The 56,213-nt window shown below is 64.2% G+C and carries 53 protein-coding genes (2 of these 53 only partly in view); 27 read left to right on the forward strand and 26 right to left on the reverse strand.

Annotated elements, in window-relative coordinates:
- The 12 genes from pheA to SJI03_RS14055 all read left to right on the forward strand — a co-directional run.
- Positions 1-38, forward strand: partial view of a prephenate dehydratase gene (gene pheA, locus SJI03_RS14000; RefSeq protein WP_077400751.1) — the end only. The gene continues 1,033 nt to the left of window position 1, outside the view; 38 of the gene's 1,071 nt are visible here — the last part of the coding sequence; its start codon lies beyond the left edge, outside the window; its stop codon occupies positions 36-38.
- 127 nt (positions 39-165) lie between these two features.
- The gene (hisC, locus tag SJI03_RS14005; protein WP_322427581.1) at positions 166-1,272 is read left to right on the forward strand and encodes a histidinol-phosphate transaminase; all 1,107 of its coding nucleotides are present in this window, start codon (positions 166-168) and stop codon (positions 1,270-1,272) included.
- A gap of 4 nt (positions 1,273-1,276) precedes the next feature.
- Positions 1,277-2,185 (forward strand): prephenate dehydrogenase, encoded by a 909-nt coding sequence (locus SJI03_RS14010; RefSeq protein ID WP_322427582.1) that lies wholly within the window; start codon positions 1,277-1,279, stop codon positions 2,183-2,185.
- Between the two features lie 18 nt (positions 2,186-2,203).
- Positions 2,204-3,559, forward strand: a complete 1,356-nt coding sequence (gene aroA, locus SJI03_RS14015) for a 3-phosphoshikimate 1-carboxyvinyltransferase (RefSeq protein WP_322427583.1) — start codon at positions 2,204-2,206, stop codon at positions 3,557-3,559.
- 16 nt (positions 3,560-3,575) lie between these two features.
- Positions 3,576-4,244 (forward strand): (d)CMP kinase, encoded by a 669-nt coding sequence (gene cmk / locus SJI03_RS14020; RefSeq protein WP_099378893.1) that lies wholly within the window; start codon positions 3,576-3,578, stop codon positions 4,242-4,244.
- A 112-nt stretch (positions 4,245-4,356) separates the two neighbouring features.
- Positions 4,357-6,069 carry a 30S ribosomal protein S1 gene (gene rpsA / locus SJI03_RS14025; protein WP_071650172.1) on the forward strand — a complete coding sequence of 571 codons (1,713 nt, stop codon included), beginning with the start codon at positions 4,357-4,359 and terminating at the stop codon, positions 6,067-6,069.
- 17 nt (positions 6,070-6,086) lie between these two features.
- Positions 6,087-6,392, forward strand: coding sequence for an integration host factor subunit beta (locus tag SJI03_RS14030; protein WP_008446215.1), 306 nt, complete (start codon positions 6,087-6,089; stop codon positions 6,390-6,392).
- Positions 6,393-6,627: 235 nt separating this feature from the next.
- Positions 6,628-6,930: a LapA family protein gene (locus tag SJI03_RS14035; protein ID WP_034751796.1), complete on the forward strand. Its 303-nt coding sequence runs from the start codon at positions 6,628-6,630 to the stop codon at positions 6,928-6,930.
- A 46-nt stretch (positions 6,931-6,976) separates the two neighbouring features.
- Complete coding sequence (gene lapB, locus SJI03_RS14040; protein ID WP_099378894.1) at positions 6,977-8,152, forward strand: lipopolysaccharide assembly protein LapB; 1,176 nt, start codon at positions 6,977-6,979, stop codon at positions 8,150-8,152.
- Positions 8,153-8,237: 85 nt separating this feature from the next.
- Entirely contained in the window at positions 8,238-9,605 is a 1,368-nt protein-coding gene (locus SJI03_RS14045; RefSeq protein WP_099378895.1) for a UDP-glucose dehydrogenase family protein, read from the forward strand.
- Positions 9,602-10,555, forward strand: a complete 954-nt coding sequence (gene rfaE1, locus SJI03_RS14050; protein WP_322427584.1) for a D-glycero-beta-D-manno-heptose-7-phosphate kinase — start codon at positions 9,602-9,604, stop codon at positions 10,553-10,555. The genes SJI03_RS14045 and rfaE1 overlap by 4 nt, the downstream gene beginning before the upstream one ends.
- A gap of 177 nt (positions 10,556-10,732) precedes the next feature.
- Positions 10,733-11,443 (forward strand): ComEA family DNA-binding protein, encoded by a 711-nt coding sequence (locus SJI03_RS14055; protein ID WP_322427585.1) that lies wholly within the window; start codon positions 10,733-10,735, stop codon positions 11,441-11,443.
- Positions 11,444-11,529: 86 nt separating this feature from the next.
- Here the strand turns inward: SJI03_RS14055 and SJI03_RS14060 are convergent, their stop codons facing one another.
- From SJI03_RS14060 to SJI03_RS14075, 4 genes are all read right to left on the reverse strand, one after another.
- Complete coding sequence (locus tag SJI03_RS14060; RefSeq protein ID WP_322427586.1) at positions 11,530-12,375, reverse strand: sterol desaturase family protein; 846 nt, start codon at positions 12,373-12,375, stop codon at positions 11,530-11,532.
- Positions 12,376-12,515: 140 nt separating this feature from the next.
- Positions 12,516-13,262, reverse strand: a complete 747-nt coding sequence (locus tag SJI03_RS14065; protein WP_322427587.1) for a PEPxxWA-CTERM sorting domain-containing protein — start codon at positions 13,260-13,262, stop codon at positions 12,516-12,518.
- A gap of 231 nt (positions 13,263-13,493) precedes the next feature.
- Entirely contained in the window at positions 13,494-15,059 is a 1,566-nt protein-coding gene (locus tag SJI03_RS14070) for a phospholipase D family protein (protein ID WP_322427588.1), read from the reverse strand.
- Between the two features lie 125 nt (positions 15,060-15,184).
- Complete coding sequence (locus SJI03_RS14075; protein WP_322427589.1) at positions 15,185-16,954, reverse strand: FAD-dependent oxidoreductase; 1,770 nt, start codon at positions 16,952-16,954, stop codon at positions 15,185-15,187.
- A 252-nt stretch (positions 16,955-17,206) separates the two neighbouring features.
- Between SJI03_RS14075 and cysM the strand changes: the two genes are divergently transcribed.
- Positions 17,207-18,109, forward strand: a complete 903-nt coding sequence (cysM, locus tag SJI03_RS14080; protein ID WP_035825682.1) for a cysteine synthase CysM — start codon at positions 17,207-17,209, stop codon at positions 18,107-18,109.
- A gap of 100 nt (positions 18,110-18,209) precedes the next feature.
- Here cysM and SJI03_RS14085 read toward each other — a convergent pair whose 3' ends face one another.
- The 5 genes from SJI03_RS14085 to SJI03_RS14105 all read right to left on the reverse strand — a co-directional run bounded on the left by SJI03_RS14085 (position 18,210) and on the right by SJI03_RS14105 (position 24,080).
- The gene (locus SJI03_RS14085) at positions 18,210-18,542 is read right to left on the reverse strand and encodes a hypothetical protein (protein ID WP_034751784.1); all 333 of its coding nucleotides are present in this window, start codon (positions 18,540-18,542) and stop codon (positions 18,210-18,212) included.
- Positions 18,543-18,980: 438 nt separating this feature from the next.
- Positions 18,981-20,126: a lytic murein transglycosylase B gene (mltB, locus tag SJI03_RS14090; RefSeq protein WP_322427590.1), complete on the reverse strand. Its 1,146-nt coding sequence runs from the start codon at positions 20,124-20,126 to the stop codon at positions 18,981-18,983.
- Positions 20,127-20,134: 8 nt separating this feature from the next.
- Entirely contained in the window at positions 20,135-22,156 is a 2,022-nt protein-coding gene (locus tag SJI03_RS14095) for a DUF3488 and transglutaminase-like domain-containing protein (protein WP_322427591.1), read from the reverse strand.
- Positions 22,153-23,166 carry a DUF58 domain-containing protein gene (locus SJI03_RS14100; protein ID WP_322427592.1) on the reverse strand — a complete coding sequence of 338 codons (1,014 nt, stop codon included), beginning with the start codon at positions 23,164-23,166 and terminating at the stop codon, positions 22,153-22,155. Before SJI03_RS14100 ends, SJI03_RS14095 begins: the two co-directional genes overlap by 4 nt.
- 5 nt (positions 23,167-23,171) lie before the next feature.
- Positions 23,172-24,080: an AAA family ATPase gene (locus SJI03_RS14105; RefSeq protein ID WP_322427593.1), complete on the reverse strand. Its 909-nt coding sequence runs from the start codon at positions 24,078-24,080 to the stop codon at positions 23,172-23,174.
- A gap of 217 nt (positions 24,081-24,297) precedes the next feature.
- Here SJI03_RS14105 and SJI03_RS14110 point away from each other — a divergent pair, with 217 nt between their 5' ends.
- Positions 24,298-25,224: a histone deacetylase family protein gene (locus SJI03_RS14110; protein WP_099378906.1), complete on the forward strand. Its 927-nt coding sequence runs from the start codon at positions 24,298-24,300 to the stop codon at positions 25,222-25,224.
- Between the two features lie 28 nt (positions 25,225-25,252).
- Here the strand turns inward: SJI03_RS14110 and SJI03_RS14115 are convergent, their stop codons facing one another.
- Entirely contained in the window at positions 25,253-25,645 is a 393-nt protein-coding gene (locus SJI03_RS14115) for a hypothetical protein (protein ID WP_099378907.1), read from the reverse strand.
- Positions 25,646-25,798: 153 nt separating this feature from the next.
- Positions 25,799-26,596: a hypothetical protein gene (locus tag SJI03_RS14120; protein ID WP_322427594.1), complete on the reverse strand. Its 798-nt coding sequence runs from the start codon at positions 26,594-26,596 to the stop codon at positions 25,799-25,801.
- Positions 26,597-26,825: 229 nt separating this feature from the next.
- On the opposite strand from SJI03_RS14120, the gene ylqF reads away from it, so the two are divergent.
- Positions 26,826-27,746, forward strand: coding sequence for a ribosome biogenesis GTPase YlqF (gene ylqF, locus SJI03_RS14125; RefSeq protein WP_035825692.1), 921 nt, complete (start codon positions 26,826-26,828; stop codon positions 27,744-27,746).
- 69 nt (positions 27,747-27,815) lie between these two features.
- Here the strand turns inward: ylqF and SJI03_RS14130 are convergent, their stop codons facing one another.
- Positions 27,816-28,619 carry a class III extradiol ring-cleavage dioxygenase gene (locus SJI03_RS14130; RefSeq protein ID WP_322427595.1) on the reverse strand — a complete coding sequence of 268 codons (804 nt, stop codon included), beginning with the start codon at positions 28,617-28,619 and terminating at the stop codon, positions 27,816-27,818.
- A 113-nt stretch (positions 28,620-28,732) separates the two neighbouring features.
- Between SJI03_RS14130 and SJI03_RS14135 the strand changes: the two genes are divergently transcribed.
- Entirely contained in the window at positions 28,733-29,623 is an 891-nt protein-coding gene (locus SJI03_RS14135) for a LysR family transcriptional regulator (RefSeq protein WP_322427596.1), read from the forward strand.
- Here SJI03_RS14135 and SJI03_RS14140 read toward each other — a convergent pair whose 3' ends face one another.
- On the reverse strand, positions 29,624-30,508 hold the full coding sequence (locus SJI03_RS14140; protein ID WP_322427597.1) for a hypothetical protein: 885 nt from the start codon (positions 30,506-30,508) through the stop codon (positions 29,624-29,626).
- Positions 30,505-32,793 carry a M1 family metallopeptidase gene (locus SJI03_RS14145; RefSeq protein ID WP_322427598.1) on the reverse strand — a complete coding sequence of 763 codons (2,289 nt, stop codon included), beginning with the start codon at positions 32,791-32,793 and terminating at the stop codon, positions 30,505-30,507. The genes SJI03_RS14140 and SJI03_RS14145 overlap by 4 nt, the downstream gene beginning before the upstream one ends.
- Before the next feature lie 245 nt (positions 32,794-33,038).
- On the opposite strand from SJI03_RS14145, the gene SJI03_RS14150 reads away from it, so the two are divergent.
- The 5 genes from SJI03_RS14150 to SJI03_RS14170 all read left to right on the forward strand — a co-directional run bounded on the left by SJI03_RS14150 (position 33,039) and on the right by SJI03_RS14170 (position 37,108).
- Positions 33,039-34,574 (forward strand): TonB-dependent receptor, encoded by a 1,536-nt coding sequence (locus SJI03_RS14150; protein ID WP_322427599.1) that lies wholly within the window; start codon positions 33,039-33,041, stop codon positions 34,572-34,574.
- 146 nt (positions 34,575-34,720) lie between these two features.
- The gene (locus SJI03_RS14155) at positions 34,721-35,392 is read left to right on the forward strand and encodes a thiol:disulfide interchange protein DsbA/DsbL (protein ID WP_322427600.1); all 672 of its coding nucleotides are present in this window, start codon (positions 34,721-34,723) and stop codon (positions 35,390-35,392) included.
- A gap of 12 nt (positions 35,393-35,404) precedes the next feature.
- The gene (locus SJI03_RS14160; protein ID WP_322427601.1) at positions 35,405-35,629 is read left to right on the forward strand and encodes a hypothetical protein; all 225 of its coding nucleotides are present in this window, start codon (positions 35,405-35,407) and stop codon (positions 35,627-35,629) included.
- Between the two features lie 81 nt (positions 35,630-35,710).
- Positions 35,711-36,457 carry an SDR family oxidoreductase gene (locus SJI03_RS14165; protein ID WP_322427602.1) on the forward strand — a complete coding sequence of 249 codons (747 nt, stop codon included), beginning with the start codon at positions 35,711-35,713 and terminating at the stop codon, positions 36,455-36,457.
- A 120-nt stretch (positions 36,458-36,577) separates the two neighbouring features.
- A complete protein-coding gene (locus SJI03_RS14170; protein WP_099378914.1) occupies positions 36,578-37,108 on the forward strand; it encodes an ester cyclase in 531 nt (176 codons plus the stop codon).
- 10 nt (positions 37,109-37,118) lie between these two features.
- Here SJI03_RS14170 and SJI03_RS14175 read toward each other — a convergent pair whose 3' ends face one another.
- The 7 genes from SJI03_RS14175 to SJI03_RS14205 all read right to left on the reverse strand — a co-directional run bounded on the left by SJI03_RS14175 (position 37,119) and on the right by SJI03_RS14205 (position 43,771).
- Positions 37,119-38,033 carry a LysR family transcriptional regulator gene (locus SJI03_RS14175; protein WP_322427603.1) on the reverse strand — a complete coding sequence of 305 codons (915 nt, stop codon included), beginning with the start codon at positions 38,031-38,033 and terminating at the stop codon, positions 37,119-37,121.
- Positions 38,030-38,935, reverse strand: a complete 906-nt coding sequence (locus SJI03_RS14180; protein ID WP_322427604.1) for an efflux RND transporter periplasmic adaptor subunit — start codon at positions 38,933-38,935, stop codon at positions 38,030-38,032. Before SJI03_RS14180 ends, SJI03_RS14175 begins: the two co-directional genes overlap by 4 nt.
- A 41-nt stretch (positions 38,936-38,976) precedes the next feature.
- Entirely contained in the window at positions 38,977-39,177 is a 201-nt protein-coding gene (locus tag SJI03_RS14185) for a DUF1656 domain-containing protein (RefSeq protein WP_086138240.1), read from the reverse strand.
- A complete protein-coding gene (locus SJI03_RS14190; RefSeq protein ID WP_322427605.1) occupies positions 39,167-41,323 on the reverse strand; it encodes an FUSC family protein in 2,157 nt (718 codons plus the stop codon). The genes SJI03_RS14185 and SJI03_RS14190 overlap by 11 nt, the downstream gene beginning before the upstream one ends.
- Positions 41,324-41,333: 10 nt before the next feature.
- Positions 41,334-41,840, reverse strand: a complete 507-nt coding sequence (locus SJI03_RS14195; protein ID WP_046682655.1) for a MarR family winged helix-turn-helix transcriptional regulator — start codon at positions 41,838-41,840, stop codon at positions 41,334-41,336.
- A gap of 73 nt (positions 41,841-41,913) precedes the next feature.
- A complete protein-coding gene (locus tag SJI03_RS14200) occupies positions 41,914-43,326 on the reverse strand; it encodes an efflux transporter outer membrane subunit (RefSeq protein ID WP_099378917.1) in 1,413 nt (470 codons plus the stop codon).
- Between the two features lie 127 nt (positions 43,327-43,453).
- A complete protein-coding gene (locus tag SJI03_RS14205) occupies positions 43,454-43,771 on the reverse strand; it encodes a DUF4148 domain-containing protein (RefSeq protein ID WP_099378918.1) in 318 nt (105 codons plus the stop codon).
- Positions 43,772-44,057: 286 nt separating this feature from the next.
- On the opposite strand from SJI03_RS14205, the gene SJI03_RS14210 reads away from it, so the two are divergent.
- From SJI03_RS14210 to SJI03_RS14220, 3 genes are all read left to right on the forward strand, one after another.
- Complete coding sequence (locus SJI03_RS14210; RefSeq protein ID WP_322427606.1) at positions 44,058-44,363, forward strand: hypothetical protein; 306 nt, start codon at positions 44,058-44,060, stop codon at positions 44,361-44,363.
- A gap of 96 nt (positions 44,364-44,459) precedes the next feature.
- On the forward strand, positions 44,460-44,777 hold the full coding sequence (locus SJI03_RS14215; RefSeq protein ID WP_099378920.1) for a hypothetical protein: 318 nt from the start codon (positions 44,460-44,462) through the stop codon (positions 44,775-44,777).
- A 73-nt stretch (positions 44,778-44,850) separates the two neighbouring features.
- Positions 44,851-45,339 (forward strand): DUF2244 domain-containing protein, encoded by a 489-nt coding sequence (locus SJI03_RS14220; RefSeq protein ID WP_322427607.1) that lies wholly within the window; start codon positions 44,851-44,853, stop codon positions 45,337-45,339.
- Between the two features lie 5 nt (positions 45,340-45,344).
- Here SJI03_RS14220 and mgrA read toward each other — a convergent pair whose 3' ends face one another.
- Positions 45,345-46,385 carry an L-glyceraldehyde 3-phosphate reductase gene (gene mgrA / locus SJI03_RS14225; RefSeq protein ID WP_322427608.1) on the reverse strand — a complete coding sequence of 347 codons (1,041 nt, stop codon included), beginning with the start codon at positions 46,383-46,385 and terminating at the stop codon, positions 45,345-45,347.
- 121 nt (positions 46,386-46,506) lie between these two features.
- Between mgrA and SJI03_RS14230 the strand changes: the two genes are divergently transcribed.
- Positions 46,507-48,087, forward strand: coding sequence for a CYTH and CHAD domain-containing protein (locus tag SJI03_RS14230; RefSeq protein ID WP_322427609.1), 1,581 nt, complete (start codon positions 46,507-46,509; stop codon positions 48,085-48,087).
- Positions 48,088-48,197: 110 nt separating this feature from the next.
- On the opposite strand, the gene SJI03_RS14235 is transcribed toward SJI03_RS14230, so the two are convergent.
- The 4 genes from SJI03_RS14235 to SJI03_RS14250 all read right to left on the reverse strand — a co-directional run bounded on the left by SJI03_RS14235 (position 48,198) and on the right by SJI03_RS14250 (position 53,566).
- Positions 48,198-48,569: a lysozyme inhibitor LprI family protein gene (locus tag SJI03_RS14235; RefSeq protein WP_322427610.1), complete on the reverse strand. Its 372-nt coding sequence runs from the start codon at positions 48,567-48,569 to the stop codon at positions 48,198-48,200.
- A gap of 115 nt (positions 48,570-48,684) precedes the next feature.
- The gene (locus SJI03_RS14240; protein WP_322427611.1) at positions 48,685-51,657 is read right to left on the reverse strand and encodes a triple tyrosine motif-containing protein; all 2,973 of its coding nucleotides are present in this window, start codon (positions 51,655-51,657) and stop codon (positions 48,685-48,687) included.
- Positions 51,658-51,782: 125 nt separating this feature from the next.
- Entirely contained in the window at positions 51,783-52,361 is a 579-nt protein-coding gene (locus SJI03_RS14245) for a superoxide dismutase (protein ID WP_099665109.1), read from the reverse strand.
- 185 nt (positions 52,362-52,546) lie between these two features.
- Complete coding sequence (locus SJI03_RS14250; RefSeq protein ID WP_099378926.1) at positions 52,547-53,566, reverse strand: LacI family DNA-binding transcriptional regulator; 1,020 nt, start codon at positions 53,564-53,566, stop codon at positions 52,547-52,549.
- A gap of 405 nt (positions 53,567-53,971) precedes the next feature.
- On the opposite strand from SJI03_RS14250, the gene SJI03_RS14255 reads away from it, so the two are divergent.
- Positions 53,972-55,261 (forward strand): ABC transporter substrate-binding protein, encoded by a 1,290-nt coding sequence (locus tag SJI03_RS14255; RefSeq protein ID WP_322427612.1) that lies wholly within the window; start codon positions 53,972-53,974, stop codon positions 55,259-55,261.
- 7 nt (positions 55,262-55,268) lie between these two features.
- Positions 55,269-56,213: the 5' portion of a sugar ABC transporter permease gene (locus SJI03_RS14260; RefSeq protein ID WP_322427613.1), read on the forward strand. Its footprint extends 54 nt past the window's final position; the window shows 945 of its 999 coding nt (coding positions 1-945); the start codon lies at positions 55,269-55,271; the stop codon falls past the right edge of the window.

A 56,213-nucleotide genomic window follows, 5' to 3' on the forward strand; every position in this document is an offset into this window, starting at 1 on the left:
TTTTCAAGGTGCTGGGGTCGTATCCGGTCAGTTTGTGACGCCGACGGTGGTGTCGGATTACGGCTGCCGCCTAATCCGACCTACAATAAGCCGTAGCTTGGGTTAGCGCAGCGTAACCCAACAAAAACCACCAGCCTAATCATTCACCAACTTTTAAAGAACACCATGTCTAAAAATATCGGTCCAGAATACGTCCGCGCCATCGCCCCTTACCAGAGCGGCAAACCGATCGCGGAAGTCGCGCGCGAATTCGGCCTCGACGAGGCAGCCATCGTCAAGCTGGCGTCGAATGAAAACCCGTACGGCATGCCGGAATCGGCCAAGCAGGCGATGATCGCCGCCATCGATGACCTGGGCCGCTACCCGGACGCCAACGGCTTCGACTTGAAGGCAGTGCTGTCGAAACGCTATGACGTGCCGGCCGACTGGATCACCCTGGGCAATGGCAGCAACGACATCCTGGAAATCGCCGCGCACGCGTTTGTGCAGCATGGCGAATCCGTCGTGTACTCGCAGTATTCCTTCGCCGTGTACGCGCTGGCCACGCAAGGACTGGGCGCGCGCCACCTCGTCGTGCCGGCGCAAGCCTATGGTCATGATCTGGACGCCATGGCGGCGGCGATTGCCGACGACACGCGTTTGATTTTCATCGCCAACCCGAACAACCCGACCGGCACCTTCCTGACGGCGGCGCAGCTGGAAGCCTTCCTCAAGAAAGTACCGGCGCATGTCGTCGTCGTGCTGGACGAGGCCTACAACGAATTCCTGTCGGCCGACGACCAGTATGAGTCGACGGCGTGGGTGCGCCAGTATCCGAACCTGGTGGTCTCGCGCACGCTGTCGAAGGCGTATGGCCTGGCCGGCCTGCGCATCGGCTTCGCCATCGCCCAGCCGGTGTTGACGGACCTGATGAACCGCATCCGCCAGCCATTCAACGTCAACTCGCTGGCGCAAGCGGCTGCGATTGCCGCCCTGAACGACAAGGCATTCCTCGAGCAAAGCGCGCGCAACAACGCGGCCGGCTACCAGCAGTTTACGGAAGCGTTTACGCAACTGGGCCTGGAATACGTGCCGTCGCACGGCAATTTCGTGCTGGTCAAGGTGGGCGACGACGATGGCGCCGGCGCGCGCGTGAACCTGGCGCTGCTCAAGCAGGGCGTGATCGTGCGTCCCGTGGGCAGCTATGGCTTGCCGCAATGGCTGCGCATTTCCATCGGCCTGCCGCAGGAAAACGCCATCTTCATCGCCGCGCTGACGAAAGCGCTGGCCTGACCTTATGACGACGCCTGCACTGAACAAGGTAGTCATCTTTGGCGTAGGCCTGATTGGCGGTTCGTTCGCGCGCGCCTTGAAACACGCGGGCGCGGTCGGCACGGTAGTCGGCATGGGCCGCTCGCCGGCGTCGATGGTGCGCGCGCTCGAATTGGGCATCATCGACGAGATCGGCGGCGACATGGCGCAGGCCATCGCTGGCGCCGACCTGGTGCTGCTGGCTGCGCCCGTGGCGCAAACGGGCGCCATTCTGGCAGCCATCGCGCCGCACCTGCAGCCGGGCACCATCGTCACCGATGCTGGCAGCACGAAGAGCGACGTGGTGGCGGCCGCGCGCGCGGCGCTGGGTGGAAAAGTCGGGCAATTCGTGCCCGGCCACCCGATCGCGGGGCGCGAGACGAATGGCCCCGACGCCGCCATCATCGATCTGTATCAGGGCAAGAAAGTGGTGCTCACGCCGCTGGCGGAAAACGCCGCGGCTGACGTGGCGCGCGTGGCGGCCGCGTGGCGCGCCTGCGGCGCCATCCTGCACACCTTGAGCCCCGAAGAACATGACAAGGTGTTTGCCGCCGTCAGCCATCTGCCGCATCTGCTGGCCTTTGCGCTGGTTGACGACATCGCCAACAAACCGCACGCGGGCCTGCTGTTCCAATACGCGGCCAGCGGCTTTCGCGACTTTACGCGCATCGCTGGCTCATCGCCTGAAATGTGGCGCGACATCAGCCTGGCCAACCAGTCGGCGCTGCTGCACGAACTGGATGCCTACCTGGCGCAGTTGACGACCTTGCGCGCCCATCTGGCCGCGAATGACGGCGCCGCCATCGAAGGCGTGTATGCGAACGCCCAGCACGCGCGGCAGCAATGGATCGAGGCGATTGAAACGGCGGAAGTGCCAGCCTTGCCCTCACGATAAATACTCAAGGATTCCAGCATGACCCAGACCAAGCACTACCCCCACCATATCGATTTGAAGCCGGTGATGCATGCCGAAGGCACGGTGCGCTTGCCCGGCTCGAAAAGCATTTCCAATCGCGTGCTGCTGCTGGCCGCGCTGGCCAAGGGCACGACGAAGATCGTCGACCTGCTCGCCTCCGACGACACCTTCGTCATGCTGACGGCATTGACGTCGCTGGGCGTGAAATGGACGCAGGATGAATTGACGGGCGACCCGGCCACTGCCCACCAGGTGCATCACGTGGAAGGCTGCGGCGGGGTGTTCCCGCACCACGAGGCGGATCTGTTCATGGGCAATGCCGGCACGGCCATTCGCCCGCTGACGGCGGCGCTGGCCGTCATCGGCGGCGACTACACGCTGCATGGCGTGTCGCGCATGCACGAGCGCCCGATCGGCGACCTGGTCGACGCGCTGAACGCCGTCGGCACGCAGATCGAGTACACGGGCGAGCAGGGCTTCCCGCCGCTGCGCATCCGCCGCGGCCATATCCACGCGCAGCGCATCGCCGTGCGCGGCAACGTGTCGAGCCAGTTCTTGACGGCCCTCTTGATGGTGGCGCCGCTGATGGCGCGCGACCATGCGGTCACCATCGACGTGACGGGCGAGCTGATTTCGAAGCCGTACATCGAGATCACCCTGAACCTGATGCGCCGCTTCGGCGTGACGGTCGAACATGACGGCTGGCAGTCGTTCACGGTGCAGCCGGGCCAGCAATATCAAAGTCCGGGTACGATCCACGTGGAAGGCGACGCTTCGTCGGCGTCGTATTTCCTGGCGGCCGGCGCCATCGGCGGCGGTCCCGTGCGCGTGGAAGGGGTTGGGCGCAACAGTATCCAGGGCGACGTACGCTTCGTCGAAGCCTTGCAGCAGATGGGCGCGACCATCACCATGGGCGAGAACTGGATCGAGGCCCGCTCGAACGGCGTCCTGAAAGCCGTCGACATGGATTTCAACCACATCCCCGACGCGGCCATGACGATCGCCGTGGCCGCTCTGTACGCGGATGGCACCTCGACCTTGCGCAATATCGCCAGCTGGCGGGTGAAGGAAACGGACCGCCTGGCAGCCATGGCAACGGAATTGCGCAAACTCGGTGCGGAAGTGGAAGAGGGTGCGGACTACCTGCGCGTGACGCCGCCTGCGCAGATTCTTGCCGCCACCATCGACACGTACGACGACCACCGCATGGCCATGTGCTTTTCGCTGGCTTCGCTGGACGGCGCCGCGCGGCGCGGCAACGAGATGCGCATCAACGACCCGAAATGCGTGGCCAAGACCTTCCCCGAGTATTTCGCCGCATTCGCGGGGATTGCCAAAGACACCCTGATTTAATTGATTGCCTAATACTATGCCGACCTCCAACATCCCAGTCATCGCCATCGATGGCCCCACCGCTTCCGGCAAGGGTACGGTGGCGCACCGCGTAGCCGACAAGCTGGGCTTTCATTACCTGGACTCGGGCGCGCTGTACCGCCTGACGGCCCTGACGGCGCTGCGCCGTGGCACGGATTTGCGCGACGAGCACGCGCTGGCCAAGCTGGCCGAACACTTGCCTTGCCACTTCGCCGGTGGCGAGATCCTGCTGGCGCATGAAAATGTCACCGAGCAGATTCGTGCTGAAGAGGTGGGTAATACGGCGTCGAAGATTGCCGTATTGCCAACTGTTCGCCATGCCCTCGTGGGTTTGCAGCTGGGTTTTCGCAAGACGCCAGGCCTGGTGGCCGACGGGCGCGACATGGGCACGGTGATCTTTCCGCACGCCCAATTGAAGGTGTTCCTGACGGCCAGCGTCGAGGCGCGCGCGCAACGGCGCTACAAGCAATTGATAGACAAGGGTTTTTCTGCTAATATGGAAGACCTTCTGATGGATTTGCAGGCGCGGGACGAACGTGATACTCACCGTGCGATTGCGCCGCTGGTCCCCGCGGAAGGGGCGCATGTCCTGGATACCTCGGCAATGACGGCTGATGAAGCCGTCGAAACCGTGTTGAAATGGCATGCCGCTGCAGCAAAATAGCCTGTGCTATGTGGTGCCCGTTGACGGCTCCTGGCCTGTCCGGGTGTGTCAAAAACCTAACCCAGTTTAAGTCGCATCGTGCGATCTCTGCTGGATAACCTGTGTGAACCCTATGTCTACTGTTACAACTAACGAATCTACCGGTATGGAAAGTTTTGCTGCGCTCTTCGAGGAATCGTTGTCGCGTCAAGATATGCGCTCCGGCGAAGTTATTTCCGCTGAAGTCGTGCGCCTCGACCACAATTTCGTGATCGTGAACGCTGGCCTCAAATCCGAAGCATTCATCCCTGTCGAAGAATTCAAGAACGACCACGGCGAACTGGAAGTCAAAGTTGGTGACTTCGTTTCCGTGGCGATCGAATCGCTGGAAAACGGTTTCGGCGATACCATCCTGTCGCGCGACAAAGCCAAGCGTCTGGCTTCGTGGCTGGCTCTGGAAAAAGCGATGGAATCGGGCGAAATCGTCGTCGGTACCGTCAATGGTAAAGTCAAAGGCGGTCTGACCGTATTGACCAACGGCATCCGCGCATTCCTGCCGGGCTCGCTGGTTGATACCCGTCCTGTCAAAGACACCACCCCATTCGAAGGCAAAACCCTCGAATTCAAGGTCATCAAACTGGACCGCAAGCGTAACAACGTGGTTCTGTCCCGCCGCGCCGTCATCGAAGCTTCGATGGGCGAAGAGCGTCAGAAACTGATGGAAACGCTGAAAGAAGGCACGGTCGTGACCGGCGTCGTCAAAAATATCACCGACTACGGCGCGTTCGTGGATCTGGGCGGTATCGATGGCCTGCTGCACATCACCGACCTGGCATGGCGCCGTGTACGTCACCCGTCGGAAGTTCTGACGGTTGGCCAGGAAATCACCGCCAAAGTCCTGAAATACGATCAAGAGAAAAACCGTGTTTCGCTGGGTGTGAAACAACTGGGCGACGATCCTTGGACCGGTCTGTCCCGTCGTTACCCACAAAGCACCCGTCTGTTCGGTAAAGTAACGAACCTGACCGACTACGGCGCGTTCGTTGAAGTGGAACAGGGTATCGAAGGTCTGGTACACGTTTCCGAAATGGACTGGACGAACAAAAACGTTGCTCCTAACAAAGTTGTCCAACTGGGCGACGAAGTAGAAGTGATGGTTCTGGAAATCGACGAAGAGCGTCGTCGTATCTCGCTGGGTATGAAACAGTGCAAAGCCAACCCTTGGGATGACTTTGGCGTGACCCACAAGAAGGGCGATAAAGTCCGCGGCGCGATCAAATCGATCACCGACTTCGGCGTGTTCATCGGCCTGGCCGGCAACATCGACGGTCTGGTGCACCTGTCCGACCTGTCCTGGACCGAAACCGGCGAAGAAGCCGTGCGTCGCTTCAAGAAAGGTGACGAACTGGAAGCCATCGTTCTGGCCATCGACGTTGAGCGCGAGCGCGTTTCCCTGGGCGTCAAGCAACTGGAAGGTGATCCATTCAACAACTTCGCAGCCATGAACGACAAGGGCTCGCTGGTAACCGGTACCGTTAAATCGGTTGAGCCTAAAGGCGCCGTGATCCAACTGTCCGAAGAAGTTGAAGGCTACCTGCGCGCTTCCGAAATCTCGCGCGACCGCGTTGAAGATGCTGGTACGCACCTGAAAGTCGGCGACACCGTCGAAGCTATGGTGTTGAACATCGACCGCAAAGCCCGTGGTATCCAACTGTCGATCAAAGCGAAAGACAACGTTGAAACCCAGGAAGCAATGCAGAAGATGGCAGCTACCGACAACAACGCAGCTTCGGGCACCACCAGCCTGGGCGCCTTGTTGAAAGCTAAGTTCGATAACAAGAACTAAGACTGCGGATACGGCAGATGACAAAGTCCGAGCTGATCAACCGCCTCGCTGAGCGTTATTCTCAGCTGGTGGCGAAAGATGCGGAGTATGCCGTCAAGACCATTCTCGATGCGATGACCAACGCCCTGGCGACCGGTCAGCGCATCGAGATCCGCGGTTTTGGCAGTTTTGCCCTGAACAGCAGGCCCCCGCGCATCGGCCGCAACCCGAAATCCGGCGACAAGGTGATGGTTCCCGAAAAACGGGTACCCCACTTCAAACCGGGCAAACAGTTGCGCGAGCGGGTGGATGCGATGGTCGGGCAACCGATAATCGAGGATTAATCGTCTGCTGGAAGGCGACATAGAAAGCGGCGTCCTTGGATGCCGCTTTTTTTTGTTAATATGCTGAGAATACCTGACATAAGCTACTGCGCGTCGCGCTTTGCGGCCGGCGATGCTCACCGTACTCCAGTACGGTTGCGCTTCTTGGCCACAAATCACTGACGCTCGCTACGCTTCTGTCAGGCATTCCAAGGTTGTGCCATACAGGCATTTTTTGTACTTTCTGGACGTATCGATGAAAATCATCTCCACCATCGTTGGCTGTGTTCTTTTCGTCCTGTTCTTCAGTTTTGCGCTGAAGAATGCGCAGGTTGTCGACCTGCATGTTTTCCTCAATTATGAAATTCGCGGCCCCCTGGTCCTGATGCTGCTGGGCTTTTTTGTCGCTGGCGCCAGCCTGGGCGTACTGGCCCTGACGCCGACCGTGTTCCGTCACCGCCGCGAAGCGACCAAGCAAAAAACCACCATTGCCGCGCTGCAGACCGTTGGCGTGGCCAGCAATGTCCAACCGCAACCGGACAGCGTGAGCGCGCAGTAAGCGGCGCCATCGCTCCTATCTCTCTTACTCGAATAAAAACAATCGCATGGAATTTGAACTCTGGTGGCTCTTGGGTATCCCCGTGTTTTTCGCGCTGGGCTGGATTGCCGCGCGTGTGGACATTCATCAACTGGTGTCCGAATCGCGCAGCCTGCCGCGCAATTACTTCAAGGGCTTGAATTTCCTGCTCAATGAACAGCATGACAAGGCCATCGATGCCTTCATCGAAGTCGTCAAGCTGGACCCGGAATCGGCCGATATGCACTTTGCGCTGGGTAACCTGTTCCGCCGCCGCGGCGAGACGGAGCGCGCCATCCGCGTGCACCAGAACTTGCTGGCGCGCCCGGACCTGCCGCTGGAACAGCAGGGCCACGCCGCCTACGAGCTGGGCATGGATTACCTGAAGGCGGGTCTGCTGGACCGCGCCGAAGAAACTTTCAACAGCCTGATCGATACGCAATATGCGGCCCAGGCGCGCCGCGCGCTGCTGGAAATCTACCAGCGCGAAAAGGAATGGCCACGCGCCATCGAAGCGGCCGTGGGCTTGCAGGAATCGGGCGCCGGCGCGCGCCAGAAGGAAATCGCCCAGTTCTATTGCGAACTGGCACATGACGCGCTGGTGCACATGAAGCCGGACGAAGCCATGCCGCTGCTGGAAAAAGCCTTGCAGACGGACCGCAAGAGCGTGCGCGCCACCATCCTGACGGGCGACGTGCTGCTGGCGCGCGGCGACGTGGAAGGCGCGCTGACCACCTGGCGCCGCGTGGAGCAGCAGAGCGTGCCGCACGTGGCCCTGGTGGCGCAGCGCCTGATGGATGGTTATACCAAGCTGGGTCGTCCACAGGAAGGCGTCAACCTGTTGCGCTCCTACCTGGAAGAAGCGTCGTCGATCGACCTGATCGAAGTCGTCTTCAAGGCTGTCATCGAACTCGACGGCGTGGAAGCGGCGAAGCAGCTGGTCAGCGCCGAGCTGCGCCGCACGCCGACCCTGCTGGGCCTGGATAAACTGCTGGAAGCGCGCATGATGGATGCGCCGGCCGCCATCTGGTCGGAGCTGTCGATGGTGAAAAACCTCGTGCACGGCTACACGCAGAAGCTGGCCCGCTACCAGTGCAGCCACTGCGGCTTCAAGGCTCGCCAGTTCTACTGGCACTGCCCGGGTTGCAACAAGTGGGAAACGTATCCACCGCGCCGCACGGAAGAACTCAACGTCATGAATTAAACCGACACGCCACCTTGCCCTGCGCAACGTGGCGTGTACTTGTATGTAGTACCCGAAATTTACAAATAAGAAATACGGCACAACCATGAAAATCACCATTATCGGCACGGGCTATGTGGGCCTCGTGACCGGCGCCTGCCTGGCGGAACTGGGCAACGACGTCTTTTGCCTCGACCTCGACGTACAGAAGGTCGCCTTGCTCAACAGCGGCGGCATCCCCATCCATGAACCGGGCCTGGAAGAAGTCGTGGCGCGTAACCGTGCCGCCGGCCGCATGACCTTTTCCACCGATGTCGAAGCCGCTGCCGCGCACGGCGTGATGCAATTCATCGCCGTCGGCACGCCGCCCGATGAAGACGGCTCGGCCGACCTGCAATACGTGCTGGCGGCCGCGCGCGGCATCGGCAAGTACATGACGGAATTCAAGGTCATCGTCGACAAGTCGACCGTGCCCGTTGGCACGGCCGAAAAAGTGCGCGCCGCCATCCAGGGCGAACTCGATGCGCGCGGCGTGGCCGCCACGTTCTCGGTGGCGTCGAATCCGGAATTCCTCAAGGAAGGCGCGGCCGTCGAAGACTTCATGCGCCCGGACCGCATCGTCATCGGCGTCGACGCCACGCCGGACGGCGAGCGTGCGCGCGAACTGCTGAAAAGCTTGTACGCGCCGTTCAACCGCAATCACGAACGCACTTACTGGATGGATGTGCGTTCGGCCGAATTCACGAAGTATGCGGCGAACGCCATGCTGGCCACGCGTATTTCCTTCATGAATGAACTGGCCAACCTGGCCGACAAGGTGGGCGTCGATATCGAAGCCGTGCGACACGGCATCGGTTCCGACCCGCGCATCGGCCACAGCTTCCTGTACGCCGGCTGCGGTTATGGCGGTTCCTGCTTCCCGAAAGACGTGCAGGCGCTCGAGCGCACGGCGCGCGGCCATGGCCAGGAATTGCTGATCCTGCGTGCCGTCGAAGCCGTCAATGACCAGCAGAAGCAGGTGCTGGGCCGCAAAGTGGTCACTCGCTTCGGCGAAGATCTGACGGGGCGGCACTTTGCCGTGTGGGGCCTGGCCTTCAAGCCGAATACGGACGACATGCGCGAAGCGTCGGCCCGCGTGCTGCTGGCTGACTTGCTGGGGCGCGGCGCCACCGTGGCCGTGTACGACCCCGTCGCCATGGCCGAGGCGCGCCGCGTGCTGCAACTGGACTTGACGCCGGAGCAATTGGCGAAGGTGCGCTTTGCCGACAGCCCGAAGGATGCGCTGCAGGACGCCGATGCGCTGGTCATCGTGACCGAATGGAAAGCCTTCCGCAGCCCCGACTTCGAGCAGGTCAAGGCGCGCCTGAAGCAGGCCGTGATCTTTGACGGACGCAACCTGTTCGAGCCGGCCGTCATGGCCGAGAATGGCATCGAATACCACGGGATCGGTCGCTCGATCCTGACGCGCGCATGAGCGCCCATGAGGTGCTCGCCTTGACGGCGCCGGCCGCATTGGCCCAGGTACGCCTGCTGGTGGTGGGCGATGTGATGCTGGACCGATACTGGTTCGGCGACGTCAGCCGTATTTCGCCGGAAGCGCCCGTGCCCATCGTGCGCATCGAGAAGCGCGAAGAGCGTCTCGGCGGCGCCGCCAACGTGGCGCGCAATGCGGCCGCGCTGGGAGCGAAGACGAGCTTGCTGGGCGTGGTGGGTGACGACGAGGCGGGCAGCCAGGTTGAGCGCCTGCTCGAAGGCGGCGGCATCCACAGCTATCTGCAGCGCGATGCGGCCATTTCCACCATCATCAAGCTGCGCGTGATCGGCCGCCAGCAGCAGATGCTGCGCATCGACTTCGAGGATGCGCCCAGCGATACGGTGCTGCGTGACAAGCTGGCGCAGTTCAATGCCCTCTTGCCCGATTATGACGTGGTGGTCCTGTCCGACTACGCCAAGGGCAGCCTGGTGAACGTGGCCGAGATGATCAAGGCGGCCCGGGCGGCCGGCAAGATCGTCATGGTTGACCCGAAAGGCGATGATTTCAGCCGCTATTCGGGTGCGTCAGTGCTCACTCCGAACAAGTCCGAACTGCGCCGCGTGATCGGCAACTGGAATACGGAAGAGCAACTCACGGAACGCGCGCAGCAGATGCGCGCGCAGCTGGGCCTGGACGCCTTGCTGCTGACCCGATCGGAAGAAGGCATGAGCCTGTACACGGCCGATGAGGTGTTGCACATGCCGACCGATGCGCGCGAAGTGTTCGACGTCTCGGGCGCCGGCGACACGGTGATCGCCACCATGGCGGCCATGCTGGGCGCCGGCATGAGCCTGGGCGACGCCGTGCGCACGGCCAACCGCGCCGGCGGCATCGTCGTCGGCAAGCTGGGCACGGCCACCGTCACCCGAGAAGAGCTGTTCCCGCAGTAACTATGCCGCTGTATGCCGCATCTCACCTGCGCCAGTCCGTTTGATCTGGCGCAGGTTCTCCTGCCATTCCGCTGTCCCGTCTTGTCAACCGTATCACGCCCCAGCCGTTAAGCCGTTAAGGCGCCGTTCCTCCTTTGCGTTCGAGTCATCTTGAAACCACCTTACGGAGAGATATCCATGTTCAAAAAAATACTGCTGGCCATCGCCACCCTGATCGCGACGATGGGCTTTGCCTTTGCCCAGGTCGATGTCAACAAGGCGGACCAGGCGGCACTCGACAGCGTCAAGGGCATCGGCCCCGTCACGTCGAAAGCCATCGTCGATGAACGCGCCAAGGGCGGCGCCTTCAAGGATTGGGCTGATTTTGAAAGCCGCGTAAAAGGCATCGGTCCGAAAAGTTCCGTGAAACTGTCGGAAGCGGGCTTGCAAGTGAATGGCCAGGCCAAGTCCGGCGCGCCGGCAGCACCCGCCCCGGCGGCGAAAGCTGCCCCGGCAAAAAAGGAAACTGCTGTGAAGGAAGTTGCAGCGAAAGAAGCCGCACCGAAGCCAGCTGCTGCGACCGACACCGCTGCGGCGCCAGCCAAGTCAGCCGCTGAAACGAAGAAAGAAGCTGCCGCCGCGAAGAAAGAAGCCAAGGCCGCTGCTGCTGCCGCGAAGAAAGAAGCCGCCGCCGCCAAGGTGGTGCCTGCCGCAGCGCCGGCTCCTGCTGCTGCCGCGGCCGATGCCGCCCCAGTGAAAACGGCTGCCGAAACGAAGAAGGAAGCTGCTGCCACGAAGAAAGCGGCAACGGCCGCCAAGAAAGAAGCCAAGGCTGCGGAAGCGGCTGCGAAGAAGGAAGCCAAACTGGCCGCTGCCGACGCGAAGAAGGCTGAAGCCGAGAAAAAGTAAGCGTGTTGCTGTGAAGCGTGTTGCGTGGTGGTGCCGCGCAGCACGAGAAGAAAACCCCGTGCGGTACCGGCCGCGCGGGGTTTTTTTCATTCTACGGCCGGGGATTCTGGCTTGCCAGGACGCCTGAATGGCGCAGCCAGTTGTCCTGCCAGCGTCTTCGGCATGGGCGTCTCGATGCCGCAGGCGGCGGGCCAGGCGCGCGGTAAGTGATATGTGCCGAACAGCCGGTCCAGCACGGGTAAAGTAGAGGCGTAGTTGCGGTTGATGTGCTCGAACTTGCTGTGGTGCCAGTGGTGGAAGGCAGGCGTGGCCACCAGCCATTCCAGCGGGCCGAAGCGCCAGCGCAGGTTGGCGTGGATGAAGAAGCCCCAGACGGTGCCGATCAGCAGCAACAGCACGGGGGCGGCGCTGCCTGCCGCGCCGGGACCGGCCAGGCCCAGCAGATACAGGGGTGTCAGACCGAACAGGCGCGTGACGAGCATGTCGACGGGATGGGTGCGCGTATTGGCGAGGAAATACAGCTGTTCCGTGCTGTGGTGCACGGCGTGGTAGCGCCACAGCCATGGTAATTCATGGCTGAGTCTATGTCCCCAGTAAGTGCCGACTTCGCCGATCAGCAAGCCCAGCAAGAGCTTGCCCCACAGGGGCAGGGTAGACAATGTGGCGGGGATGGCGTCCGGCAGCCAGCGCTGGCCAGCGACGGCAATGATGGCCAGCGGCGCGGCCAGCAAGGCGGCCGGCAGCAGGCTGCTGATGAAATAAAAGCCCAGGTCGCTGAACAGTTCCGTACGCGAGCGTCCCGCATGGCGTTCGCCAAAGAAACGCTCGAGCGGCACGAAGATCACGGCCAGCAGCACCAGCCACAGGGTCAGGCGCAGCACGTCGATGGCGATGCCGGGCAGGTGGGTTTGCAAGGTGTGCAGCAGGCTCATCGAAGTATTTCAGTCAACTGGTGAAATGAAAGGCTGAACAAAACCGTAGCGAGCGGATGCGCGGCGTGGCCGAGACGCGCAGCTGTACTGGAGTACAGCGAGCATCGCAGGCTGCGCCCCGTGCCGCGCAGTAGGTTTTGTCAGCCTTTGCGGCGGCGCGCTAGGAAACCGAGCAGCCCCAGGCCACCGATCAGCATGCCCCAGGTCGACGGTTCCGGCACGGCTGACACCAGCGACACGCCGTCGAGCAGCATGAACGGTGGCGCGCCCGTCGGGCTGCCCTTGGCCATGAACGACAGCAATTCGCTGCTGTCCGTGGCCGTGAAGGTCATGCTGGCCTGGTGCCAGCCCGTGAAGCCCTGGCTGACGTTGGCCAGCGATGCCGTCTGCTGCTTGCTGCTGCCCAGCGCAACGTCCCAGTAATTGACGGGATTATCGCCGCGGAAACCCACCTGCTGGCCAGCGCCATACGAAAAGCTCAGGGTGTAGGCTTGGCCGGGGACGAGGCCGCTTACTTGCTGCGTGACGGGGCCGGGAAAGTAATCCCAGTCCGCCGCCAACACATTGCCGCCCGTGGGGCTGACGCCCAGGCCGTTTTGCGGGCCGCGGCCGCTGTAGGAATTCGGGCCCCACAAGGCCAGCGCCGTCGCGGCGTTGGTGTCGTCGATGTTATTGCCGTTCAAGACGAAGTTATAGCCCTTGCTGGACCAGTCGCTCAGGTAGGTGCGGTCCGCGCGGGCATACGTGCCTTCGTTCAGTTGTTTCGAGGTGCCGTTGCTGGTCAGTTCGAAATCGCCATTCTTGACCAGGTTGGTCGTGGCGGCCTGGGCGGCAGTGACGCACAGGGAAGCGGCGGCCAGCGCCAGCAAAGTAGATGTGTTACGCATGATAAAGCTCCAAAAGTGACAGGGTAGTGTTGCAGTCTGTCGGCGAGCTTTTGGCCAACGTTGGATTCAATCGCGGAAGGGGCGAGAAAGGTACTTCAGGGACAGCGGTGGTATCCCGTTGAGGCGATTATAGCAGCGTTTGACAAAACGCCATCTGACATGTCTCGAAAACAACAAATATTTTTAGATGGCAATCTTGTCAGGGTTAAAGTTTTCACACGCCGTGCGCGCCTACAGCTGCGATTCGATCGGCAGCCAGCGCATCACGGACACCAGCATGCGGCGCCAGAAGCCCGCTTCCGGATCGTGCGTCCACACCTTGGCGGGCACTTCGGTGGCGTCGGACCAGCGCAGGGCGCCGTTGTCGAGGAGCAAACGGTAGCTGGTGTCGCTCGCCGTCGAGTGCTGGAACAGCGCGCGCATGTCGTTCGCCAGCGCGGCATCGTCGAACAGCACGCCCATCTCCGTATTCAGCTGGGCCGAGCGGGGATCGAGGTTGAAGGAGCCGACGAAGCCCCGCTGGCCGTCCACCACCATGGCCTTGGTATGCAGGCTGGCGCGGCTCGAGCCCATCAGGCTGATGCGCTTGCGGTGCTGGGTCTTCAATTCAAACAGTTCGATGCCGCCGCCCAGCAGCGCCTGGCGGTAGCGCGCATAGCCCGCATGCACGAGGGCCACGTCGGTGGCGGCCAGCGAGTTGGTCAGTACCTGGACCTGGACGCCGGTGGCAACTTTTTCGCCCAGGGTCTGTGTCAGTTCCGCGCCGGGCACGAAGTATGGCGAGGTCAGCAGCGCTTCCTCGCGCGCTTCCGTCAGCAGGGGCAGCAAGCTGTGCATGAGCCAGTGCTCGCTGCGCTGCAAACTGGCCACGGGTGCGGCTTTTTCCGGCGGATCCGACAATACTTGCACGTGCCCGCTCCAGTGCAGGCGCACGCGGCCATCGAGGTGGGCTTGCAACTGGCCCGCATCCGTCAGCTGCCGCAGGTACGGTGAGGCGCCCAGTTCTCCCGTCAGCGCGTCGAGGCGGGCGCGCACGGCCTGCAGTTCCGCTGCACCCGAGTTCTTGTCGACGTGCAAGGCGCGGATGGGGATGACGGCGCGGCTGTTCCAGAAGCGGTCGAAGATATCGCTCGTCTGCTGCACGGCGGGTCCCACCAGCAGCAAGTCCGCATCCTGGAAATTGACTTGTTCTGCGGCATCGAAATATTCATCGCCGATATTGCGCCCGCCGACGAGGGCGACCCTGCCGTCGACGATCCAGGCCTTGTTGTGCATGCGCCGGTTCAGGCTGAGGGCGCGCAAGGCCATTTCCGTGGCGCGTAACCAGATGCCGTCGCGGTTGCGGCCCGGGTTAAACATGCGCACGTCGATCAGCGGGTGGCTGTCGAGCGCGAGGATGGCGGCATCCTGGCCGCGCGCGTTGATATCGTCGAGCAACACGCGCACACGCACGCCGCGGTCGGCCGCACGCAGCAGCTCGCGCACCAGCAGCCGTCCCGTGACGTCGTTATGCCAGATGTAGTACTGCAGGTCGAGGCTGCGGCCCGCTTCGCGTGCGCTCAGGGCGCGCAGGGCAAACGCTTCCAGATTGTCGTCGATCAGGGCCGTGCCGCTATCGCCTGGCCGTTGCGCCAGTTGCGGCGCCAGCACGCGGTCGAGCAGGGTGGCATCCATCGCCACGGGCAGGGCCGTGCCTGGCGCCCCCAGCGAACGCTCGGCGAAGCGCCCATAGCTGTACAGGGCGGCGATGCTGAGCACAGCAAACAAGGTGGCCAGCAGCAACAATTTGACGAACATGCGGCGCACCGTCAGCGCACCGCGGGCATATTGCGGCGCGGGGAAAGCTTGGCGGTATGGGGCATGCGGATTCTTTCAGCGGGATGGCAACAGCCGATTGTAGCAGTTTCTACAATGCACGATTTTCAGGCGGAGCCAGCCGGCAGCCGCGCCAGGAAGCCGTGAATTTGCGACACCACGGCCGCCCCTTCACCGACGGCGGCGGCCACGCGCTTGGTGGAGCCGGCGCGCACGTCACCGATGGCGAACACGCCCGGCACGCTCGTTTCCAGGGCTGCCCGGTCCGGCAAGTCGGGTGGCGGGTTGGGCAAATGCGCAGCATGGCCGTGGGCGCGGCATTCGGCGCGAGTGACATCGAAGCCCGTGCGGATGAAGCCCTGTTCGTCGACGGCCACGGCACAGTCGTGCAGCCAGTCCGTGTTCGGATCGGCGCCCACAAAAAGAAACACGCGGCGCACGGCGCAGGCGGCTTCCTCGCCCGTGCGGTTGTTGCGCCAGCGCGCCTCCGTCAAGCCGTCGTTGTCGCCTTCGAGGGCGATGATTTCTGTGTGCGTGTGCAAGGTGATGTTGGGCGTGGCGGCGATGCGCTCGATCAAATAGCTCGACATGCTGGCCGCCAGCCCTTCGCCGCGGATCACCATGTGGACCTTGGCGGCGTGACCGGAGAGGAACACGGCCGCCTGGCCGGCCGAATTGCCGCCGCCGACCAGGATGATCTCTTCCTGCCGGCACAGCTTGGCTTCGATGGGCGAGGCCCAGTAATACACGCCCCGTCCCTCATAGGTTTTCAGGTTGGCCAGCGAGGGGCGGCGGTAGCGCGCGCCGCACGACAGCACCACCGTGCGGGCGCGCACCTGCGTGCCGTCGCACAAGTTGACGCGCAGGGGCCAGGTGTCGCACAGCAGGTTGGCGGCGCTGGCCGGCGTGGCGACTTCGACGCCGAACTTTTGCGCCTGCACATAGGCGCGCCCCGCCAGCGCGCGACCGGAGATGCCGGTAGGAAAACCCAGGTAATTTTCGATGCGCGCGCTGGCGCCCGCCTGGCCGCCATACGCGCGCTGTTCCAGCGCCAGCACGGTGAGGCCTTCGGAGGCTGCATACACGGCCGTGGCCAGGCCGGCGGGCCCGGCGCCCACCACCAGCACATCGAAGATCTTGTCACCGGACAAATCGGGCAGCATGCCCAGGCAGCGCCCCAGTTCCGCATTGCCGGGATTCTTCATGATCTTGCCGTCCGGACAGACCACCAGCGGCCAGTCCTGCGGCGTGGGCTGGCAGCGCTCGGCCAGCGCGGCGGCGGCCGCATCGGTGGCCGGGTCGAGCACCGTATGCGGATGGCCATTGCTCGACAGAAAACTTTGCAGGTGGAACAGATTGCCATTGCCGCGCGGTCCCACCAGCACGGGACCGCCGGAATTCGATTCGATCAGCGCCACGCGGCGCAGGATCAGGGCGCGCACGATGCGCTCGCCCATCTCCGCCTCGGCCACGATCAGCGCGCGCAAGGATTCCGAACTGATGTCGAGCAATTCCACGGCGCCCACGGCGCTGCCGTTGACGAGGGTGGGGCGGCCGGACAATTGCGCCACCTCGGCAATGAAGTGGCCGACGCCCACTTCGCGCAACAGCGACGCCTGCCCCAGCACTTCGTGGCGCTTGATGCTGACCCGCCCGGACAGTATCACCAGCATGCCGAAGCTGCTGCTGCCCGCCTCGAACAGCGTATCGCCATCGGCAAAGCGCTGCAGCGTGCCATAGCGCTGCAAGCGCTGCAGTTCGAGCCCATTGAAGACGGGCGAGATCTGGTGGCTGCGGCCCTGCAAGTCGAGCGTGGCGAACTGGACGGGATCGTCCTGCGTCGTTTCGGGAATGAATTCGGGTGTGCTGCTGGCCATGGCGAGTCCGTTCGGAGGCTGAATAAGCAAATAACAAAAATAACTAACAGTGACGAGTCTAGCGCATGCGGCGCGCGCCTGCCGCAATACCCCTTGTGTACGCCCGGAAATGGCGGCGCGGCAGGCGCCATGCCGCATGTGGCGGCGCAGCAAGGGGCGCGCGCGGGCCAGGCTGCTGGAGCCGATCAGCGATACGCAGGCCGGCATCTCATATTAGAATGGGTCTTTGTTGAACCTACTCAAACAGACACGATGGCTTACAAGACACTTGAAGATACGATAGGCAATACTCCGCTGGTGCAGCTGACGCGCTTGCCGGGTGCCGATGCGCTTGCGCGCAACAACGTCATCCTGGGCAAGCTGGAAGGCAATAATCCGGCAGGCTCCGTGAAGGACCGCGCCGCCATGTCCATGCTCAAGCGCGCTGAAGAGCGCGGCGTCATCAAGCCGGGCGATACCCTGATCGAAGCGACCAGCGGCAATACCGGCATCGCGCTGGCCATGGCCGCCGCCTTGCGCGGCTACAAGATGCTGCTCTTGATGCCGGACAATCTCAGCGTGGAGCGCCGCCAGAGCATGGCTGCCTACGGCGCCGACATTTTATTGACGCCGAAGACGGGCGGCATGGAATATGCGCGCGACCTGGCCGAGCAGATGCAGAAGGATGGCCGTGGCGTGATCCTCGACCAGTTCGCCAACGAAGACAATTCGCGCGCCCACTATGAAAGCACGGGGCCGGAAATCTGGCGCGATACGAATGGCCAGGTTACGCATTTCGTCAGCGCCATGGGCACGACGGGCACCATCATGGGCGTATCGCGCTACTTGAAAGAGCAGAATCCCGCCATCCAGATCATCGGCGCCCAGCCCGAGGAAGGTTCGCAGATTCCCGGCATCCGCAAGTGGCCGGAAGCATACTTGCCGAAAATCTACGACAAGTCGCGCGTGGACCAGGTGGAATACGTGAGCCAGGGCGTGGCCGAGCGCATGGCGCGCAGCCTGGCGGCGGAAGAGGGCTTGTTCTGCGGCATCTCGGCAGCCGGCGCGTGCGAAATCGCGCTGCGCATTTCACAGACGGTGGAAAACGCGACGATCGTGTTTGTCGTGTGCGATCGCGGCGACCGCTATCTCTCGACCGGAGTCTTTCCTGCTTGATAGTTGATACGGGAAAATAATGTCGGCCAGAACGGCCTGGGAACTGCTGGAAATACCCCCTCCCCATGGCGGGGAGGGAAAACCTGCGAAACTGGCAGGATCAGCCTTGTGGCGTTTCGCCTTCTTTTGGCTTGAATTGCTTGTCGCTGATGCGGAATTTGTTACGACGGTCACCCATCAGGTAACGCAGGTCGCGGATGCTCAGGTCGCTGACTTCGTGCATGCGGATCAGCAGCGATGCGCCGACCGGCAGGCGGTGGTGGCGGATTTTGCTGATGACTGGTGGCGCTACTTCCAGCGCGCGGGACAAGGCTGCGTCGTTTTTCAGGCGCAGGTTTTCGATCAGGGTATCGAGCAATCTGTTTGGGTTGTATTGAAGCAGATCGTCGGAGTCCGAATCGCTGTTCATATCAATGCCGACTTGGTTTGTCATGATGTTATTGTTCCTTCTGTAGTTGCACTGCAAAGTAAAAAACACTCGGAGCTCGCTCTTGCTGCGTTCATGTTCATTCTTTACTAAAAGGAACGAATTCACACACGGTACGATCCGGGATACAGTTTTTCGTAATATATACACAATTGTACAACAGGATTCAATTTCAGGCCGGAAAGCCCAGTAATCTTGCTTTGTACAAAATAGGTGTTGTCTTGTTGCAACACCTATTTATTCTTTATTATGCTCTATAATAGAACAAAAATTGTACTTTGACAAAAGTTAAGTATAAAACCATTTCCGTATTCCGTGCCGCACAAAGGCTGGCGAGCAAGGCTGGCACATGTTATCGGCCCTACCATAGACTTGTTTTCTGGTCGCTTCAACATCCCTTACGCTTTCTTACAAGTAATATTATAACTTTACACCGACTTTCGGTTAGCGTGCGCGCACTTGACTGATGGCCTTGCCCAAGTCGATGACTGACATGGCATAAAAATAACTTCTGTTGTACTGAGTTATAGCAAAGAAGTTATTGGTTGCCAAGTGATACTCAGTTGCTTCTGAACCATTTTGCAGATCGATCAGGCCGAACAGCATGTTCTGGGGCGTGGACGGGGCGGCACTCACGCCCGCCTCCTGCAATTCCGCCAGCCGGTACTTCGCTTGCAAGCCCTGGCCGATGAACTTTTCCCAGGCGCGGCTGGCCGACACGGTGACGGAATACGTGCTGATGGCCGGATCGTCGCGCCGCCAGCCGTGTTCGACGAGGAAATGCGCGACGCTGCCGATGGCGTCGGCCGTGGAATTGCGCAGGTCGATGTGACTATCGCCATCAAAGTCCACCGCATATTTCATGATGCTGCTCGGCATGAACTGGGGCAGGCCGATGGCGCCCGCATACGAGCCAAGCAGAGTCAAGGGATCGATGCCATCCTTGCGCGCGTACAGCAGCGCGTTTTCCAGTTCTCCCTTGAAAAACTCCATGCGCGCGGCGCGGGTCGGGCTTTCCGGGTAGGAAAACGCAAGGGTCGTCAGCGCGTCGAGCACGCGGAAACGGCCCGTGTTGCGTCCGTAAACAGTTTCCACGCCGATGATGCCGACGATGATCTCGGCCGGCACGCCATATTCGCGTTCGGCGCGCGTCAGCGCGTCCGCGTTCTCTTCCCAGAATTTCACGCCCGCATTGATGCGTACCGGCTCGATGAAGCGGGCGCTGTACGCTTGCCAGTTCTTCGGCTTGCCCGGCGGGGCCGGCTTCATCAGTTGCACGGTCGACTCGACATAGCGCACCTTGCCGATCAGGGTATCGAGTTCGGCGCGGTTAAAGCCGTGCTTGGCGGACATCTCGTCGAGGAAGGCGCGTACTTCCTTCCAGTTGGCATAGTCGACAAATTCGCCTTCGAAGTCGAATTTCGCCGGTGCTTTTTTTGCGGCTGCCTTGACGGGAGGCGCCTTGGCCGCGCGCACGGCACGGGCCCGGTCAGCAGCGGAAATATTGCTGTTTTCGCCAGCGTGCGCGGTGGACAGGCACAAGGGAAGGGAGAGGAGCAGGGACAGGGCGGAGGTTTTGATCGGTAACAAGGAGCGTCTCATCGGCATTGGGTTAACAGGCGGCGCAAGCTGCGCCGCGCGTGGAATTGTTCGTCTGGGTTGGCATTACCATACTTCATCGCGGCATAGATTGCCAGAAACTGTGCGATGGCGGCGTGCGCCTCCTGTGTGGCCTTGCCTGCGGCCAACCGCGCAGCATAACCGTGCGGGCCTTCATGCGGCGCACGGCTGTAGCCGCGCCGCGCCTGCTGCTGGCAAAACTGTACGTACAGGGCGTCGAGCGGATTGCCTTGCCGCACCTGCCGCCACCAGACCAGCGCGCCAGCCGCGGCGGCCAGCAGGGCCAGCACGGCGCAAGCGAGTGCCAGCTTTTTCGCTGGCACGTTTTTCAAGCCATCGAGCATGGCACGCTGGCGTTGCGGCGTGGTGTCGAGCACCCAGCGGCTCCAGGCTTGCTCGGCCTGCTGCCATTGCTGGCGCCACGCGGCCACCGCCCCGTGCGCGCCGCCATCGAGGCCGGCCAAGGCGCGCCATGCCGTCAGCGGCGACGGCGCCGGCGGCAGGGCCGCGTCGAGGTTGCGTTCCGTGCGCAGGGGCGCGACGGCGCTGGTGGGATCGATACGCACCCAGCCCCGACCCGCCAGCCACACTTCGCTCCAGGCATGGGCGTCGGACTGGCGCACGTTCAGGCTGTTGTCCGTACCGTTGCGCAGGCCGCCCTGGTAGCCCGTGACGACGCGCGCGGGAATGCCCATCGCGCGCATCAGCACGACAAAGCTGCCCGCGTAATGTTCGCAAAAGCCCGCCTGCGTGGTGAACAGGAAGTCGTCGACGCCATGCTTGCCCAGCAGTGGCGGCTGCAGGGTGTAGCGGAAGGGCGCGCGGCGGAAGTGCTCAAGCACGGCGGCGATGGCGTCGGCGGGTGCCAGCGCCTGCGCGCCCTGGCCGCGCAGGGCGCGGGCCCAGGCCACGCTGCGTGGATTGCTGCCTGCGGGCAAGGCCAGCCATGGCTGTTGCTGGGCCAAAGACAGGCCGGCTTGCAAACGGTAGCGGGGCAGGGAACTGACGCGGTAACGGACGGTCGAAGTAATAGGTTGTATGGTCAGCACTTCCAGCGCGGACGACACGACATACGGGTTGCCGGGCAGGCGTTCGATGCTGCGCGGTACGTCGAGCGCGAAGATGCGCCGCTGGCCGCTTGCTTGCAAGGTCACTTCGTATTGGCTGGGCTGGCCTTCCAGCGCGATGTCTATCCGGTTGTCGCTGGCTGGCGCGCGTCCCTTCGCGCCCCGGCGCGTCCAGGTGGCGCCGTCGAAGTCACCCAGCACCACGCCGCGCCAGTACAGCTGGTCTTGCGGCGGGAGTGGTGTACTGAATCGGGCCGTGAAGACGGGTTCGCTGGACAGGGCCAGCGAGGCGATGGCGCCCGGCTGCATGCTGTCGGACAAGCCCGTGCGCGCCTGTGCGCCTTCTGGCGCCGTCCCCCACAAGGGGCCGTCGACGCGCGGCACGGCAAGAAACAGTACGGCCGACAGGGGGATGGCCAGCGCCAGCATGCGTCCCAGCAAACTTAACCTTTGCGCCAGGCGCGGCTGCACGGCGCCGTATTGGGCCGACAGCAGGCCGGTCAGCAGGACGATGACGGTGGCCAGCATCCAGGCGGCGCTGAGGATGCCTTGCGCATGAAAGAAGTTCGCCAGCAGGAGGAAAAAACTGAGGAAGACGAAGACGAAGATGTCGCGCCGGCCATGCATTTCCAGCGATTTCAAGGCCAGCAGCAAGGCCAGCATGGCCACGCCCGCATCGCGCCCCAGCACGGTGCCGTAGCTGGCGTGGACGGCGGCGATGCCCAGCAAGGCCAGCGGCGCGAGCACGGCCAGCTGCGGCTGGCGCCGGCCCCGCACGGTGATGATGGCGCGCCACAGCAGGAGGGCGGCAGCGGCGGCCGACAGCCATGGGGGCAGGTGCAGCGCGTGCGGCGCCAGCACCATGGCGGCAGCCAGCAACAGCAGCACGATGTCGGCCTTGTCGCGTGGCAAGTTGGTCAGCCATTGCCTCATGCCATGGCCTCATGTTGCGGCAACTCCTGTGGAAAATCGCGCGGCAAATCATACAGGGCCAGCGCGCGCAGGCAGGCGTCGCGCTGGCTGGCGCCCAGGGCCGGCGCCAAAGTCAGCTTGCCCAGGCGCAAACCGTACGGCAAGCCCGTGCGTTCCGCCTGCAGCACCCAGGCGGCCAGGCGCGACAAACGCGCTTCCGGCGCCAGCATGTGCAGGGCGGCGTACTCAAGCACGATGCTGCCACGGTCTGTGCCGACCTGCGCGTCGGCGGCGAGTTGGAATTGCTTGCTGAATAAATGCTCACCGTCATGGCGGGCGATCTGGCGCCAGGCCAGGCGGCGCAAGGGGTCGCCCGGCTGGTAGGCGCGCACACCCGCCAGTTCCAAGGCGCCATCGGACGTGCGTGGTTGTTGTGGTGTCTGCTTTGCCGGCTGTTCTGTCCCTGCAGGCAAGGGCAACGACGGCGCGTTGTGTTCGGGCTGCGGATACACGAGCAGGCGCGCTTCGGGCTGCCAATGGCACCAGGCGAGAAACAGGCCCAGCGGGAAACTGCCGGACAGGCGCACGGAGGGCGCAGCTAGCCATCCGCGTTGCCGCGCCGCTACGACGATATGAATGGCCGTTTCTCCGTGGGCATCGATATCGGCCAGGCCGGGTGCCGCCGTTGAACCGTGCACGGCCACGTGGATCACATGGCGCGGGCGCGTGCTGCGGTTGATCAGGCGCAAGGTGAACGTGGCGTGGCTACCCGCGAACACGGACTTGCCCGGCGTGGCGGCCAGCGCCAGGCCCGCCAGGTTACGGCTGGCAAACAGCATGTCGGCGATGGCGCAGGCGGCCGCGAAATACGTGAGCGCGTAGCCCAGGCCTAGGCGGTAATTGACGGCGGCGATCCACAGCGCCAGCAGCAGCGCGGCAAACGCCAGGCCCGCGCGCGAGGGGCGTATATGCACGCGCTGCGCGCCCAGCCAGGGGCGCGCCGGCAGCCAGCGGATAGTGCGCAGGCGCACGGCGGTCAGACGGGGGTTGCCAGCAGCAATTGCTGCAGCAGGTGGTGGCTGTCCGTGGATCCTTGCGCCGCATGCAGGCGGTGGGCGCAGACGGGTAATAGCACGGCTTGTACATCGTCGGGCGTGACGTGGTCGCGTCCGGCCAGGGCGGCCCAGGCGCGCGCCGCTTGCAGCAGGGCCAGCGCGGCCCGCGGGCTCAGGCCATCGGCAAACACGCCTGGCACGCGGGTGGCATGCACGAGGGACAGCACGTAGTCGACGACGGCGATCGAGGCGTGGATGGCGCGCAGACCCGCTTGCGCCTGCAGCAATTCTTCCGCGTTCATGACGGCCGGCAAGGTTTGCAGCATGGCGCGGCGGTCGGCACCCAGCAGCAGTTCCCGTTCGGCCGCCGCATCGGGGTAGCCCAGGGTGACGCACATGAGAAAACGGTCGAGCTGCGATTCGGGCAGGGGGAAGGTGCCCAGTTGGTGCGCGCAGTTTTGTGTGGCGATGACGAAAAACGGCTGCGGCAGCGCGCGCGTGACGCCGTCGAGCGTCACTTGACGCTCTTCCATCGCTTCGAGCAAGCCCGATTGCGTCTTCGGCGTGGCGCGGTTGATTTCGTCGGCCAGCAGCACCTGGGTAAACAGGGGGCCGGGATGAAAGAGGAAGCTGGCGCTGCCCCGGTCATACACGCTCATGCCGGCCACGTCGGCAGGCAGTAAGTCGCTGGTGAATTGCTGGCGCTTCCATTGCAGGCCCAGCGAGATGGCCAGCGCGTGCGCCAGCGTTGTCTTGCCCACGCCGGGCACGTCTTCGATCAGCAGGTGGCCGCCGGCCAGCACGCAGGCGAGGGCCTGGCGGATCTGCAAGTGTTTGCCGACGAGAACTTCGCCGATCTGCTGTGCGGCCTGGTGTATTTTCGAAAACATGCTATTTCTATCACAGTAAGTCGGATTATTTAATTTACAATCGCTTTGGCCAGGTCAAGCCGTGCCGCCCGCCCGTGTCGTGCACGTGGTAGATTAGAGTGGCAGCGACGGCGGCCCAGACCAGCCAGTGATTTTATGCGAGAACGCGCAGGGCGAACAGGAATGCCATGCAGTGTTCCCGGAGAATGGACAGAGACATAGGTAACCAGTACAGCGCATGAGCACAGCCATTTATACCCATCCCGATTGCCAGCGCCACGAAATGGGCGACTGGCATCCCGAATCGCCGGCCCGCTTGCAGGCCATCAACGATCAATTGATCCTCGCGCACATCAGCGACCTGGTCGAGCACCGCGATGGCGTGCGCGCGCAATTGTCCGATATCGAGCGCAACCACAGCGCCACGGCTATCGGCCTCGTGCGCGACAACGTGCCACCGGCCGGTGACTATTACCCGCTCGACGGCGATACCCTGCTCAACGCGCACAGCTACGAGGCGGCGCTGGCCGCCGCCGGTTCGGCTGTGGCCGCCACGGACGCCGTCATTGACGGCGAGATCAGCAACGCTTTTTGCGCGATCCGCCCGCCCGGCCACCATGCACGGCCCAGCGAGCCCATGGGCTTTTGCCTGTTCAACAATGTCGCCATCGCCGCCAAGCATGCGCTCGACGTGCGCGGGCTCGAACGGGTCGCCATCGTCGATTTCGACGTGCATCATGGCAATGGCACGGCCGAGTCCGTGGCGCACGATCCGCGCATCCTGATGGTCAGCTTTTTCCAGCACCCGTTCTATCCGTACAGCGACGTGGAATCGTATACGGACACGCGCGTCAATGTGCCCGTACCGGCCCGTTCGAAGGGTGATGCCGTGCGCCAGCTGGTGCTCGACCACTGGCTGCCTGCGCTGCACCGACAGCAGCCGCAGATGATTTTCATTTCCGCCGGTTTCGATGCCCACCGCGAAGACGACGTGGGCGGCATGGGCCTGGTGGAGGCCGACTACACGTGGATGACGCAGCAAATGATGGCCGTGGCCAATCAGTATGGCAAGGGCCGCATCGTCAGTTGCCTCGAAGGGGGCTACAACCTGTCATCCCTGGGCCGCAGCGTGGCGGCGCACGTGAAGGCGCTGGCGGAGCTGTAATGGTTGCGCTGTAACGGTTGAGTTATAACTACAGCAAGCTGGGGCGGCTGCGGGAATTCGTGTGGCGGTGCGTCTGGTAGTCGAGCGCGTCGCCAGCCATGAAGCGGCGCCAGGCTTGCGTGTAGACGAGCGATGATTTATCCGCATCGAAGCTGTCGAGCTGCAACATGTCGCGGTGGTGCTTGATTTCATTGACCAATTGGTCATACAGCACTTGCAAGCCATAGCTGTCGGCGCTCTGGCGCTTCAACCGTTCTTCCAGCTGCGCTACTTGCCCCTGCAACTGCAGGGATTCCTTCTTCCACTGCAACAGGCTGCCATTGCGCGGCACGCGCTTGGGCGCCGCCTTGGCCGGGCGCGAGCTGCCACGTTCGCATTCCCCGTGTACCGCTGGCGCCGTGCCAGTGTGTTCCATCATCATATCGAGCTATTCCCATCGCGTATCTCCCGGAGCCAGCCTGGAAAATAATTGCTTTTCATTTAAGAGGCGATATTAGAGCATACTTTTTTGTTTCTTTCAGTAAATATAAGAATCCATGTGGAAATATTTGACCTGGCTGCGCGAGCGGTGCCTTTACTGGCGCTGCGCCGCCTGCAAGGGCGCAGCCGGGGCGGCTCCAGCCATTTTTCCATCGTCGGCATAGGTCAGGGTCAGCAGGGTATTGTCGTCCCAGTTCACGTCATGCAGCGGTGGCACGTAGCGCTGCCGGTCTTGCGTGACGCGGATGTCCAGCGTGCGCTCGCCCGAGCGCGCCTGCACGGCAAGCAGCTTGCGCACGACGGGAAACGGCACGTGGATCAGCGATGAGTGGCACGGCCCGCCTGCCAGGCGGAACAGGTTGCGCCGCACAAAAGACAGCTCATCCTGCTCGACGGCCCAGCGGATTTCGCATTCCAGGCGCAAGTCGCCCAGCCGGCGCACGTTCTGCGGCAAGCCCGGCGTGTGGATGTCGGCGCGCCAGCGCAAGGTGTCGCGCTTCTTGTTGCTGACCAGGTCGGCATTCGCATCGTAGGCGGTCTTGTCGCGCGACAAGGTGAAGCCGCCGTCCGCTGCCAGCGGCACGGGGATCGACAGGTTGTCGGCCGACAGGTGCAAGGTCACGCCATCGAGCCTGGCCTGGGGCGTGGCGGGGATCAGCATGAAGCGCAGCGGCGCGCCCGGCGCCAGGCGCTGGTGGTCGGCATATGCGTCGAGTCCCCTGAGCATGGTGCGGTAGGGACGCAGGTCGGGATCGCGCGTGCTTTGCACGTCGACAATCTGTTGCATTTCCTGGTTCACCGGGTCGCCCGGCGCCGCTGCTTGTTGCTGGGCCATGACGGGCAGCAGGCAGGCGTAGAGGGCGGCGAGGAGGCAGAAGCGGGGAAGATGCATGGAATGCGTGCCAGGTTAAGCTTGCGATGGGGAAACCCGTCCAGGCTGGACGGACTGCGGATCTTATCATTCATGTAACTGCCAAATTATCACCAATTGTCTCGTTCATGTCGCACGGCTGGCGTTGGCGGCGGAAAATGGGACGTCGTGGCGGCAACCACGTAAAATAGCGGATTGACCGAACGATTTTGAAAGCAAGAGCATGGCGATACAATGGTACCCAGGACACATGAACGCGGCCCGCAAGAAAGCGGCCGAGACCATGGAAAACACCGATCTGGTGATTGAAGTGGTGGACGCGCGCCTGCCGGCAGCCAGCTGCAATCCCATGGTGGACGAGCTGCGCCTGTTCCGCCAGCGCCCTTGCCTGAAAATCCTCAACAAGACCGACCTGGCCGATCCTGCCGCGACAGCCGCCTGGGTGGCCTATTTCAATGCCCAGGAAGGCGTGACCGCGTATGCGATGACGACCAAGAAGCCGGGCGACGTGGCGCGCATTCCGGACCTGGCCAAATCGCTGGCGCCGCACCGCGGCGTGCCAACGAAACCGCTGCGCATCATGATCATGGGCATCCCCAACGTGGGCAAGTCGACCTTGATGAACGCGTTGCTGAAAAAGCGCGTGGCCAAGGTGGGCGACGAGCCGGCTGTTACAAAGATGCAGCAAAAGCTGTACTTGGACAAGAACACCATCCTCGTCGACACCCCCGGCATGCTGTGGCCGAAGATCGCCATCCCGAGCGACGGCCTGATGCTGGCGGCCAGCCACGCCATCGGCTCGAACGCACTGATCGAAGAGGAAGTGGCCGTATTCCTGGCCGAAGAATTGCTCAAGCGCTACCCGGACTTGCTGGCGACCCGCTACGGCACCAAGGTCGATGAAGTCGACGCCATCGGCGTGGTCGAAGGCATCGCCGCCAAGCGCGGCTTCCGCATCAAGGGCGGTGACTACGATTTCGAGAAAGCCTCGCATACCTTGCTGCTCGACTACCGCAGCGGCATCCTCGGACGTATCTCTCTGGAAACGCCGGACACGCGCGCTGCCTTGCTGGCCCAGCACGCGGCTGAAATGGCGGAAAAAGCGGCCAAGGCAGCGGAGATTGCTGCCGAGAAGGCGAAGAATGCGGCGCGCGGCAAGCGCGGCACGTAAGTTACCGCTTCAGCATGAAAAAAGCGCCGCGACAGCAATGTCGCGGCGCTTTTTTCATGTGCTAGCCGATTAGCCGAATTTGAAGCTTGTCACCGCCAGCGCCCCAAAGAAATTCTCCTCGTGGTACACGACCTGCGCCGCTTCCTGCTCGGCCGCGCCGAGCGCCACCATCAGCGGCAGCAGATGGTCTTCCTGCGGATGGGCCTGGCGCGCGCCGGGTGCCTGGTCCCAGGCCAGCAATTGCTCCAGCCGTTGTTCTGGGGGCAAGGCCATGGCCTGACGCAGCCAGGCATCGAACTGGTGCGAGGCGACGGCGCCCGCCTGGCCGAACTGGCGCAGGTTATGGTAACTGAGGCCGCTGCCCAGTATCAGCACGCCCTGGCGGCGCAGGCTGGCCAGCGCGCGGCCCACCTCGACGTGCGTGAGCGGGTCGTAACCATGTTTCAGCGACAGTTGCACCAGCGGCATGTCGGCCTGCGGGTAGATGGGGAACAGGGCGCTGAAGGTGCCGTGGTCGAAACCGCGCTCGTGGTCGAGGCGCGCCGGATGGCCGGCCGCGTCCAGCAATTGTTTCACCTGCGCCGCCAGTTCCGGCGCGCCGGGCGCCGGGTACTGGATCTGGTACGTGTGCGGCGGGAAGCCCGAATAGTCATAGATCATGCCCGGCCGGGGGCTGGCCGAAACGAGAAATTGCGGCCCTTCCCAGTGCGCTGTGACGACCAGCACGGCTTTCGGCCGCGCGCCGATCTGGCGCGGGATATCCTGCAACGACGCTTCCAGCACGTCGTAGCGGCCGCCGAACTGGTCTTTCATGAACGGCCACGGGCCGCCGCCGTGCGACAGGAAGTAAGTAGGGAAGGTGTGCTCTTGCATGGCGGCTCCAGAAGGAATGGCTGATGATGGGACCATGATAGTCATGCGCAGTCAGTTGATCAAGATCGCAATTATTGATATATCATTTCCATTTTGTTGATGATGGGATGGTCATGGATACCTTGCGCAGCATGCGCGTGTTTCGCGCCGTGGTGGAACTCGACAGTTTTGTGCGCGCCAGCGAGCGCCTCGATCTGTCGCCGGCCATGGTCAGCAAGCATGTGATGCACCTGGAGCGCCACCTGGGCGCGCGCCTGCTGAACCGCAGCAGCCGCCACCTGAGCTTGACGGAAATCGGCAAGGTGTATTTTGAACAGTGCCGCGACATGCTCGACAATCTCGACGAGGTGGAAGCGACGGTCGGCCGCACGACAGTGGTGCCGCGCGGCATGCTGCGCCTGAGCGCGCCCGTCTGGTTCGCCAACGCCATCTTCACGTGCACCCTGGCCGCCTACCGCGAACGCTTTCCGGAAGTCACGTTCGATATCGACCTCAGCGGGAGAGTCGTCAACCTGGTGGAAGAGGGGTTCGACCTGGCCCTGCGCGTGAGCCAGGCCCCATCACCGACCCTGATCGCGCGGCCCATCGGCAGCATCGAATTCCACTTGGTGGCCGCGCCCGCCTACCTGGCGCGCGCGGGCCACCCGCACGTGCCGCAAGACCTGGCGCAACACGCCATGATCAGCTATTCCTTGTTGGCAAACGGCAATGAACTGGATTTCGACGGGCCGCAGGGACGCGAGACGGTGAAGTTCTCGCCTGTCCTGCAATGCAATAACGAAAGCCTGCTGCATGCGGCCTCGCTCGACGGCATGGGCATCGCGCTGCTGCCGTCGTGGCAGACGGATGCGGATCTGGCGGCCGGGCGGCTGGTGCGCCTTTTCGATGATTTCAAGCTGGCGGGCGGCAAGGTGTACGCCGTCTACACGAGCCGCCGCTACCTGTCCTCGAAAGTGCGCACCTTCATCGACTTCCTCGCCGATGAAGGGCGCCTGGGGACTTGATTACGCCAGCGAGCGCTTGACGTCGATCAGCGCGAACAGGCGCGCGCTGCGCATCCACGCCAGCACCAGCGCCGCCAGCTGCGTCACCAGCAGGCCGGCCACGATGGCCAGTGGACCGGGCGCGGCCAGGTTCAGGCGCGCCACGCCCAGCAGCGCATACAGCGCCAGTCCCAGCAAGGTGATGACGAGGTAGATGGCCAGGCTGGCAAGCGGACGCCGGCGCAGCATGCCGAGGCCCCGCCACCAGGCCTTGACGGCCGAGGTGCGGCGACGGTCGACGGCCAGCGCCGCGCGGCCGGCGTCGAGCGTGGCGCAGGCCAGCAGGAACAGCACGCCCGTGAGCAGCAAGGCCAGGTGGCGGGCCAGGTCGGCGTCGGCTTCCAGGATGGCTTTCGCCGCGTGCTTGTCGGCCAGTTTCAGCGCGCCGGCGCCGATCGCCAGCGCCACGCCCAGCGGCACGATGCTCCACAACAGCATGCGCAGCATGCGGCCGTATTCACTGAAGGCGCCCGTCAGCAGGGGACCGAAGCCGAGCGGCACCGGCGCGCGCGCGGCCGTCACCACCAGGCCGCTCAGCAGCGGCGACAGCAGCAGGGCCAGCACGATGCCCGTGATGGCGGCCTGGCTGATGGCGGCGCCGTTGCGCCCCGTATTGGCCACCAGGTCGGCCAGGGTCATCAGGTCGAGCTTGTGCGCCAGGGCCGCCGCATGCACGGCGTTATCGAGGCTGGCGCCCAAGGTGCGCCAGAGGGGAATGACGGCAAGGATGGCGGGGATCAGCAGCAGGCCCGCCCACAGCAGCAGCAAGCGCCATTGCAGGGCGGCGCGGCTGGCGCGCATGGTCAGGGTCAGGCCGCTGGCCCGTGTCGTGGAAGTGGCGCTCATACGATGGCAATCAGGGAAAGGAGGTATTGGAAGACGGCGGCAAGGTCGAAGCTCCAGCGCCGCGAGGCCGAGGTATCGGCTTTCAGGGTGCGGCTGTCATCAAGCTTGTTGACGTCGAGGTAGTGCACGCGGTCCGGGTCCAGTTCGGCCGAGACGGCCTTCACGGGCTTGCTCCAGGTGTAGCGCTGCCACAGCTGCTCGTTGTCCCACACCACGCGTTCGGAGCTGCCGTCGGCGAACTTCACCAGCAGCACCTGCGGCACGGGCGCGCCGCGACGGCGCAAGACCACGCTGGTGAGATACGGATACGGTCCCGTGCCGGGCTTGGCGTCAGGGTGCGACTTGTCCCACGCCTCGCGTACCTTTTTCTCCTCTTTTTCAAGCGCTTCGGCCGTATGTTCCACGCGCTTGCCGTTCACCAGCGCCGTGCCGGCCAGCGGCGTCTGCTCTTCGCTGGTGAAGGTGCCGATGCGGTCGTCGATGTTCGCGCTGGCATACACTTGCTGCGCGAAGACCTGCTCCACGATGCGGCGCTGGCCCGTCGCCTCGGCCAGCGTTTCGCGCAGGTCGGCCACGCTCGGATGGCGGAATTTCCACTGTTCGTAATAGGCCTTGAAGCCCCGTTCCATGGCTTCGCTGCCGATGCGCGCTTCCAGGTCGCGCATGGTGATGGCCGTGCGGCTGTAGACGGGGCCTACGCCCTGCAGGCGGTTCCACGCGTTCTGGCCCAGCGGGTCGGCCGCATCCTGGCGCGGCGCTGCCATGCGCTCGAATTCGAAGACCTTGAAGACGGGATCGAATCCCAGGCGCTTGAGCAGGGGCGTGGTGGCGTGGATGTGCTGGTCGCGCGCGCGCAGCATGCGCTGGTCCCAGTACTCGTTCAAGCCTTCGTCGAGGATCGGTTCCTCGAATTCGTTCGAGGCCAGGATGCCATAGAAATAGCCATGGCCGAATTCGTGGATGGTGACGAAATCGAGGCCGAATTCGGGTATGGTCTTCGGCTGCAGGTTGGCGTAGCTCGACGCCGTGATGAAGGTCGGATATTCCATGCCGCCCGCTTCGGCCGCGTTAAACGGCGGAATCACCACCGTCAGGGTCTTGTACGGATACGGGCCCAGGGTGCGCGAGAAATACGTGAGCGAGTCCTTCGCCGCCTGCAGCGCGGGTGCCGCGTTCGACGCGTATTCGGGCGGGTACAGCACCTTGATGGTCACGGGCGGGCTGCCAGGATCGCTCCAGCTGCCTGTCAGCGGCTGCGCGCTGCGCTTGTCGGCCGTCCAGGCGAAATCGTGCACGTCGCCCTGCACATAGTGATGCGTGAGCATGCCGTTCTTTTCCTGCGGCGCGCCCTGCAATTCGCCCGTGGCGCCCACCGTGTACTCCTTGGGCACGGTCAGCTTTACGTCGTAGTTGCCGAAATCGGCGTAGAACTCCGAATTGAGGTGGAATTCATGCGCGTTCCAGCGCGGCGCGGTGGCGCCCCGTTCGCCGGGCAGTTCCAGCACGGCGATCTTCGGGAACCACTGGCCCACCAGGTGGAAGCTGCCGAAATAGCCGGTGCGCGCGATGACGCGCGGCAACTGGTCGAAGAAGCGGATGTCGAGCGTCGTCTCGGCGCCCGGCGCGACGGCTTGCGGCAAGTCGACGCGCACGACGGTGCGGTCGGTGGCCGGGCCGTTGTCCGGCTGGACGAAATGCCAGGGCGCCTTGGCGCCGTTCTGCGTCATGCTGCGCAGTTCGATGTAGCCCCACTCGCCGTCGCGCGTGTCGACGCCCGAGCGGAAGCCCGTGTCGAGCTTGCGCTTTTCGGTAAAGAAGGTCGAATGTTCGCCTTCGAAGGCGTTCAGGTACAAGTGCAGGTAGACGCTGCTGACGGCTTGCGCGCTGCGGTTGCGCCAGCGCAGTTTCTGCTGGCCGTCGATCGTGTGCTTGACGGGATCGAGCGTCGCTTCGATCTGGTAGTCGACCACGCGGTCCGACAGGGTCGCTTGCGCGCCCGTGCGCGCACCGCCCCAGGCGTTGCTGGCGCTGGGCGTGCTGACGGCCGACGCGTGCGGCGACGCCAGGGCGATGCCGTCGGCCGATGGCGCCAGCGGCATGGGCGCGCTGGCCGGCTTGCCTTGGCCCGGCTGGGCCAACAGGTCGGCCTGCAGGGCGAGGCCGGCCAGCAGCAGGGCGGCGATGGAGAGGGCTTTGAGCTTGCCCGAGATGGGGAAAAAACCAATGCTGCGGCGCGTGCCGCGGGGACTTGGTGGCCCCTGGCGCGTTGTGCTACGACTTTCCATGCGTGACTCCCACAGTGACTTCTTATTGTTGATTTTTAAATGCAGTCGGCTGCGCCCAGGATCGCCGGGCGCAGCTTAATATACCTACAAAAATGCCAAATCACCAATAAAATATTGGCATAAGGAAAGTACCATCGGGCTGGCGCTTGCGGCGCCGCGCGCCGTGCGTATAATGATTCGCTTTTGCCATCGCTCCGTTCCACCAGCGCGCGCCCGCGCCGCGGTGACGCCTCAAGCCTGCCGCCATGATGCCTGCCCCTCCCATCCTGACCATCGCTACGCGCGCCTTGCTGCTGTGCGCCCTGGCCATGCCGGCGTGCGCGCAGGATGGCGTGGATGGCGGCGCGGCCGGCGTCACGCATGGCGACGTGTCCGCCGAACTGGGGCAGGGCGGCCAGCACAGCGTGCGCGGCGCCCTGTCGCGCGAGCAGGGCGGCATGACGCTCGATGCAGCCGTCGACGCTCTGCGCAACGGCAATTACCGCGATGGCAGCGTGTTTCACCAGCGCGGCTTCAACGGCGGCGCGGAATGGAAGGCGCGCCAGGGCCGCTTCGGCTTCAGCGCCGACCAGCTGAACCAGGACACCCGCTATCCCGCGCCCGAGGCGCCGTTCCTGGCCTTGCTGGCGGCCCGTCCCGAAGACCTGTACCGCTATGAGGTGCGGCGCGCCAGCGCTTTCGTGCAGCGCTATGTCGGCAAGTTCGAGCTGGGCGTGGAACTGTCGCAGCGGGAAAAGCGCGCCGCGGCCCACTATGCGGGCGAGGACGGCAGCAGTGAATCGAGATACAGCAGCCGTCGCCGGCAACTGGCGCCGCGCCTGCGCCATTACGGCAAGGTGGGCGGCGTGGGCACGGATACGGAAGTGGGCCTGGACCTGATGCAGTGGCAGCGGCGCTCGGGCCGCGATGGCGACGGGCAGCGCCGCCAGTATTCGCGCGCGCTGCTGCTGCGCGAGGAGCTGGCCTTCGGCGGCCCGTATGCGCCGCGACTGCTGCTGGGGCTGCGGCATGAACAGTTCCAGCTCGATCCGGCCGACCTGCCCGCCGGCGGCAGCGACTGGGAAAACCAGAATGCCTGGGACGTGCAGGGCAGCCTGCAATTGCGCCCGCAACTGAGCGTGTACGCCCAGGCTGCGCGCAGCTACCGCATCGACGACGATGGCTATACCCGTGCCGGCTACCGCCCCCTGGCGGGCCAGCTGCGGCGCGACATGGAAGTGGGCGCCACCTTCGGCGACGCGGCGCGCAGCGCTTCCGTGCGCGTGTTCAGCGAGCGCCTGAGCAACCAGATCGTCTTCGACCAGAGCCTGGGCCAGCTGGGCTTTGCGGGCAACCTCGACCCCTCGCGCCGAGACGGCATCGCCATCGAGGCCAGCATGGCGCTGGCGCGCGACTGGCGCCTCGACGCTCAAGTGCGCCAAGTGCATGCGCGCTATGACGATTATGCCTATGACGGCCCGGATATCGCCCTCGTGCCCAAGACCCTGGCCAGCCTGCGCCTGTACTGGACGGGGCAGGGCGGCGCCAGTGGCGACGTGGGCGTGCAATGGCTGCGCGCACTGCGCTACGGTCCCGATTTCGCCAACAGCTGCCTGGCGCAAGTGCCTGCGTTTGCCACCGTGGACGGGCGCTATGTGCGCAAGCTGGGCGCCTGGGAGCTGGAACTGGCCGGCAGCAACCTGGCCAACCGCCGCCATTACGGCGATGCGCCCGGTTGCCGTTCCAGCATTTACCTCAACGACGCGCGCCAGCTGCGCATGTCGGCGCGCTACCATTTTTGAGGAGCGAGCGCAGCGGGGCTTAAATGCGGCTTAAGCGGACGCAAAGCGGGGCGATAAACACGGCTTTTTTCCGCCCGGGCCTCATCGCGCGGCGCAAAAAGTGGTAATCTCGCCCCGTTCACGACCATTTATGATGAAGGATTATTATGCGTTTTCTGCGTTTCTTGCGTCCCCTGCTTGCCGCCGTCACCCTGGTGGCGGCCACCGGCGGCGCCATGGCGGCCGATACCGGCTTTACCACGCTCCCGACGCCAGTGCGCACGGACACGGGCAAGAAGGTGGAAGTGGTGGAGTACTTCATGTATTCCTGCCCGCATTGCTACGCGCTCGATCCGCTGATGCACGACTGGGTCAAGAAGCAGGGCGACAAGATCGCCTTCCGCCGCATCCACCTGGCCTTCTCCGGCCCGAAAGACCCGCAGGCGCACGCCTATGCCACCCTGGAAGCGATGGGCCAGCTGGACCAGTTCCACGATAAGATATTCCGCGCCATCCACGTCGAGCGCAACCGCCTGAACCGCGATGACGCCATCCTCGACCTGCTGGTCAAGAACGGCATCGACAAGGCGAAGTACCTGGACATGTTCAATTCCTTCGGCGTGCAGACCAAGCTGAAACGCAACGAGCAGCTGATCGCCGCCAGCAAGATCGACAGCGCGCCGACCATCGTCATCGATGGCCGCTTCGTGACGTCGCCGGCGCAGCTGTCGCGTCCGGGGCAGTCCGAGCCGCAGACCCAGACAGCGACCCTGCGCGTGATGGATGAACTGGTGGCGCGCGTGCTGAAAGAGCGCGCCCCGGCGCCAGCGAAGAAGTAAGCGGAGCGCATCATGAAACAGCTGCCCTGGACCTTGTGCGCACTGGCTCTTGCCCTCGTGGCGTGGCTGGCGATCGCCGTCGTCAGCGTGGAAAACCAGCGCAATGCGCTGGTCACCAAGGCTTGCGTGGACCCCGCGTTCAAGAACGAGGTCGATGCGAAATGCCTGGCGTCCGTGCGGTCGCGCGAACACTGGTGGCAGCACTTGACTTACGCCATGACGCATTTCCGAAATTGAAAGTATCAGTACGAAAAACCCGCCGCGCGCGGGTTTTTTTTCGTCCGCGTATGATGAAGCCACAACTATTCAGGAGGGACAATGAAGGAAGTGATCTTGATTACCGGCAGCAGCCGCGGCATCGGTGCAGCGACGGCGCAGCTGGCGGCGCGCCAGGGCTATGCCGTGTGCGTCAATTATGTGCGCGATGCGCAGGCGGCCGGGGAACTGTGTGCGCGCATCGTGGCCGACGGGGGCGAGGCCATCGCTGTGCAGGCTGACGTCAGCGATGAAGCGGACGTGGAACGCCTGTTTGCGGAAATCGACGCGCGCCTGGGGACGCTCACGGCGCTGGTCAACAATGTGGGCGTGCTGGAGCAGAAATGCCGGCTGGCCGACATTTCCGTGCAGCGTCTCGAACGCGTGCTGCGCACCAACGTGATCAGTTATTTCCTGTGCTGCCAGCAAGCCGTGCAGCGCATGTCGACGGCGAATGGCGGGCAGGGCGGGCGCATCGTGAACGTCTCGTCGGTGGCCGCGCGCATCGGCTCCCCGGGCGAATACATCGATTACGCTGCCTCGAAAGGCGCCGTCGACACCTTGACCCTGGGCCTGGCGAAGGAAGTGGCGGCCGAGGGCATCCGCGTCAACGGCGTGCGGCCCGGCATCATCTACACGGAGATCCACGCTTCGGGCGGAGAGCCGGGACGGGTGGCGCGCCTGGCGTCCGGCGTGCCGATGCAGCGGGGCGGCCAGCCGGAAGAAATTGCCGGCGCCATCCTGTACCTGCTGGGACCGGACGCCACGTATGTGACGGGCAGCATCCTCGACGTGGCGGGCGGGCGCTGATTTTCAACTTCTGCAAGCAACTGATTCAAGCGCAGGGTTAATTATCAAATGGGGCAAGCGAGTCCAGAATGGCGGGGTGCCATTGCAGTAGGCACGCCGATCAACTCATTTGGAACTACCATGCCCGCTTTTGCCCCCGCCATCCTCGCCCTGTCGCTGCTGGCCGCCGCGCCAGCCCATGCCGTCGTCAATCTGCCCATGCCGGCCCACCTGGCCGGCGCCGCTGCCACCGACAAGGTGGTGCTGGCCGCGCGCCGCTACGCCGCGTTCTGGCAGAGCGGCGATCCAGCCGTGGCGCGCCAGGCGCTGGCCGACGATTTTACCGACCGCACCTTGCCCGCCGGGCGTCCACAGGGATGGGCCGGCCCGCTGCAGGCATCGCAGGTGTTCCACGCTGCCGTGCCGGACTTGCAGGTGACCATCGACGACATGCTGGTAGCCGGTGACCGGGTCACCTTGCGCCTGCATTTTACGGGCCATTTCACGGGCGTCTTCCCCACGCCACAGGGCGAGCTGCGCGGTCAGGGGCAATCCATCGACTTTTACGCGTTTGATTTGTACCGGGTCAATGCGCAGGGACGCATCAGCGACAACTGGCACCTGGAAGATAATTTGACGCTGCTGCGGCAGCTGGGCGTGCTGGTGCCCTGAGCGTGGCCCCTTAGCGCTGGGCTGGCAGGGCGGCGAACTGCTGCTGCAGGAAGTCGGCCAGCAGGGTGATGCGCGGCGCCTGGAAGCGGCTGCGCCGGTACAGCAGGTTCAGGGGGACGCTATCGGCAAAGTGATCGTCGAGCACCGTCTGCAGGCGCCCTGCGCGCAGGTCATCGCCGATGTCGAGCAGAGATTTGTAGGCATAGCCATGGCCGGCCACTGCCCAGCGGCGGATGATTTCGCCGTCGTTGCTGTGCCAGGCGCCCTGCAGGCGCAGGCTGTGGCGCTTGCCGTCTTCGCGGTAGCGCCATTCCTGCGGCGCGCCGTCGTCGGCCGTCAGCACGAGCGTCGGCAGCGACGCCAGGTCGCGCGGCGCGGCTGGCAAACCGACCCTGGCGGCCAGCGCGGGCGCTACGCACACGACGCGCCGGCCCGGGTGCAGCAGGCGCGCCACCATGTCGCTGTCGGGCAGCTCGCCGTAGCGGATGGCCAGGTCGACGTCGTCCTGCACCAGGTTGGCCGTGGCGTCCGTCAGGGTCAGCACATGGCGCACCTGCGGGTGCAGCGCGGCAAAGCGGTCGAGCATCGGCAGCAGCAACTGGCGGCCGATGTCGGACGGCGCCGAGATGCGCACCACGCCGCGCACGGCGCCGCCCGCGTGCAAGCCGTCTTCGGCCTGCGCCAGCAAGTCCAGCGCCTGTTCGCTGTAGCGGCGGTAGTGCGCACCTTCGTCCGTCAGGCGCAGCTGGCGCGTGGTGCGCTCGAACAGGGTGACGCCCAGCGCCGTTTCCAGGCGCGCGATGGCGGCGCTGGCGGCGGCCGGCGACAGGCCGTGCTTGCGGCCGGCCGCGGAAAAGCTGCCCAGCGCCGCGGCGTCGAGGAACAGGGCGATTTCCGCCAGGCGTCCGGCGCCGCCGCGGATCATGCCGGGTGCGCGGCCGCTGGTTTCGGCGCCGGTGCCGAATGAGCCGAATGGGGCGTGATCACCACGGTGCAAGTGGTGCCTGCCACCAGCAGTTGTCCCTTCGGCTGCTCGTCGATGTGGATGCGCACGGGCACGCGCTGCGCCAGACGCACCCAGTTGAAGGTGGGGTTGACGTCGGCCAGCAATTCGCGGCCCGTGGCGGCGTCGCGGTCGGTGATGCCGCGCGCGATGCTTTCGATGTGGCCATGCAGGGTGCCGCCGCTCATCAGGTTCATTTCCGCCTTGTCGTCCTGCGCCAGCATGCCCAGCTTGGTCTCTTCGAAGTAGCCGACGACATAGTACGAGGCGCTGTCGATGACGGCCAGCTTGGCCGCGCCGACGGCGGCGAAGTCGCCCTTGTGCACGTTCAGGTTCGTCACGTAGCCGCTGACGGGCGCACGCACGGTGGTGCGCTCCAGGTTCAATTGCGCCAGGGTGCGCGCGGCCATGGCAGCCTGCACTTGCGACGAGGCCGAGCTGGCGGCAAAGCCGGCGCTTTCGCGGCTTTCCGTGGAAATGATGCTGGCGTCCAGGCCTGCGCGACGCTGCGCTTCCTTGCCGCGGCGGCCCTGCTCCGTTTTTTGCGCGGCCAGCACGGCGTCGGCCTGCGCCAGCGCGCTGGCATAGCGCTCCTTGTCGACGACGAACAGGATATCTCCCTTTTGCACCACCTGGTTGTCGCGCACCAGCACGTCCGTGACGGTGCCGGCGACGTCGGCGCTGATGTTGACGATGTCGGCCTTGATACGGCCATCGCGCGTCCACGGCGACTCCATGTAGCGGTCCCAGACGGTCTTGCCTATCCACAGGGCTGCGGCCAGTAGCAGCAGGGTGATTGCATAGCGGGTCAGTTTGCTTACCATGGCGGCAGCCTTTCCTTGATGGGGTTGAACAGTTTTTTTAATTATTTGTACAGCGATAAAGCCAGCGCGCCGAAGATGGCGATGAAGATGCACAGCCGCGCCAGCGACGGGTGCCACACCATGCGGTACACGCCCAGCCAGCCCAGCACGCGGTCGAGCAGGGTTTGCAGGACTATGCTGAGGATGAACAGGGGCAGCAGGGTGGGAATCAAAATTCCGAACAGGGCGAATTCACGCGGCATGGTGGTCTCCGGCGCCAGGCGCCATGTGGTCGAGCAATGAGGTGTAGATCGAATGCAGGTCGGCCAATGCCGTGTGCAGGCGCAGGTCTTGCTCCTGCTTGCGTTCTTGCGTCGCACCCGCTTCCGTCTGCGCCGCGCGCACCACGGCGCCCGCCTGCAGGGTGGCCGCCAGGGCCGCCTGCAGTGCCGTGTCGCTGCGCGTGCGCAGCCAGGTGGCGATGTGGTCCACGCACTGTTGCAGCGCGTGAGGCGTGGCGCCCGGCCGGGCCGTGGCGATCAGTTCGCGCAATTCGATCACGGAATGGCCAATTTCCAGCAGGGTCAGGGCCTGGCGCACGACGGCGCGCGTGGCCTCGCCCGGCGCCGGTCCGGCCGCCGCATTAAGCTGGCTGAGCAGGTCGCGCACGCGGTTGTCGAAGCGGTGTTTCACGCGCCGCGCGGGCGCCGTGCACGCATGCAGCGCTTCGCGCCACAGTGCGCGGCCGATATGGTCCTTGTGGCCCATCGTGTGCTCGGGCAGCAGCACGGCAAACACGAGGGCGGCCAGCATCAGGCCGACGATCAGGGCCATGCCCGTGTTCAAAAAGGCCGCGCCATCGACGTGCATCAGATTCGTCGGCGCCATCTGCGTGATGAAGGTCGACACGCCCAGGCCCACGCCCAGCTTGGCGGGATTCGTCATCAGATACAGGCCGACGGCCAGGAAGGGCGCAAAACTGAGTACCAGCATGGGGAAGCCGTCGCCGTGCACCAGCACGAAATACACGCAGACGAGCGACAGCGGCATGGCGATGAGGAAGCCTGCCAGCACCTGGCGGATCATCAGGATGGGGCGCGGCGAGGACGAGGCCAGCGCGCAGAACACGGCCGCCATCAGCATCGCCGTGCTGGCGTAGGGCCAGGCGAGGAAGTAGGCGCCCAGCGCCAGCAGGGCCAGACTGATGGCCGCGCGCGCGCCGCTGGCGATCACCAGCGCAGGTGGCGTCTTCGGCGCGTAAGCCTGCGGCGTGCTGATTTCCAGCGGCGTGTCGTGCGCCAGGCTGAAATACACTTCGTGAAAGCGGCTCATGTCGCGCGCGAAGCGCTCGAGCAGCTCGCACACGGTATCGAAATCGATGCGCTGCGCATGCGCGATGGCGGCGCCGTCGATCTCCGCGCGCGCCTGGCCCAGCGCCGTCTGCAGATGCCGCTGCATGGTGTCGAGCGAGTCTTGCGACGGCGTCGTTTGCAGCGCCTCGGCGACGATGGCGTACAGGGGCGCGCAGGCTTGCATGACCAGCGTTTCATCGTCGCGCTGCAGGCGATCGAACAGGCGGTGGAAGGTATAGAAGGTGGTCAGCGCCGTCATGAAGGTGGCGTTGAAGGCGTGCAGCTTGCGGTTTTGTGCGCGCACGTGGCTCACCTTGCTGGTGACTTCGAACAGGGCGGCCGAGCGCCCCAGTTCCAGCGCCGCCACGTCGGCGGCAAACTGCAGATGCGTCAGTTCCACCTGCGCCGGCGTGAGCTTTTGCTGCAGCACGTCCTGGCAAAAGGTGAGGAATTTTCCGTAGCGGGCCTGTACCGTGCGCATCACCTGCGTGCCCTGGTGGCGTGGCAGCAGCACGCTGGAAACCGCCGCCGAGCAGATGATGCCCAGGCTCACTTCGGCCACCCGCGTGACGGCCAGCGCGAACACCTGCATCGGCTGCTCGATGGCGGGCAGCACGATCATGCAGGCCGTGTAGCCGGCCAGCACGTACACATACGACTGGGCGTTGCGGTGCAGGGCCGAGCCGCTCGTGCACAGGCCCACCCACAGGGCCAGGCCGGCGAACAGCAGCACGGGCTGCTGCGGGAACAGGCCGATCAGGGTCAGCGCGGCCGTGCATCCCAGCAGGGTGCCGCACAGGCGGTAAAAGCTTTTTTCCAGCACCATGCCGCTGCTGGGCAGGGCCAGGATGATGGTGGTGGTCATCGCCGTGCTGGGCGAATCGAGGCCCAGGCGGTAGGCCAGCCACAGGGCGCAGAAGGATGCGATGAGGGTCTTGGCGACGTAGATCCAGCGTTCGCCTTCCGTCGCGCGCCAGTCCTGCAGCGCCAGCGCCAGCCAGCGGGCCGCCTGGGTCAGGGGGCCGTATGTGGGTTTTGTTGCTGTGGCTGGCGTCATCGATAGGCTATCAGTTCTGGTTGTTGAGATTGTTGAGGTTGCGCAACTGGCGCATGTACAGCTTGTCGAGCACTTGCAGCTCTTCTTCCGTGAAGCCTTCGTACAGGGCCGAGGTTTCCTGGTACACGTCGGGCAGCGCCGTTTCGATCAGGGCGCGGCCCTTGTCGGTCAGCGAGATCATCACGGAGCGGCGGTCGCCGGGGCGCGTGCCGCGGTGGATCAGGCCGCGCGTTTCCAGGTCGTTGCACACGCGTGTCAGGTTGGCCGGCTTTTCATGGCAGGCCATGCCCAGGGTGCAGGCGTTCGAGGTTTCGTCGTCCGTGCCGTACAGCACGGCCAGCACCATGTAGCTGGCATCGACCAGATCGTGCTTTTTCAGCGCGGCGTTGGTCAGGTCCTTCATGCCTTTTTGAATGTGGTACGTCATGCGCAATAAACGCATCAGTTCCATGGGGAAGCCTGGCATGCGCGTGCGGATGTTTTGCAGCCGCTTGGAGGTGGCGTCAAAAGCGGTCATGTCATATTCCTTCATGTGTGAATAAAGTTCCGATTGTATCTTGTTGGGCTAGGGCAATGCCAGGATTGCAAGCTCAGATGCCGCCTCCCAGTGCATTCATCAAGGAAACGTACAGATCGAGCTCGCGCGCCCCATTCTGCGCCTGCTGCTGTTCTTCCGCCAGCAGCGCCACTTGCGTGTTGAGCATGGCGATGGCGTCGCTCATGCCTGCCTTGTAGGCCTTTTCCGCCAGGTCGCGCGCGCGCTGCGCCGTCGCCAGCGCCTGCACGGTCAGCTGGTGCTGTTTCGCCAGCGATTGCGCCTTGGTGACGGCATTGGCCACGTCCGACATGGCGTTGATGACGGTGGCGTTGTATTGCTCCACGGCGCCGTCATACACGGCCGTCTGGCTGCCCAGCTGGGCGCGCAAACGGGCGCCGGCAAAGATGGGCAGGCTCAGCGCGGGCGAGACGCCGCGGATGTCCGAGTTGGCGTCCAGAAAATGGCTGAAACCAAAGGCCTGGAAGCCGGCAAAGGCCACCAGGTTGACGTTCGGGTAGAACTCGGCCTTGGCCGCGTCGATGCGCTGCGCCGCCGCTTCCACGCGCCAGCGCTGGGCGGCGATGTCGGGGCGGCGGCCGATCAGCTCGGCCGGCAGGGCGGCGGGAATGGCCAGCGGCTGGTCCAGGCGCAGCACGGGACGCGTGAGCGCCGCACCGGCGGCCGGCCCCTTGCCTGCCAGGGCGGCCAGCTGGTTGCGCAGCAGGGCCAGCGATTCGGCCGACTGCTCCAGCTGGCGGCGGCCGGCCGGCAAGGTGGTTTCTATTTGCGCCACGTCGATGTCCGTGCCGATGCCGGCCGCCTTGCGCTGGCGCGTGATGTCGAGGATGCGGGCGCGCTGCGCCAGGCTGCGTTCGATCACATCCTGCACCCGGAACTCATACGACAGCTGGATGTAGGTGCGCACCAGCGCCGTTTCCAGGGCCAGGCGGGCCATCTGCGATTCGGCCGACGCCAGTTGCACGTCGCCCAGGGCGGCGGACAGGGCGGCGCGGTTGCGGCCCCACAGGTCCAGGTCGTACGACGCCGTGACGGTGGCCTGGTTGCGCCAGGCGTAATTGCCGGCCAGCGGCGCCGGCGTGCTGCCATGCTGCGAATACAGTTCGCGGTTGATGGAAACACTCGCGTCCGCCTGTGGGCGGGTCTTGTCCTCGGCAGCGCCGGCCAGCGCCTCGGCCTGGCGCACGCGCGCCTGGGCGCCGCGCAGGGTGGGGCTATCGGCCAGCGCCTGGTCCATCAGGCGGTTCAATTGGGGGTCGTGCAAGTCTTGCCACCATTGCGTGCGGGGCCATTGGATGGCGGCACTGGCGGCGGCATCCATGGCCTGGCTCGATTGCAGCTTGTTAGCGTCGAGCATGGCCGATTGCGGCGCGATATGGCCCATGTCGGCGCACGCGCTCAAGGCAAGGATCAGGCTGGCGGCAAGCAAACGGCGGTGCAGGGGCATGCAGGGACTCCGGGAAAGATCGTGTTGGGGGTGCTGCTGACAGCTCGCCGCGGTGAGCTTCGGGAGTGGCCCGAGTGCTGCGCCGCAACTGAGATGTGTTACTGACTGAAACCGGCTGACTGGTTTCTTATTTCACGACGTGTTTTGTCGTTTGCGCGACGTCAAAGTCCGCTTCCGTTTGCGGGATCAGGCCAGCCTTGCGGGCGGCGTAGAACTCGGCCATGACTTGTTCGCGCGTCACGTTGCTGGCGGCGGTGGCCGGCGTTTTCGGATAGTCGACTTCGCTGGTGGCGATTTCGCCGGCGTTGCGGGCACGGATGTATTCGGCCGTGACGTCAGCGCGCGTGAGTTGCTGGCTGGCAGCGGCAGGCGCGGTGCTTTGGGCGAAAGCCGAGGTGGCGGTGGTGATGGCAAACAATGCTGCGATGAGTGATTTGGCTTGCATGATAAGACTCCAAAATGTGCATGATGGCTGGGTGGATGGGCCGGATCGCCACGTACCGGTCGGTTCGTCGGCATGGCGCTGGTGGGCGCCGTGCCGCCGATGAAGCAGTTTCTGGATGAGAAGATGCTTACTTGAATTAACTATAGCAATGAATAGTACATTTGTGAAGTATTTTCTGAAAATAGTTGTGCGCCGCCGCATTTTCTCCTTGGAAAATGCCGTGCAGGCGTGCGCCGCCAGTCAGGCCAGGCGAGTAAGCTGGTTTTTTTGTGAATGGGAGATCGCCATGAACGGCAGCACACTCGATCCGGACAATTTGCCCGTCACGCCCGACGGCGTCCTGGGCAGCGGCCATGGCAAGGGCGCACTCGGCCCCAGCGACAGTTCCGACAGCGGCAGCGACATGCAGGGCGTGCCGGGCCAGGATGCGGAAGCACTGGACAACGACAGCGATGCGGCCGGTACGGGCGAGCGGGCCGGCGTGGAGCCGCGCAATACGGCGCCCGATGGCGGCGACATCGATGTCGATCATGTGGAAAGTCTGGCGCCCGTGCGGCCGGAAGAGGGAGGCGATGGCGAATTGCCCTCATGAATTACCGCCTCTCCTGCGCCATCAGCGTAAAATGTGGGCAAGGCGGCGTGCGCGCCGCCATGGCCAGCCGGCCGGCACAGGATAGGATGTCAGAGGATGCAAACGCAGATGTCGGAAGAGAAAGAAAAAGACTTGATGTCGATGTACCGCGAGACGCGGCCGCGCGAGTTTTTTGGCGAAAAAAGTAACACCAATCACCTGGCCTGGAGTTTGCTGGTGGTTTTGCTGGCGCTGGCGTTCTGGCTCGTCGTGGCCCTGGCGGCTGCGGAAAACCAGCGCTACGCCCTGGAAATGAAGGTGTGCCAGGATCGCGTCTTCCCGGTGGAAATCGACACGTCTTGCCTGAAACAGGTCAAGTCGCGCGATCACTGGTGGCAGCACGTGGGTCACGCGCTGGTGCGCATGGGCGCCTGAGCCGGGCGCAATCTGGCTGAACCTGTGGCGGCGAGGGCCGCTGCGGTGATGGAGCGATAGTGCGGGAGGCGTCATGCCACGCGATCACTCGCGCGAGCAGCCGCAATGGCTGCTCGCGCGCCACAGTGCCTTGACGGCGCGCCAGTTGCTGCGCGCCTACGGCTTGCTGTGCCTGTTTTCCCTCGTCGTTGCCGCCGCCTTTGCATTGCGCGGCCTCTGGTACATCCCCGTTTTTTCGTTTGCCGAACTGGCCTTGGTGGCCTTCGCCCTGCTGCATTACCTGCGCCACGCGCGCGACTACGAACACATTGCCTTGCGCGACGGTGAGTTGATCATCGAACAGGTCAGTGCCGGGCATTGCCGGCGCCACCATTTTCATCCGTGGCGCACGCGCATCGATGTGCCGCAGTGGCCGCGCCAGTTGATACACATCAAGGATATCGGCGGTGGTGGAGCACACGTCGAAGTCGGCGTGTTTGCCACGCCCGAACGGCGAAGGCAGGTGGCGCAGGAACTGCTGGCCCTGTTGCCACCGCCCCTGTCGCCGCCAGCGCCACCGTGATCGGCTTACACGGCCCGCGAAGGACCTTCCCACAGATTGATATGGCCTTCGCGCGCCTGCACGTCGATGGCGGCCAGCTCGTCGGCCGTGAACGACAATTGCTGCAGTGCGGCCACGTTTTCGCGGATTTGCGCGCTGCTGCTCGCGCCGATCAGGGTCGAGGTGACGCGGGGATCGCGCAACACCCAGGCCAGCGCCATCTGCGCCAGGGTTTGCCCCCGCTGGGCGGCGATCTGGTTCAGCGCGCGCACGCGGGCCAGGTTTTCCGCGCTCAGGTGTTTTTGCAGCAGCGAGCCGCCGCCGGGGCGGTTGACGCGGGCATCCTGCGGTACGCCATCGAGGTATTTGTCGCTCAGCAGTCCCTGCGCCAGCGCCGTGAACGTGATGCAACCCATGCCCTCCTGTTGCAAGGTATCGAGCAAGCCGTCTTCCTCGATCCAGCGGTTGAGCATGTTGTAGGCTGGCTGGTGGATCAGGCACGGCACTTTCCACTCTTTCAGCAGCTTGGCCGCTTCGGCCGTCTTTTGCGGAGAGTACGAGGACAGGCCCACGTACAGCGCCTTGCCCTGTTGCACGGCGGTGGCCAGCGCACCCATGGTTTCTTCCAGCGGCGTGTCGGCGTCGTAGCGGTGCGAGTAAAAGATGTCGACGTAATCGAGGCCCAGGCGTTGCAGGCTCTGGTCCAGGCTGGCCAGCACGTATTTGCGCGAACCGCCGCCCTGGCCGTACGGCCCCGGCCACATGTCCCAGCCCGCCTTGGTGGAAATGATCAGTTCATCGCGGTACGGTAGAAAATCGTCGCGTAGCAGCTTGCCGAAATTGCTTTCCGCGCTGCCATACGGCGGGCCGTAGTTGTTCGCCAGGTCGAAATGCGTGATGCCGAGGTCAAACGCCGTGCGCAGCATGTCGCGCTGGGAAGCGAGGCTGTTGCTGTCGCCAAAGTTGTGCCACAGTCCCAGCGACAGCAGCGGCAGTTTCAGCCCGCTGCGCCCGCAGGTGCGGTATGGCATGCTGTCGTAGCGGTTTTCGGCGGCGTGGTAGGTCATGGCATCTCCTGGTTGAATGAAGCGCCTATTTTCGCGCAAAATCAAGGCCGGTGTGCGTGCGCCTTGCGCGCGACCGGACGCGCCTTACAATGGGCGTTGAGGAGTCTCGCAAGGAGCGGTCATGGAAATCGAATTGAAATTGTTGCTGGCGCCGCAAGACGCCCCCCGCCTGCGCACGCACCCGTTGCTGGCGCAGACTACGCAAGGTGCGCCCCTGGTGCTGCAGATGCACGATATCTATGTCGATACGCCCGATTTGCAGCTGTGCCGCCACCAGGCAGGCTTGCGCGTGCGCCAGGTGGACGGGCGCTGGCTGCAAACCCTGAAGGCCGGCGGCAGCGTCAGCGGCGGCTTGCACAGCCGCCATGAATGGGAAGGCGAGGTGCCCGGGCCGCAACCGGACCTCGCCGCGCTCGATGCGGCCATCGGCCACAAGCAGCCCATCCGCGCGCTGCTGCGCCAGGACGCCATCCGCGACGCCTTGCAGCCCGTGTTTACCACGCGCATGGAGCGCACCGTATGGCAGTTGCGCACGCCGCAGGGCGACGAGATCGAATGCGTGCTGGACCAGGGTGTCATTGAACGCGGCGCGGACGGGGCCGATGGTGCCGATGGTGTCGTGCACAGCGTGCCCGTCAGCGAGATCGAGCTGGAGTTGAAGCAGGGGCAGGCCGCCAGCCTGTTCGACGTGGCGCTGGCCCTGCTGCAGGACGTGCCGCTGCAACTGGGCCACATGAGCAAGGCGGAGCGCGGCTACCGCCTCGCGGTGTCGCAGCCCCTGCGGGCGGTCAAGGCGCAGCCTTTGGCGCTGGACGCGGCGATGTCCGTGGAGCAGGTATTCCTGGCCATCGCCGGCAATTGCCTGGAGCAAGTCAGCGGCAACCAGGATGGCGTGGCGGCGGGCGAGGATGTGGAAAGCGTGCACCAGATGCGCGTGGGCCTGCGCCGTTTGCGCTCGGCGCTGGGCATGTTCAAGGCGCTGCTGGCCTTGCCGGACGCCTTGAAGGCTGAACTCGACTGGCTGGGCGGCGCGCTGGGCGAGGCGCGCGACTGGGATGTGTTGGCAGGCAATACCCTGGCGCAGCTCGATGGCGAGGCGGCCACGGATGCGGCGGCGCTGGCGGAGGCGGCGCACGCGCAGGCCCGCCTCAAGCACGTGCAAGCGGCCCAGGCCGTCACGTCGGCGCGCTACACGGCCTGCATGCTGGGCGTGCAGCGCTGGCTGCAGGCGCGCGCCTGGCGCGACAGCTGTTCTGCGCGGCAAGTGCGGCGCCTGGACGCGCACGTCTCGCCGTTTGCCCGCGCCACCCTGCGCAAGGATCAGCGCCGCCTGATGAAGCGCGGCAAGCGCCTGCTGCATGCCACGCCGCAGCAGCGCCACCGCGTGCGCATCGCGGCCAAGAAGACGCGCTATGCGACGGAATTTTTTGCCTCGCTGTTTGCCGCGCGCGCCGTGCAACCGTATGTGGGGCGGCTGTCCGTGCTGCAGGATGAGCTGGGCTGGCTCAACGATGTGCAGGTGGCCGACCGGCTGCTGCAGCAATTGCCCGAGGTTCAGGCTGACCAGTCCGCCCAGGACGGGCTGCGGCTGCACGCGGCTTTCGTGCGCGGCTACCTGGCGGCGCACGCACAGGCGCAGGGCAGCGATGGCAGCATGCGCAAGGCTTGGCGGCGCTTCAAGGCAGCCCGCTTGCCGGCCTGAGCCGTATTGGCGGTGGCGTGTGGCCCCGCCAGGCCAGCGGGCGTGGCAACTGGCGCTCAAGAATGGCCAGTTGCGACCGGTGCGGGGCGGCCATGGCGCGCAGCTTCAGCTCACAGTTTGCTGTTCTGGCAACCGGCGCTCACGCATTCGCGCACGCGGTCTTGCAAAAATTGCGCGCGTTCGATGGTGGTCTGGGTGGCGCAATCAAGGTTCACATAAAAGCCCGACGATTCGCGTTTGGAGCAATTCTGGTTGCGGTTGCTTATCCACGCCAGCTGGCCCGATTTCAGCTTTTGCTTGCCGCCGGCATCGAGCTGGGCGGCGAGTTTCTTGTAGTTGGCGTTGAGTTCCTTGTCCGCTTCCTGGTAGACCTTGTTGAGGCAATACAGGCCGTCGAAGTCGTTGCGCGGCGTGTCGCAGGCCGAGTTGGCGAAGGCGGAGCCGGAGGCGCAGAGCAGCAGGGCGAGCAGGTATTTTTTCATCGGGTGCTTTCAGAAAGTGGTGTGGCTGGATGGGCGAGCAAGGTATTGCTCTTGCGCATCGTACAACATTTTTCATCGAGGCCGCAGACGCTTGCGGGCGCGCCCGCCAGCGCCGTCAATAGGCCAGGCGGCCCGGCACGCTCACTTCGATCTGCGTGCCGGCGCCGGGGCGGCTGTCGATGCGCAGGCTGGCCTCGATGTTGGCGGCGCGCTCGCGCATGCCGACCAGGCCCCAGTGGCCGGGCCGCTGGCCTGTTTGCGCCACGGCGTCATCGAGGCCGCAGCCGTCGTCGCGCACGCGCAGCGTGAAGGCCTGTTCCGCATAGTCGAGTTCCAGCACGATGTTTGCCGCCTCGGCATAGCGCGAGGCGTTGAACAGCGCTTCGCGCGCGATGGCATAGATTTCGTCGTGCACGCGCGGCTGCAGGCGCCGGCAGGTGCCGCTGACATGCACCGTGAACGCGTGCGCGCGGTGCTCGGCCAGGCCCTTGCCGAATTGCTGCAGCGCGAGGCGCAGTTCGTCGGGTTCGGCCGAAGCGCGCAAGTCCATGATCTGGTCGCGCCCTTCGATCAGCAGCTGGTCGGCCAGGTTGAGCGTGCCATCGAGGCGCGCCCGTTCGCGCGTGCCCTTGGGCAGCATGTCCGCATGCGCATGGAACGACAGGATCAGGCCTTGCACGCTTTGCAGCAGGGTGTCGTGCAGCGAACGGGCGATGCGCGAGCGTTCGGCCAGGCGCTCCTGCAAGCGTTCCTGCAGCCGTTCCTGCATATTGCGCGTCAGGTGGCGGATGCGCAGCACATAGCCGCCATACAGCAGCAGCGCGGCGCCCAGCGCCAGCAGCACGATGAACCACGGCGTTTGCACGAAGGCGGGCGCGATGACGATGTCGAGCCCCGCTCCCTGCGTGTTCCACACGCCGTCTTCGTTGGCGGCCGTGACGTCGAAGCGGTAGCTGCCTGGCGCAAGATTGGTGTAGTACGCCTCGCGGCGTCCCACCGCTTCCTGCCAGCCCGCGTCGACGCCCGCCAGCTTGTAGCGCAGGCGTACGCGTTCCGGCATCGACAGGCTCAGGGCCGTGAAGCCGATCTGCAGGGACTTGCTGCCCTGCGGCAGGTGCAGAGGCTTGCCATCGTCCAGCGCATAACGCGCGCCATCGGCCAGCAAGCTGTGGATCTGCACGGGCGGCGCCAGGGCGTTGCGGCGGATATGCAGCGGGTCGAGCATGGCGATGGTGGCCGAGGTGGAAAACCACAGCTTGCCATCGGGCGCATGGATCAGCGACGGTACGGGGCGCAGCTGCGAGGCATGGCCCTGCAAGCCGTCGAGCGCGTCGAAGCGTTCCGAGGTGACGGCGCTGCCGTCCCGCATCCACGCGGCCAGGCTGGCGGCGGCGATATGGGCTATGCCATCCGCGCCGTGCAGCCACAGGTCGCCGTCCGGCAGGCGCACGATGCCCGACACGCCGCGAAACGCCGCGCCGTGCGCGCCGCGCAAGGTGTGGAAGCGGCCGGCGCGGTACAGGGCCACGCCGTTTTCGCCGCCGGCCCACATCGCGTCGCCATCGCGGTACAGCTGTAGCACGGTGCCCACTTGCAGGCCCTCGGGCGCGCCAAGCCGCCTGACGGCGCCTGCGCGCTGCCCCTCGGCCACCAGGCTGATGGTATTGTCGGCATGGCCCAGCCAGACGGTGCCGGCGCCATCGATCGCCATGGCCGTGGTCAGCACCGCCGGCAGGCCGGATAAACCGCCGTTCGTGATCCATTTTCCTTCGCCCAGGCGAAACAGCCCGCCGCCGGAAAACGAGGCCCACAGGGCGCCCGAGCGATCCTGCTGCAGCGCCTGCGGATCGAGTCCTTGCACGGGTGGCACCACGCGCGTCATGGCGCCATTGCGCGCGCGATGGTGCAGTTCCTGCTCGTTGCCCAGCCACAGCGTGCCATCGGGCGCCCAGTGGCTGGCCGCCAGCGCCCCTTTCAATACCACTTTTTTCACGCCGTCGGCCGAAAAGCTGCGCACGTCGCCCACGTAGTCGCCGATCCACACGTCGCCATCGGGCCCCGGCAGCATGCCGGGATGGTCGAAGGGTACGGCGACGGGCAAGGTTTGCAGGCGGTTCGGCCGCAGCCGGTCCAGTCCCGTCGACGTGCCAAACCACAGATTGCCTTCGCGGTCCTGGAACGAGGTTTGCGGCAGCGGGCCGCTGATGCCGTTCTGGCGCGTCAGGCGCTGGGCCGGCAGGCTGGGACCGGAAGGGTCGAACTTGCGCTCGATGCCGTCGGGCTGCATCAGCCACATGGTGCCGGCGCGGTCGAAGCGGAGGCTGTTGCCCCTGGCGTCGGGACGGATGAGTGCATCGCCGTGTGGCGCGCTGGTGCGCACGCGATAGTAATTGCTCTGGCTGTCGACGGCCCAGATGGCGCCATCGGGCGCTTCATCCATGCTGGTGAGCATGGTGCGCGGCCAGGCATGCGAAAAGCGCGTCTGGCCCGGCTTCCTGAAATACACGCCATGCATGGTGCCCATCCACTGCGTGCCATTGCGCCCGAACAGGATCTGGTACACGCGCTTGTCGGGCAGGCCCACGTTAGCGGCTTGTGCAACGAAGCGGTCCGCGCCAGGCGCCAGGCGCGCCGCGCCATCGCGCGTGCCGACCCAGATGGCGCCGTCGGGCGCTGCCTCGATATGGAACACGGCGCCCGACGGTAAGCCATCTGCTTCCCGGTAGGTGCGCGTGGCGCCCTGGCGAAAGACGCTGACGCCGCCGAGGCGGTAGCCGACCCACACGGCGCCGTCCTGCGGCGTGGCCAGGCCCAGCACATTGCTTGACGGTAAGCGGTGGCCATATACGCTGTCGACGCGCTCGAAGCGCACGCCATCGTAGCGGTACAAGCCGGTGGCCGTGGCGATCCACAGCCAGCCATCCTTGCCCTGGGCGAATTTCAACACATCGACGGGCGCGCCTTGCAGGGCGCCCCAGGCGTTGTGGGTATAGTCGGACAGCAGGGGCGATGGGGCGGCCGCGCATGCGTGCAGGTGGCACGCCAGCAGGGGCAGGATCAACAGGCGGCGCAGCAGGCGAGCGGACATCGGGGCAGAGGGAGATAGCGGTGGCGGGGCAGTGATTGTAGCGCAGCGCCGTGCTTTTCAGCAGGCGAAAAAAAGCCTGCGCGGGGCGGCGCAGGCTTCTTTCGCCCTACGTTGACAAGAGTCGCTTACGCGAAGTTCTTGGCAACGAAGTCCCAGTTGACCAAGCCCCAGAACGTTTCCACGTACTTGGCGCGCAGGTTGCGGTAGTCGATGTAGTAGGCGTGTTCCCAGACGTCGCAGGTCAGCAGCGGCTTGTCGCCGGTGGTCAGCGGGCAGCCGGCGTTCGAGGTGTTGACGATGTCAACGGAGCCGTCGGCTTTTTGCACCAGCCAGGTCCAGCCCGAACCGAAGTTGCCCACGCACGACTTGGTGAATTCTTCCTTGAACTTGTCGAACGACGACCATTTGGCGTTGATCGCGTCAGCCACGGCACCGGCAGGTGCGCCGCCGCCGGCCGGCTTCATGCCGTTCCAGTAGAAGGTGTGGTTCCATACTTGCGCTGCATTGTTGAAGATGCCGCCCGACGATTTCTTGATGATGTCTTCCAGCGACAGGTTCTCGAACTCGGTACCCTTGATCAGGTTGTTCAAGTTGGTGACATACGCCTGGTGATGCTTGGCATAGTGGTATTCCAGGGTTTCTTTCGAAATATGCGGCGCCAGAGCGTCCATTTCATACGGCAGTGGTGGCAGAGTATGTTCCATGTGATGTCCCTTTGTGGTGAGTGTTCGGAGTCTTCCAGCCTGCGGCCGGAGGGTTGAGCCAAGCTTGCTTGAAGCAAGCATTCTTGCTGAACGAGCCACTATTGTAAAGCGGATGCGCCATTGCTGCAGATTCCCGCACGCGTTGCGGATGCTGTTTGCGTAGTGATTCTCGTTTAGCGCCAAGCCTAGCGAACACGCCGGGTGGTTTCCCTGACGATCAGTTCCAAAGGCGGTATCGCCGCCTGCACGGCTTCGCCATTGATCAGCCCCAGCAGCGCTTCCGTGGCGATGCGGCCGATGTCGTACAGAGGCTGGTGGATGGTCGTCAGCGGCGGCGTCGTGTAGGACGAGCCGGGCAAGTCATCGAAACCGACGAGCGAGATATCGTCGGGCACGCGGATGCCCTTGCGGTACAGGCACAGGCGCACGCCGTAGGCGGACAGGTCATTGGCGGCGAAGACGGCGCTGAATTGCTGCTGCGTATCGAACAAATGGTTCATGGCCAGCATCCCGCTTGCCTCGTGGAAATCACCTTCCACCATCAGCTTCGGATCGATGGCGATGTCCGCTTCGCGCAGCGCGCGCTGGTAGCCCGTCAGGCGCTCGGCCGCATCCGTGTTGTTGGCGGGGCCGGCCACGAACGCGATGCGGCGGTGGCCCAGTTCCACCAGGTGGCGCACGGCCAGGTAGGCGCCGTATTCGTTGTCGAGCTTGAAGCCGATGGCGCTTTTCGTGGCCAGCAGGCGGCCCGTCGAGACGATGGGGCGCTGCTGCGAGAAATCGAGCACGCTCTCGTCCGAGATGCGTCCCGACAGCAGGATGATGCCGTCGACCTTCCTTGCCAGCAGCAAACGGATGCGGTCGGCCTCTTCCTGTGCATTCCAGTGACCGCTGACGATGACGGAGGCATAGCCCGTGTCTTTCAAGCCATCGTCCACGCCGCGCAGGCTTTCGTCGAAGAAGGGGCTGGAAATATCCTGCACCACGATGCCGATGGTCATCGAGCGGCCTTTTTTCAGACCTTGCGCCATCTGGTTCGGCGCGAATTTCATGTGCGCAATGGCGGCCAGCACGGCGTCGCGCTTGTCATCGGACACTTTGGCCGTGCCATTGAGGATGCGCGAGACGGTACTGGGCGACACGCCGGCCTGGCGGGCCACGTCGAGCAGGGTGGAAGGGGGAGCAGCGTGGGCGCTATCGTTCAAGGTGATTCCTGGGTATCAAGATGGCTGGTTGTCAGTGCTCTGAAAACCTTTTCATCGAAAGATTACCATAAATGCCCAAAGGGCCGCAGGTCGGGTTAGCCCTGCGGGCGTAACCCGACATATTGTTGGCCGTGCACGTCGGGTTACGCGCTTGCGCACTTCGGCGGCCCCGCTAATCCGGCCTATGCTTGAAAACGTTTTCACAAAAAACAACAGCATCTTGAAATGGCGGTTTTTTGTGCTTTTTCATAGGGGGACACGCGCCATGTCATCCATCTCGCCACGCTGCCATCAATAAAAATGACAACTTTTTCGGTTGACTTGATTTTCTTTGCGGTGTTAAATGGATACATGTTGTGAAAACGTTTTCAAGATAGAAGACGCTCAATAAACGGAGATGAAATAATGAAGTCAAGCATTCTTGGCGCCGCCCCGCTGGCAGCGCTGACCCTGTCGTTTGGTGTGGCCGCTGCACCCGCAGCCGTCCCGCCGGCTGCAGCCCTGCCTGCGCTGGCCCCGGCCACGATTACCGTCGCCTCGTTTCCCGACCTGGACCGCGCCGTCAAGACGGCCTTGCCCCTGTGGGAAAAACTCTACCCGCAAGTGAAGGTCAAGCTGGTCAGCCTGCAGATCGACGACCACCATAACTCGATGACGACGGCGCTGGCGGCCGGCGCGCGCCTGCCCGACGTGATGGCCATCGACTTCCGCTATGTCGGCAGCTTTGCCGAATCGAAGGGCATGGAAGATTTGCTGCAGCCGCCCTACGGGGCAGGGCAGTACCGCGCCCAGTTCGTGCCATTCACCTTCGTGCAGGCGACCAGTTCGCGCGGCACCCTGGGCGCCATGCCGGCCGACCTGGGACCGGGCACCCTGTTCTACCGCAAGGACTTAATGGACAAGGCGGGTATCAAGGAAAGCGACCTGACGCAATCGTGGGAATCGTATATCGCCGCCGGCAAGAAGCTCAAGGCCGCCACCGGCACCTATCTGCTGGCCGGCGCCAGCGACCTGGCCGACATTTATATACGCGCCAATCTGAAAGATGGCGAAGGCATCTATTTTGGCGACAAGGGACAGGTGCTGGTCGACTCGCCCCGCTTCGTCAAGGCCTTCGAGCTGGCGAAGGCGGCGCGGGTGGCCGGCATCGATGCGCGAACGGTGGCCTGGACGGGCGAGTGGGCCGAAGGCTTCAAACGCGACAAAGTGGCCAGCCAGATGATGGGTTCCTGGCTCAGCGGCCACCTGGCCAAGTGGCTGGCACCCGACTCCAAAGGCCAGTGGCGCGCGGCGAACCTGCCGGCCGGCGCGCTGGCGTCGTATGGCGGCTCCTTTTACGGCATCCCGAAAAAGGCCAGCAACAAGGTCCAAGCCTGGGAATTCATCAAGTTCATGACCGTCAACAAGGATATCCAGCTGCACTCGCTGAAAGAGATCGGCGCCTTCCCGGCCCTCAAGGCAGCGTATGCGGACCCGATGATGGACGAGCCGCAGCCGTATTTCGGCGGCCAGAAGACGCGTTTGCTGGCACGCGACACGGCGGCGAAAATTCCCGTCATCCGCGTCGACAAGTTCGACGCCGTGGCGCGCGACATCGTCAACATGGAACTGGAAAGCGTGCTGGCGCAAAACAAGGATATCAAGACGGCGCTGGCCGACGCCAAGGCCCTGATCACCCACCGCGCGCGGCGCTAGGAGCAGCATGACTACCTCCATGCCTTGTACCGAGGGCGCGCCCGCTGCTGCTGCAGCGCGGCCCGCCAAAAAACGCTACAACATGAAGCAATGGGCGCCGTACATCTTCATCAGCCCCTTCTTCATTTTGTTCGCCGTCTTCAGCCTGTTTCCGCTGCTGTTTTCCATCTATTTGTCGTTCAACCAGTGGGAAGCAGCCAGCGGCGTGGAAGCCATGCAGTGGGTGGGGCTGGATAACTACAAGTACGCCTTGAGCGATCCGTGGTTCTTGCGCTCGCTGGGCAATACCATCTGGCTGGCGCTGGCCTCGGGCGTGCCGCAGCACCTGGTGGCCATTCCGCTGGCGGCCTTCATCCACAACAGCTTCAAGCGCTCGCGCAACCTGGTGATCGGCATTTACTTTTTACCGTTCATCACCTCCAGCGTGGCCATCGCCATGGTCTTCAATACGCTGTTTTCGCGCGACTATGGCCAGATCAATGTGCTGATCCAATGGTGCGCCAGCCTGCCGCTGGTGGGCGGCTTGTTCCCCGCCGAATCGATCGACTGGCTGGGCAGCTCGCTGTTCATCAAGCCGGCCGTCGCTTTCGTGATTTTCTGGCGCTACCTGGGCTGGAACCTGGTGCTGTATCTGTCCGCGCTGCAGGTGATCCCGAAGGATCTGTACGAGGCGGCCACCATCGACGGCGCCTCGAAACGCCAGCAGTTCTGGTACATCACCCTGCCGCAGCTGCGGCCCATGATCTACCTGGCCGTGACACTCACCATCATGGGCAATCTGCAGCTATTCGAGGAACCGTTCGTGCTGGTGGCCGAATCGAGCGGCGTGAGCCAGTCCGTGATGACGACGGCCATCTTCGTCTACAAGACGGCGTTTTCCTCGGGCGACTTCGGCACGGCGTCGGCCATTTCCTGGCTGCTGTTCCTCATCATCGCCAGCACCACCTGGGTG

The organism is Janthinobacterium sp. GMG1 (genome assembly GCF_034427795.1).
Lineage (GTDB): Bacteria > Pseudomonadota > Gammaproteobacteria > Burkholderiales > Burkholderiaceae_D > Janthinobacterium.

Excerpts from the sequence above, each read along its gene's own strand:
- SJI03_RS14095 (WP_322427591.1), bottom strand. The coding sequence starts at position 22,156 with ATGAGGCAATGGCTGACCAACTTGCCACGCGACAAGGCCGACATCGTG.
- mgrA (WP_322427608.1), bottom strand. The coding sequence starts at position 46,385 with ATGACCTACCACGCCGCCGAAAACCGCTACGACAGCATGCCATACCGC.
- SJI03_RS14185 (WP_086138240.1), bottom strand. The coding sequence starts at position 39,177 with ATGCCGCGTGAATTCGCCCTGTTCGGAATTTTGATTCCCACCCTGCTG.
- SJI03_RS14035 (WP_034751796.1), top strand. The coding sequence starts at position 6,628 with ATGAAAATCATCTCCACCATCGTTGGCTGTGTTCTTTTCGTCCTGTTC.
- SJI03_RS14155 (WP_322427600.1), top strand. The coding sequence starts at position 34,721 with ATGCGTTTTCTGCGTTTCTTGCGTCCCCTGCTTGCCGCCGTCACCCTG.
- SJI03_RS14215 (WP_099378920.1), top strand. The coding sequence starts at position 44,460 with ATGCAAACGCAGATGTCGGAAGAGAAAGAAAAAGACTTGATGTCGATG.
- SJI03_RS14030 (WP_008446215.1), top strand. The coding sequence starts at position 6,087 with ATGACAAAGTCCGAGCTGATCAACCGCCTCGCTGAGCGTTATTCTCAG.
- SJI03_RS14190 (WP_322427605.1), bottom strand. The coding sequence starts at position 41,323 with ATGACGCCAGCCACAGCAACAAAACCCACATACGGCCCCCTGACCCAG.
- SJI03_RS14200 (WP_099378917.1), bottom strand. The coding sequence starts at position 43,326 with ATGCCCCTGCACCGCCGTTTGCTTGCCGCCAGCCTGATCCTTGCCTTG.
- SJI03_RS14135 (WP_322427596.1), top strand. The coding sequence starts at position 28,733 with ATGGATACCTTGCGCAGCATGCGCGTGTTTCGCGCCGTGGTGGAACTC.
- SJI03_RS14210 (WP_322427606.1), top strand. The coding sequence starts at position 44,058 with ATGAACGGCAGCACACTCGATCCGGACAATTTGCCCGTCACGCCCGAC.
- rpsA (WP_071650172.1), top strand. The coding sequence starts at position 4,357 with ATGTCTACTGTTACAACTAACGAATCTACCGGTATGGAAAGTTTTGCT.
- SJI03_RS14245 (WP_099665109.1), bottom strand. The coding sequence starts at position 52,361 with ATGGAACATACTCTGCCACCACTGCCGTATGAAATGGACGCTCTGGCG.
- SJI03_RS14220 (WP_322427607.1), top strand. The coding sequence starts at position 44,851 with ATGCCACGCGATCACTCGCGCGAGCAGCCGCAATGGCTGCTCGCGCGC.
- aroA (WP_322427583.1), top strand. The coding sequence starts at position 2,204 with ATGACCCAGACCAAGCACTACCCCCACCATATCGATTTGAAGCCGGTG.
- SJI03_RS14235 (WP_322427610.1), bottom strand. The coding sequence starts at position 48,569 with ATGAAAAAATACCTGCTCGCCCTGCTGCTCTGCGCCTCCGGCTCCGCC.
- SJI03_RS14175 (WP_322427603.1), bottom strand. The coding sequence starts at position 38,033 with ATGATCCGCGGCGGCGCCGGACGCCTGGCGGAAATCGCCCTGTTCCTC.
- SJI03_RS14085 (WP_034751784.1), bottom strand. The coding sequence starts at position 18,542 with ATGACAAACCAAGTCGGCATTGATATGAACAGCGATTCGGACTCCGAC.
- SJI03_RS14195 (WP_046682655.1), bottom strand. The coding sequence starts at position 41,840 with ATGACCGCTTTTGACGCCACCTCCAAGCGGCTGCAAAACATCCGCACG.
- SJI03_RS14055 (WP_322427585.1), top strand. The coding sequence starts at position 10,733 with ATGTTCAAAAAAATACTGCTGGCCATCGCCACCCTGATCGCGACGATG.
- SJI03_RS14060 (WP_322427586.1), bottom strand. The coding sequence starts at position 12,375 with ATGAGCCTGCTGCACACCTTGCAAACCCACCTGCCCGGCATCGCCATC.
- SJI03_RS14075 (WP_322427589.1), bottom strand. The coding sequence starts at position 16,954 with ATGGCCAGCAGCACACCCGAATTCATTCCCGAAACGACGCAGGACGAT.
- SJI03_RS14180 (WP_322427604.1), bottom strand. The coding sequence starts at position 38,935 with ATGGTAAGCAAACTGACCCGCTATGCAATCACCCTGCTGCTACTGGCC.
- SJI03_RS14230 (WP_322427609.1), top strand. The coding sequence starts at position 46,507 with ATGGAAATCGAATTGAAATTGTTGCTGGCGCCGCAAGACGCCCCCCGC.
- SJI03_RS14205 (WP_099378918.1), bottom strand. The coding sequence starts at position 43,771 with ATGCAAGCCAAATCACTCATCGCAGCATTGTTTGCCATCACCACCGCC.
- SJI03_RS14145 (WP_322427598.1), bottom strand. The coding sequence starts at position 32,793 with ATGGAAAGTCGTAGCACAACGCGCCAGGGGCCACCAAGTCCCCGCGGC.
- SJI03_RS14105 (WP_322427593.1), bottom strand. The coding sequence starts at position 24,080 with ATGTTTTCGAAAATACACCAGGCCGCACAGCAGATCGGCGAAGTTCTC.
- cysM (WP_035825682.1), top strand. The coding sequence starts at position 17,207 with ATGGCTTACAAGACACTTGAAGATACGATAGGCAATACTCCGCTGGTG.
- SJI03_RS14110 (WP_099378906.1), top strand. The coding sequence starts at position 24,298 with ATGAGCACAGCCATTTATACCCATCCCGATTGCCAGCGCCACGAAATG.
- SJI03_RS14010 (WP_322427582.1), top strand. The coding sequence starts at position 1,277 with ATGACGACGCCTGCACTGAACAAGGTAGTCATCTTTGGCGTAGGCCTG.
- hisC (WP_322427581.1), top strand. The coding sequence starts at position 166 with ATGTCTAAAAATATCGGTCCAGAATACGTCCGCGCCATCGCCCCTTAC.
- SJI03_RS14150 (WP_322427599.1), top strand. The coding sequence starts at position 33,039 with ATGATGCCTGCCCCTCCCATCCTGACCATCGCTACGCGCGCCTTGCTG.
- rfaE1 (WP_322427584.1), top strand. The coding sequence starts at position 9,602 with ATGAGCGCCCATGAGGTGCTCGCCTTGACGGCGCCGGCCGCATTGGCC.
- lapB (WP_099378894.1), top strand. The coding sequence starts at position 6,977 with ATGGAATTTGAACTCTGGTGGCTCTTGGGTATCCCCGTGTTTTTCGCG.
- SJI03_RS14170 (WP_099378914.1), top strand. The coding sequence starts at position 36,578 with ATGCCCGCTTTTGCCCCCGCCATCCTCGCCCTGTCGCTGCTGGCCGCC.
- SJI03_RS14240 (WP_322427611.1), bottom strand. The coding sequence starts at position 51,657 with ATGTCCGCTCGCCTGCTGCGCCGCCTGTTGATCCTGCCCCTGCTGGCG.
- SJI03_RS14255 (WP_322427612.1), top strand. The coding sequence starts at position 53,972 with ATGAAGTCAAGCATTCTTGGCGCCGCCCCGCTGGCAGCGCTGACCCTG.
- SJI03_RS14160 (WP_322427601.1), top strand. The coding sequence starts at position 35,405 with ATGAAACAGCTGCCCTGGACCTTGTGCGCACTGGCTCTTGCCCTCGTG.
- SJI03_RS14120 (WP_322427594.1), bottom strand. The coding sequence starts at position 26,596 with ATGCATCTTCCCCGCTTCTGCCTCCTCGCCGCCCTCTACGCCTGCCTG.
- cmk (WP_099378893.1), top strand. The coding sequence starts at position 3,576 with ATGCCGACCTCCAACATCCCAGTCATCGCCATCGATGGCCCCACCGCT.
- SJI03_RS14140 (WP_322427597.1), bottom strand. The coding sequence starts at position 30,508 with ATGAGCGCCACTTCCACGACACGGGCCAGCGGCCTGACCCTGACCATG.
- SJI03_RS14165 (WP_322427602.1), top strand. The coding sequence starts at position 35,711 with ATGAAGGAAGTGATCTTGATTACCGGCAGCAGCCGCGGCATCGGTGCA.
- SJI03_RS14070 (WP_322427588.1), bottom strand. The coding sequence starts at position 15,059 with ATGTTCGTCAAATTGTTGCTGCTGGCCACCTTGTTTGCTGTGCTCAGC.
- ylqF (WP_035825692.1), top strand. The coding sequence starts at position 26,826 with ATGAACGCGGCCCGCAAGAAAGCGGCCGAGACCATGGAAAACACCGAT.
- SJI03_RS14130 (WP_322427595.1), bottom strand. The coding sequence starts at position 28,619 with ATGCAAGAGCACACCTTCCCTACTTACTTCCTGTCGCACGGCGGCGGC.
- SJI03_RS14045 (WP_099378895.1), top strand. The coding sequence starts at position 8,238 with ATGAAAATCACCATTATCGGCACGGGCTATGTGGGCCTCGTGACCGGC.
- SJI03_RS14065 (WP_322427587.1), bottom strand. The coding sequence starts at position 13,262 with ATGCGTAACACATCTACTTTGCTGGCGCTGGCCGCCGCTTCCCTGTGC.
- SJI03_RS14115 (WP_099378907.1), bottom strand. The coding sequence starts at position 25,645 with ATGATGATGGAACACACTGGCACGGCGCCAGCGGTACACGGGGAATGC.